The sequence below is a fragment of the Arundinibacter roseus genome (assembly GCF_004348825.1).
Lineage (GTDB): Bacteria > Bacteroidota > Bacteroidia > Cytophagales > Spirosomataceae > Arundinibacter > Arundinibacter roseus.
On the sequence record NZ_SMJU01000002.1, the window covers coordinates 517860 to 571413 of the forward strand.

At 45.6% G+C, this 53554-nt stretch carries 45 protein-coding genes (1 of these 45 running past the window's edge); 24 read left to right on the forward strand and 21 right to left on the reverse strand.

Annotation, left to right across the window (positions count from 1 at the left end):
* Positions 1-1020: the 3' portion of an enolase C-terminal domain-like protein gene (locus EZE20_RS04720; protein ID WP_132114995.1), read on the forward strand. 285 nt of this gene lie to the left of the window's left edge; the window shows 1020 of its 1305 coding nt (coding positions 286-1305); its start codon lies beyond the left edge, outside the window; its stop codon occupies positions 1018-1020.
* A 6-nt stretch (positions 1021-1026) separates the two neighbouring features.
* On the opposite strand, the gene EZE20_RS04725 is transcribed toward EZE20_RS04720, so the two are convergent.
* From EZE20_RS04725 to EZE20_RS04740, 4 genes are all read right to left on the reverse strand, one after another.
* Positions 1027-1743 carry a DUF1361 domain-containing protein gene (locus EZE20_RS04725; RefSeq protein WP_228713536.1) on the reverse strand — a complete coding sequence of 239 codons (717 nt, stop codon included), beginning with the start codon at positions 1741-1743 and terminating at the stop codon, positions 1027-1029.
* 147 nt (positions 1744-1890) lie between these two features.
* Positions 1891-3243: a DEAD/DEAH box helicase gene (locus EZE20_RS04730; protein ID WP_317129152.1), complete on the reverse strand. Its 1353-nt coding sequence runs from the start codon at positions 3241-3243 to the stop codon at positions 1891-1893.
* Between the two features lie 162 nt (positions 3244-3405).
* On the reverse strand, positions 3406-4947 hold the full coding sequence (locus EZE20_RS04735) for a DUF1501 domain-containing protein (protein WP_132114997.1): 1542 nt from the start codon (positions 4945-4947) through the stop codon (positions 3406-3408).
* A gap of 47 nt (positions 4948-4994) precedes the next feature.
* Entirely contained in the window at positions 4995-6629 is a 1635-nt protein-coding gene (locus tag EZE20_RS04740; RefSeq protein WP_132114999.1) for a DUF1800 domain-containing protein, read from the reverse strand.
* Between the two features lie 417 nt (positions 6630-7046).
* On the opposite strand from EZE20_RS04740, the gene EZE20_RS04745 reads away from it, so the two are divergent.
* From EZE20_RS04745 to EZE20_RS04755, 3 genes are all read left to right on the forward strand, one after another.
* A complete protein-coding gene (locus EZE20_RS04745; protein ID WP_132115134.1) occupies positions 7047-7832 on the forward strand; it encodes an MlaE family ABC transporter permease in 786 nt (261 codons plus the stop codon).
* A gap of 2 nt (positions 7833-7834) precedes the next feature.
* A complete protein-coding gene (locus tag EZE20_RS04750) occupies positions 7835-8632 on the forward strand; it encodes an ABC transporter ATP-binding protein (protein ID WP_394345641.1) in 798 nt (265 codons plus the stop codon).
* Between the two features lie 65 nt (positions 8633-8697).
* Positions 8698-9735: an MlaD family protein gene (locus tag EZE20_RS04755; protein WP_132115001.1), complete on the forward strand. Its 1038-nt coding sequence runs from the start codon at positions 8698-8700 to the stop codon at positions 9733-9735.
* Positions 9736-9738: 3 nt separating this feature from the next.
* Here EZE20_RS04755 and EZE20_RS04760 read toward each other — a convergent pair whose 3' ends face one another.
* Positions 9739-11022, reverse strand: a complete 1284-nt coding sequence (locus EZE20_RS04760; RefSeq protein ID WP_394345642.1) for an asparagine synthetase B — start codon at positions 11020-11022, stop codon at positions 9739-9741.
* Between the two features lie 182 nt (positions 11023-11204).
* On the opposite strand from EZE20_RS04760, the gene EZE20_RS04765 reads away from it, so the two are divergent.
* Complete coding sequence (locus EZE20_RS04765) at positions 11205-12488, forward strand: DUF3472 domain-containing protein (protein WP_132115003.1); 1284 nt, start codon at positions 11205-11207, stop codon at positions 12486-12488.
* A 2-nt stretch (positions 12489-12490) separates the two neighbouring features.
* Here the strand turns inward: EZE20_RS04765 and EZE20_RS04770 are convergent, their stop codons facing one another.
* The 4 genes from EZE20_RS04770 to EZE20_RS04785 form a co-directional block, all read right to left on the reverse strand.
* Entirely contained in the window at positions 12491-14101 is a 1611-nt protein-coding gene (locus EZE20_RS04770; protein ID WP_132115005.1) for a Na+/H+ antiporter, read from the reverse strand.
* A 102-nt stretch (positions 14102-14203) separates the two neighbouring features.
* Positions 14204-14974, reverse strand: a complete 771-nt coding sequence (locus tag EZE20_RS04775) for an SDR family NAD(P)-dependent oxidoreductase (protein WP_132115007.1) — start codon at positions 14972-14974, stop codon at positions 14204-14206.
* Positions 14975-15083: 109 nt separating this feature from the next.
* On the reverse strand, positions 15084-16061 hold the full coding sequence (locus tag EZE20_RS04780) for a Gfo/Idh/MocA family protein (protein WP_132115009.1): 978 nt from the start codon (positions 16059-16061) through the stop codon (positions 15084-15086).
* A 264-nt stretch (positions 16062-16325) separates the two neighbouring features.
* Complete coding sequence (locus tag EZE20_RS04785; protein WP_132115011.1) at positions 16326-16955, reverse strand: redoxin domain-containing protein; 630 nt, start codon at positions 16953-16955, stop codon at positions 16326-16328.
* A 234-nt stretch (positions 16956-17189) separates the two neighbouring features.
* Here EZE20_RS04785 and EZE20_RS23960 point away from each other — a divergent pair, with 234 nt between their 5' ends.
* The 9 genes from EZE20_RS23960 (at position 17190) to EZE20_RS04825 (ending at position 30461) form a co-directional block, all read left to right on the forward strand.
* A complete protein-coding gene (locus EZE20_RS23960; protein WP_165933404.1) occupies positions 17190-17339 on the forward strand; it encodes a hypothetical protein in 150 nt (49 codons plus the stop codon).
* Complete coding sequence (locus EZE20_RS04790) at positions 17336-19027, forward strand: sodium:solute symporter (RefSeq protein ID WP_132115013.1); 1692 nt, start codon at positions 17336-17338, stop codon at positions 19025-19027. Before EZE20_RS23960 ends, EZE20_RS04790 begins: the two co-directional genes overlap by 4 nt.
* 131 nt (positions 19028-19158) lie before the next feature.
* Positions 19159-19680: a (2Fe-2S)-binding protein gene (locus tag EZE20_RS04795; protein ID WP_132115015.1), complete on the forward strand. Its 522-nt coding sequence runs from the start codon at positions 19159-19161 to the stop codon at positions 19678-19680.
* Complete coding sequence (locus tag EZE20_RS04800; RefSeq protein WP_132115017.1) at positions 19673-20695, forward strand: FAD binding domain-containing protein; 1023 nt, start codon at positions 19673-19675, stop codon at positions 20693-20695. The genes EZE20_RS04795 and EZE20_RS04800 overlap by 8 nt, the downstream gene beginning before the upstream one ends.
* Before the next feature lie 19 nt (positions 20696-20714).
* Entirely contained in the window at positions 20715-22961 is a 2247-nt protein-coding gene (locus tag EZE20_RS04805; RefSeq protein ID WP_132115019.1) for a xanthine dehydrogenase family protein molybdopterin-binding subunit, read from the forward strand.
* 286 nt (positions 22962-23247) lie between these two features.
* Positions 23248-24591, forward strand: coding sequence for a TolC family protein (locus EZE20_RS04810; protein ID WP_132115021.1), 1344 nt, complete (start codon positions 23248-23250; stop codon positions 24589-24591).
* 33 nt (positions 24592-24624) lie between these two features.
* Positions 24625-25758 (forward strand): efflux RND transporter periplasmic adaptor subunit, encoded by a 1134-nt coding sequence (locus EZE20_RS04815; RefSeq protein WP_132115023.1) that lies wholly within the window; start codon positions 24625-24627, stop codon positions 25756-25758.
* A 22-nt stretch (positions 25759-25780) separates the two neighbouring features.
* A complete protein-coding gene (locus EZE20_RS04820; protein ID WP_132115025.1) occupies positions 25781-28951 on the forward strand; it encodes an efflux RND transporter permease subunit in 3171 nt (1056 codons plus the stop codon).
* A 208-nt stretch (positions 28952-29159) separates the two neighbouring features.
* Positions 29160-30461 (forward strand): acetylxylan esterase, encoded by a 1302-nt coding sequence (locus EZE20_RS04825; protein ID WP_132115027.1) that lies wholly within the window; start codon positions 29160-29162, stop codon positions 30459-30461.
* A gap of 74 nt (positions 30462-30535) precedes the next feature.
* Here the strand turns inward: EZE20_RS04825 and EZE20_RS04830 are convergent, their stop codons facing one another.
* The 3 genes from EZE20_RS04830 to EZE20_RS04840 form a co-directional block, all read right to left on the reverse strand.
* The gene (locus EZE20_RS04830; protein ID WP_132115029.1) at positions 30536-30961 is read right to left on the reverse strand and encodes a response regulator; all 426 of its coding nucleotides are present in this window, start codon (positions 30959-30961) and stop codon (positions 30536-30538) included.
* Entirely contained in the window at positions 30918-32084 is a 1167-nt protein-coding gene (locus EZE20_RS04835) for a sensor histidine kinase (protein WP_132115032.1), read from the reverse strand. The genes EZE20_RS04830 and EZE20_RS04835 overlap by 44 nt, the downstream gene beginning before the upstream one ends.
* Positions 32085-32335: 251 nt before the next feature.
* The gene (locus EZE20_RS04840) at positions 32336-33241 is read right to left on the reverse strand and encodes a DUF2911 domain-containing protein (RefSeq protein ID WP_132115034.1); all 906 of its coding nucleotides are present in this window, start codon (positions 33239-33241) and stop codon (positions 32336-32338) included.
* A 78-nt stretch (positions 33242-33319) separates the two neighbouring features.
* Here EZE20_RS04840 and EZE20_RS04845 point away from each other — a divergent pair, with 78 nt between their 5' ends.
* On the forward strand, positions 33320-33859 hold the full coding sequence (locus tag EZE20_RS04845; protein WP_132115036.1) for an NUDIX hydrolase: 540 nt from the start codon (positions 33320-33322) through the stop codon (positions 33857-33859).
* On the opposite strand, the gene EZE20_RS04850 is transcribed toward EZE20_RS04845, so the two are convergent.
* The 7 genes from EZE20_RS04850 to EZE20_RS04880 all read right to left on the reverse strand — a co-directional run bounded on the left by EZE20_RS04850 (position 33849) and on the right by EZE20_RS04880 (position 42196).
* Positions 33849-35498: a S8 family serine peptidase gene (locus EZE20_RS04850; protein ID WP_132115038.1), complete on the reverse strand. Its 1650-nt coding sequence runs from the start codon at positions 35496-35498 to the stop codon at positions 33849-33851. The two genes, EZE20_RS04845 and EZE20_RS04850, sit on opposite strands and share 11 nt — an antisense overlap.
* Complete coding sequence (locus EZE20_RS04855; protein ID WP_132115040.1) at positions 35495-36103, reverse strand: hypothetical protein; 609 nt, start codon at positions 36101-36103, stop codon at positions 35495-35497. The genes EZE20_RS04850 and EZE20_RS04855 overlap by 4 nt, the downstream gene beginning before the upstream one ends.
* A 104-nt stretch (positions 36104-36207) precedes the next feature.
* Positions 36208-37806 carry an FMN-binding glutamate synthase family protein gene (locus EZE20_RS04860; protein WP_132115042.1) on the reverse strand — a complete coding sequence of 533 codons (1599 nt, stop codon included), beginning with the start codon at positions 37804-37806 and terminating at the stop codon, positions 36208-36210.
* Positions 37807-37860: 54 nt separating this feature from the next.
* Entirely contained in the window at positions 37861-39105 is a 1245-nt protein-coding gene (locus EZE20_RS04865; protein WP_132115140.1) for a 3-phosphoshikimate 1-carboxyvinyltransferase, read from the reverse strand.
* Between the two features lie 130 nt (positions 39106-39235).
* Positions 39236-39847, reverse strand: coding sequence for a hypothetical protein (locus tag EZE20_RS04870; RefSeq protein WP_132115045.1), 612 nt, complete (start codon positions 39845-39847; stop codon positions 39236-39238).
* 78 nt (positions 39848-39925) lie between these two features.
* Entirely contained in the window at positions 39926-40540 is a 615-nt protein-coding gene (locus tag EZE20_RS04875) for a DUF502 domain-containing protein (protein ID WP_132115047.1), read from the reverse strand.
* A gap of 36 nt (positions 40541-40576) precedes the next feature.
* A complete protein-coding gene (locus tag EZE20_RS04880) occupies positions 40577-42196 on the reverse strand; it encodes a DUF4139 domain-containing protein (protein ID WP_132115049.1) in 1620 nt (539 codons plus the stop codon).
* A 131-nt stretch (positions 42197-42327) separates the two neighbouring features.
* Here EZE20_RS04880 and EZE20_RS04885 point away from each other — a divergent pair, with 131 nt between their 5' ends.
* The 9 genes from EZE20_RS04885 to EZE20_RS04925 all read left to right on the forward strand — a co-directional run bounded on the left by EZE20_RS04885 (position 42328) and on the right by EZE20_RS04925 (position 52138).
* On the forward strand, positions 42328-43404 hold the full coding sequence (locus EZE20_RS04885; protein WP_132115051.1) for an Ldh family oxidoreductase: 1077 nt from the start codon (positions 42328-42330) through the stop codon (positions 43402-43404).
* Between the two features lie 84 nt (positions 43405-43488).
* Positions 43489-44526 (forward strand): endolytic transglycosylase MltG, encoded by a 1038-nt coding sequence (gene mltG, locus EZE20_RS04890; RefSeq protein ID WP_132115142.1) that lies wholly within the window; start codon positions 43489-43491, stop codon positions 44524-44526.
* Positions 44527-44572: 46 nt separating this feature from the next.
* Complete coding sequence (locus EZE20_RS04895) at positions 44573-44986, forward strand: acyl-CoA thioesterase (protein WP_132115053.1); 414 nt, start codon at positions 44573-44575, stop codon at positions 44984-44986.
* A gap of 12 nt (positions 44987-44998) precedes the next feature.
* Positions 44999-45913, forward strand: coding sequence for a YihY/virulence factor BrkB family protein (locus EZE20_RS04900; RefSeq protein WP_132115055.1), 915 nt, complete (start codon positions 44999-45001; stop codon positions 45911-45913).
* Between the two features lie 313 nt (positions 45914-46226).
* On the forward strand, positions 46227-47231 hold the full coding sequence (locus EZE20_RS04905) for a glycosyltransferase family 2 protein (RefSeq protein WP_228713539.1): 1005 nt from the start codon (positions 46227-46229) through the stop codon (positions 47229-47231).
* 21 nt (positions 47232-47252) lie between these two features.
* Positions 47253-47879 (forward strand): L-threonylcarbamoyladenylate synthase, encoded by a 627-nt coding sequence (locus EZE20_RS04910; RefSeq protein WP_132115059.1) that lies wholly within the window; start codon positions 47253-47255, stop codon positions 47877-47879.
* 112 nt (positions 47880-47991) lie between these two features.
* Positions 47992-48663, forward strand: a complete 672-nt coding sequence (locus tag EZE20_RS04915; RefSeq protein WP_132115061.1) for a WbqC family protein — start codon at positions 47992-47994, stop codon at positions 48661-48663.
* 61 nt (positions 48664-48724) lie between these two features.
* Entirely contained in the window at positions 48725-51259 is a 2535-nt protein-coding gene (locus EZE20_RS04920; protein WP_132115063.1) for an ATP-dependent Clp protease ATP-binding subunit, read from the forward strand.
* A 198-nt stretch (positions 51260-51457) separates the two neighbouring features.
* Positions 51458-52138: an SPOR domain-containing protein gene (locus EZE20_RS04925; protein ID WP_132115065.1), complete on the forward strand. Its 681-nt coding sequence runs from the start codon at positions 51458-51460 to the stop codon at positions 52136-52138.
* Here the strand turns inward: EZE20_RS04925 and EZE20_RS04930 are convergent.
* Complete coding sequence (locus tag EZE20_RS04930; protein ID WP_132115067.1) at positions 52129-53043, reverse strand: sterol desaturase family protein; 915 nt, start codon at positions 53041-53043, stop codon at positions 52129-52131. The genes EZE20_RS04925 and EZE20_RS04930 overlap by 10 nt on opposite strands.
* Before the next feature lie 29 nt (positions 53044-53072).
* Positions 53073-53294, reverse strand: a complete 222-nt coding sequence (locus EZE20_RS04935) for a hypothetical protein (protein ID WP_132115069.1) — start codon at positions 53292-53294, stop codon at positions 53073-53075.
* Positions 53295-53554 lie beyond the last annotated feature (260 nt).

Here is a 53554-nt window from a genome sequence, read left to right on the forward strand (position 1 = left end):
GCAAACCGCGGGGCCACGCCCTGGGATCAACGTAAACTAGTCCATATTTTCAGCGCCGTAGAAGTGGCGTGTCTTGACATTATGGGTAAGGTAGTTGGTCGTCCGGTAGTTGATTTGCTGGGTGGGAAAATGCGTGATTTCGTACCTTTTTCGGCATATCTTTTCTATAAATATGAAGGTGCTGGCGGCGAACTGGCTTTTGATACTGACCCCAATGCAAGTGGCTGGGCTGCTGCCCGACAGGCAAGCGGACTTACACCCGACGAAATCGTAACTCAGGCCAAAGCTATGTGTCAGGAGTTTGGTTTTCAGTCTATTAAACTGAAAGGTGGCGTTTTTGAGCCCCGTCAGGAAGTTGATGCTATTTTTGCTTTACGGGAAGCTTTCGGGCCGGATGTTCCCCTGCGGATTGACCCCAACGCACTTTGGGAGGTAGGAACAGCCATAAAATACGGAAAAGAAATGGAGTCAGTTCTGGAATATCTGGAAGACCCCGTTCGCGGACAGGTAAACATGGCGCAGGTCAGGAAAGCCCTCAAAACGCCACTTGCGACGAATATGTGTACTACGTCTTTTGAGGACATTCCCCACAGCATTGCACTTGGTTCAGAAGATATTATCCTGAGTGATCACCATTTTTGGGGCGGTTTGCGTGCGTCCATGAATCTGGTAAGCGTTTGCGAAACGTTTGGCCGGGGCCTTTCCATGCATTCCAACAGCCACGTTGGCATTTCACTCGCAGCGATGGTACATTTGGGAGCGGCATTGCCTACGTTACCCTACGCACTCGACACACACTATCCGTGGCAATCAGAAGAGGTACTAGTGGGAGGAAGAATAAAATTTGAAAATGGGGCCGTGGAAGTACCAAAGGAGCCCGGTTTGGGGGTTGAACTTGACCGTGAGGCCCTGGCTCGCCTGCATAAGAACTATATATCCTGTGGCCTTACCCAACGGGATGATCTGGTAGAAATGCGAAAAGTAGTACCTGACTGGGAATTTAAGTTGGTACGTTGGTGAGATTTTTCAGGAAAAACGATCCCGAATCCGAAAGCGAAGGAGTCCCCAAAGGACCAGATAAAGTGTCCCCAGCAGCAGACCAAATTCAACACTGAGTAAAATGGCCGTGCGGTTGAAGGCACTTTCGATAATATTTGGAAGCAGGTTTTGGGGATTATGCAAAATATCCCAACTATTCCATCGCTGAATCCGGCCTAAAAAAACTCCAAAACCACCCAAAGGAAAACTCGCCAGTAATAGAACAGTACCCGTTGAGTTGGAATACGTTCGGTTCCAGGTCTGATGAAACCAATACAGCGAAACCAACCCATTGATCAGGCTTATTTGGGCGTAATAAAACAGCATAATTACATCGTGCCAGGTAAGATTACTGCCGTAGTCAACTGATAAATGCACCAAATCAGTAATCATGTATGGTGCGTTAGGAAAAAAAATGAGCCAAACAATACTCAAAATGGCAATCCAAACGGGAAGTTTCCCGAAACGCTTGGAGATGGTTTGAGCAATAAAAGAAAGCAATAGAGGAATCCAGCTTAGAAACAGGTTCCAGTCCAAAGAAAAGTCAACGGCTTCGCTAAATTGAATTCGGATAAAATGAAACGTCAGCGCCAGAAGGCTGAGAACCGAGAGAAGCAATAGCGGAAAAAGTCCCTCCAAAGTAAGAATTGGAGGATCAGATATACTTAATCGATAGTGCCGCCACCAGGCTAAAATCCGTTTCAAATGTTGTTGCTATTAAGGGGGTATGAGTTACTAGTAAACAACGAAGGTCTGACTTTTGATTTGAAAAAACCAAAAACCCTCGTTTAGTGCTATAAAAAAATTGAATAACTCTACTTTGAAAGCATTTTTCCAGCCCTTAACTATCTATTACTGACCAGATTCAGGGGATTGATTTGGGGTTTCAGCCGGACTTTTACGCTTATTTCTGGGCTTGCGTCGGCGTTTTTTCTCTCCTTCGGCAGTTGCCGATGTTGCAGCTTTGGGCGCTTCTGCCGGTTTTGCTGCGGCAGGTTGTGCTTTGCGGGTGGAATTTCCGGCGCGTTTGGGCCGGTCGCCGGAAGGGCGACGACTCGAAAAGACCGGTGCAGGCCCTAAACCAACGGCTTCGGTAATTGACTGTTTTTCGACCACCCGTTCAAGCAGGCGTTCGATACCCAAAATACCCCGCTGATCACTTTCGGTAACAAATGTAATGGCAGTTCCTTTGGATTCAGCGCGCGCTGTACGGCCAATCCGGTGGACATAATCTTCCGGATCGCGCGGCACGTCGTAATTTACTACGTGGCTGAGGTTGTCAATATCTATTCCGCGGGAAAGTACGTCGGTTGCTACCAAAATCGGGAACGTACGATTTTTGAAATCACGTAAAACAATTTCCCGTTCGGATTGCTCAGAATCAGACGATATACCTTCGGCTTTGAAACCTTTTCTGCGCAAAGCCCGAACGATAGAGTCTACCGAAGAGCGACGAGAGGTAAAAAGAACGAGACTTGGATTGTTGGCTTGTTTGAGCAAATGAATCAGCAGTGGTAGTTTCTGATGCTCCGTAGCCATATAAAACTGTTGGTCAATACCGACCGCCGGCTTTGACACAGAAAGCCGTATTTCTTCTGGTTCGGTCAGGATGCGCCGGGCTAATTCAGCAATTTTTGGCGGCATAGTGGCCGAAAACATAAGCGTTTGGCGCTCCGTAGGCACCAATTTTAAAATTGCCAGAATATCTCCCAGAAAACCCATATCGAGCATTCGGTCGGCTTCATCGAGGATCAAGTGCCTGATATTTCCAAAATTTACATAGCCAAGTTGCATGTGTGCCATCAATCGGCCCGGGGTGGCAATAATAATATCGGCACCTTCGGTGAGGGCTTTGCGTTGCTGATCCCACTCGGGTCCTTTGGTACCGCCATAAATGGCAATACTCGTGGCATTGCAAAAATAACCCAAACCCTGCACCTGCTCATCGATCTGCTGCGCCAGCTCGCGCGTAGGCACAATAATCAGCGTCGTGACTTTGTCCTGCGGATTTTGGGTAATGTAGTCAAGCGTTGGGATAAGGTAAGCTGCTGTTTTTCCGGTGCCGGTTTGGGCACAGGCAATCAGATCTTTGCCATTAAGAATATGGGGAATAGCCAACTCCTGAATAGGCGTAGGCTGTCGGAAGTTCATGGCATCCACGGCATTTAGAATGTCATCGTGGAGTGCGAGGTCAGAGAATAACAAGGTTCAGTAAAAGTTTTAGATACCTACTGACCTTTTTTCCCGGCCAGTAAACCGCTAGATTAAAAATATTTACAAATATAACGTAAAATTGACACTTCCGTTCAACTGCTACCAAAAGGCCCCATTACTGTGCTCTCGGGAGTGTTTTTACGAAATTTGCCATTAACCAGTCAGATGAATTCCGGCATTTCCTGCAAATTGTAAATTCCCCTGCATGTGTACATTTCTGACTGTGACCGATTGTAATACCTGTACCGTATGTCCCGGATTGATTCTGACATATTCGGTTGAAAGCGGCGGGCGTCCGGCTGTCCAAATCGTCGGGTCGGTCCAATAACCTGAGGCGATGGTTTCAATATGATCAGAAAAGAGGGTGAGCGTATTGAAATTATTGAACAAAAAAGTGTCCGTTTTTGTGGTTTCTGTTCCAAACCAATCGTTCAGGATGTCTGCATAAACACGTCGAAAATCAATTTGCATCGCAATATCCCGGTAGTTTTCCCAGGGCAGTGGCGCCACCGGCAGCAAGCCGTTGGTCAGGTCGGGGTTGTGACCTACAACCTGTTTTTTGATAGAAGAACCGAAGACAAACATCGGTGCGGCAACCCCATGATCCGTGCCTTTGGAAGCATTGGAAGTGGCCCGGCGACCAAAGTCCGAGAAGGTCATACCCACCACTTTGTCTTCAATGCCTTGTAGCTGAATGTCCTGCTGAAAAGAACTGATAGCAGCTGATAATTTCCCAAGCAACACGGCATGTTCCCCTTCCGTTGAATTAGAGTTAGTTACCTGCCCGGCATGCGTATCAAATCCACTGAGAGAGACAAAATAAATTTTGGTTTTTAATCCGCCATGAATAAGCCTTGCCACAATTTTTAGTTGCTCGGCCAGCGAGTTATTGTCGGTTCCAGGCGGATACGCTGCCATATTGGTGCCTAAATCGGCGGCCTGTTTAATTTCGCCCGCATAGCCAATAGACAAAATTTGCTGCTTGCGGATATGCGCAATGAGGTCGCCGGCATCGCAGCAGGGAAGTTCGTTGGTCGAGGCTGAAAACTCCGGGCTCACCAATTGGTAAAAACTGTTGGGATCGCTGATGGCAATACCCATCGACTGCTGAGTTCCGAGCAGCGTAGGTGAGGTGAGGTAGCCAATCTGAATGGCAAGCGGATCTTCCATCACCTCATTTGGAAAATCTGCCGGGTAACCCTGAAACCGATCTTCCAGATAGCGGCCCGCCCAACCCGTGGTTTCGGTCTGATCTGCATCTACGGCAGTCATTAGTATATCCGTAGAGCGAAAATGCGACTGACTTGGATTGGGGTAGGAGACGGAGTGAATGATGGAAAGTTTACCTTCGTTGTATAAATTTCGAAGCCCGCTCATAGCGGGATGAAAACCCGTAACGTCGTTGCCGGCCAAAGGCAGAATCTCTTCTTCAGGAATGGCAATATTGCTTCGCAGGGCCTGATAGGTTCCATATTGATCGCGGGGAATGACCGTATTTAATCCATCGTTACCCCCGTTGAGGTAGACAATGACCAATATCCGATCGTTGAAAGCGGCCGTGGTATGTTTGAGCGCTTTGACGAGCGCTGAGTTTTTCCCCAGCGCTTTCAGCGAAAAACCGTCTACCTCAATAGGCAGTAGCAGGGAGTTGGCCGCAAGAGTGGAGGCTGCCGCCAGAAAATCTCTACGTTTCATAACAGGCTATTGAAGGGTTGGGTAGTATTGAAAAAGATATGTTCAAATTAAAAAACGTGGTATTCGGCCATACGAAGCAGGTAGCGCATGAGCGATCGGGTACGCCATAAAATGGTATTTTGCCGATCCGTACTGGAAGGATTGCTGCGGTAGGCGTTCCACTCAAATTGCCACGTCACGCGGCTGTACCCCATCATCATGATGGTATCGGTCAAAAATTCTATTTGTGACGGAAAAAGCTCGGTGGCAAAAAGGTCTTTTACAAAATTTGCCACCACGGTTTCACAGGTTATAGCCGGTGTGCCCGGTACATCTGCAAAATTTGGTTGAAGGGCAGTTACTCTGGCCAATACATCAACCCCAAGTTTGTATCCGGGTTTCACTTCAAACCACCGCCAAATCAACGCATCGGTAAACTGACTACGTAGAGCAATAGTCGTAGTATTCATCCAGTTTTTGGTATAACCCGTCTGAAAATAAGCATCATATCCAAAAACAGTAGGTTGATCGAGGCATTCCATTTGCATGTCGGTGCTGTTCCAATGCAGGAAATCCATCAATTTGCGAAACGCCTGATAGTCGGTCGTTGGGTCCGGAATAGGTTGCTCAAAAAAGCGGAGAGAGCCGAGCATAAGTTCTGCCGGAGATTTGATGAGTGATCCACGATTGCTTTCCTGAAAGAAAATCTGACTTGTCAGGAGTTTTTCGACTACCGGCATAATGGCAAAGTTATTTCCGGGACTCTTAAAAAAATTAGCCAAAGGGATTATTACCTGATCTTCAATTTCCTGCGTAACTGCGGCGTTCACGTACCATCGGTAGAGTTTCCGGCAAATGAACTTAGGTGTTTCGGGATGTGCAAGAAGCATATCCACCAAATCGTTCAGTTCATCGTCACCGGCAGTACTTCCAGACCTTCCTGTTAAAACTGCATTTCCATAGTAGGAAGAAAATTGTTTATTGTCCGAATCGTGTTTATCAGACCGAAAAATGCTAGTAAAACTCGTACTTCCCTGCTGCCAGTAGTTGGTATATTTCCAGCCGGTTAGCACGCGGGCGGCGGCTTTTACGTCCTCCTCAGTATAGGTATCATTTCCTGCGAAATCTTTATTTCCTACTGTAAACAACTCCTGCAATTCCCGGGCATAATTTTCATTGGGACTATCTTTTTCATTGTCATGCCCATTGAGATACCGCAGCATTGCCGGATCTTTTGTGATTTCAACTACAAATGTTCGAAAGTTACCCAATGCCTGCGCGCGAATGAGTCGCAGGTAGCGATCCAGGTAGCGATAGTCGTCTACGACGGTGCGCGTAGTAACAAAATGATTCTGCCAAAAGAGCGCCAGTTTATCCAATAGCGAAACGGGTACGTCCTGCCGGGCCATTTGTCCTGCCCACCAAAATTTTATGTAGGTCCCAAACCAGAAGTTTCGGTCGCTGTTAAAAGGCTTATCAAGGAAAGGCTGCCCCGCCAAAGGCTGCGAACTGTCCAATTCAACCGGAGGCGGAGGATTTGTCACAAAGCTTTGATTAGCAATCAATTGTTGAACTGCCTGAGTTGCCGTGAGCCCGGTAAATTGGGTGATTTCGTTTGGCGTTGGGCCAAAAGTAGCCCGTCGAAGCAAGTGCGAAGCCTGCGCGGTGGTAAGTGGTTCGGTATACGTTGAGAGGTAGGGCATTAAAAGTTGAGTCAGGTTTTGATCCTACCGGGCTATTGAATAGCCGGTTGGCCTGCTAAGTTCGTCGTTTGTGCGTGTAACTCAAAATGTTTTTTGGCGGGGAGAGCTTCGGTGTGAATTAAAATATTCACGAAAAGATTATTGTAAAAATGTAGAACACAGATTTACAATTAAAAAAATCCAGATTATTTAAAACTAAAATATTTCAAAAGTTATGCTGTACTTGGAGATGGAAATGAAAACACAGATCGCGTCCAAATGCCTGAATGCATTGGCTGGCACGTTATTTTTATAACAAACTCACGAGGCAGGCAAACCCACAAACGTGAGGGAGGTCAGAGCGTATGCGGTGCGGTAGTTGCCTGCCACTTTCCTGAAAATCAAGTACAAACAATCAGAACCCTCACCGGTGTCCGCATGAGTTCAAGTGCTAACAAACCTGTTATATCCAAAAAAATCGATAGTCATTTGCTGTCCCTTTACGAAGCGTTTCATTTTATGGGACGTTTTTTTCGGGAAGTGGTCAGAGGACCCTTTGAATTTCAGGAATTGGTACGGCAGTGCTATCAAATCGGCTACCGATCACTACCCCTGATTTCGCTCACCGGGTTCATCACCGGCATGGTATTTACCAAACAGTCAAGGCCTTCGCTCATGGAATTTGGCGCTACTTCGTGGTTGCCTTCTCTTGTTTCAATCGCCATCGTTCGCGCCCTTGCACCGCTTATTACGTCGCTCATCAGTGCAGGACGGGTAGGATCGAGTATTGGAGCTGAGTTAGGTTCCATGCGTGTTACCGAACAAATTGATGCCATGGAAGTTTCGGCAGTCAATCCATTTCGTTTTCTGGTAGTCACGCGCGTTCTTGCCACTACCATCAGCATTCCTATCCTGTCATTTTATTGTGCAATCGTGGGCCTTATGGGCTCATTTCTGGACGTAGCTCTTAACGAAGAAACCAATATTGTAGCATTTTTTGAAAGTGCTTTTGAACAAATAACTTTTCTGGATATTGGCTCGGCGCTTGTCAAAGCGGTAGCCTACGGATTTACGATTGGAATGGTTGGCTGCTACAAAGGATACAACGCCGGGCAGGGTACACAAGGCGTTGGACGGGCGGCAAACACGTCGGTGGTATTGTCGATGTTCCTGATTTTTCTTGAAGAAGTAGCCATTGTACAGGTCACAAACTGGATTAGATAAGCATGATTGATAAGTCAACACAGCCCGAAAGCAGTTTGCCTGCCAACACGGAAATGGCTATTTCCATTCGGGAATTATATAAATCGTTTGGTGATTTGCACGTACTTCGAGGCGTAGATTTGGATGTTCCGAAAGGTAAAAACGTGGTTGTTTTGGGGCGTTCGGGAACAGGAAAATCAGTTTTGATAAAAATTATCTCGGGTTTGCTCACTGCTGACCGGGGGATTGTGAAAGTACTCGGCACGGAAGTCAGTCGGCTGAATGAAAAACAATGGCGGGAACTGCGGCTCAAAATCGGTTTTTCCTTTCAAAACAGTGCCCTTTATGACAGCATGACGGTGCGCGAAAACCTGGAATTTCCACTTGTTAGAAATGTGAAAAATCTAAGCCGCGCCGAAATCAATAAATCCGTGGAAGAAGTACTGGACTCGGTGGGTTTGTTGCGAACCATTAACCAAATGCCTTCCGAGCTTTCGGGCGGACAGCGGAAGCGGATCGGAATTGCCCGCACGCTAATTATGAATCCTGAAATCATGCTTTATGACGAACCAACCGCTGGGCTTGACCCAACGACCTGCATTGAAATCAACGAATTAATCAATGAGGTGAAAGAACGCTATCATACAAGTTCTATTTTGATAACCCACGATCTGACCTGCGCCAAAATGACGGGCGATAAACTGGCGATGTTGCTTGATGGAAAATTTGTGCGGCAGGGAACGTTTGACGAAGTTTTTGCTTCCGATGAGGAACAGATCCGCAGTTTTTACAACTATAATTTTACTGAAAATAAAGTCTAAACGCTGAATAGATTTTTTTCAAACTAACGAGTATTCCAGGAAAGCTTTTAACTGATACCAACTATATGAGTGCAACTCCAAATCCTCAAAGACGGGCCGTAATGGTCGGACTATTTGTCTTAATTGGCCTGATAATTTTCATCGCCGGTATTTTGACTATAGGTTCTATGCGCAAATCATTTGTTTCAAAAATAACCACTCATTCTGTTTTTGATGATGTCAATGGATTGCAGGCTGGCAATAATATCTGGTTTTCGGGAGTCAAGGTAGGAACGGTGAAGGAAATTCGCTTTTCGGGCACATCGCAGGTGGAAGTAGTGATGAACATTGAAGAAAAATCAAGACAGTATATCCGCAAAGATGCTACCGTGAAAATCAGTTCGGATGGCCTTATTGGCAATAAAATCATTGTCATCTCGGGAGGAACTCCAAAAGCTGAGCCTATCGAAGAAGGCGACGAACTTACCGTTGAGCGCGAGGATAGTCAGCAGGATATTATGAATACGTTGCAGGCTAATAACAAAAACATTCTGGCAATAACGACTGATTTTAAGGAGATTAGCAGGAAAATAGCCAAAGGTGAAGGTTCGGTCGGAAAGCTGCTTGCTGACGAGCAACTTTACAAAAGCCTTGAAACAACAATGACAAGCCTGCAAAAATCAGCGGTTCAGGCGCAAAATCTTACCGTTTCGCTGAATACCTATGCAGCTAAATTGAATCAGAAAGGCGGACTCGCCAACGATGTAGTTACGGACACGATCATCATGCATCAGGTGCGGCTGGCGGTTTCTGAACTTAACCAAACAGCCAACACGGCACGCGCGTTGGTGAGCGGGTTGCAAAAAACTACGGAAGAAGTTTCAGCAAGTCTTACAACCGATACCAATAGCCCGGTGGGCGTGATGTTGAATGACGAAACAACAGCGACGACCATCAAAAGCACTGTCAAAAATCTGGAAAGTAGCTCGCAAAAATTGAATGAAAGCATGGAAGCGCTGCAAAACAACTTTTTGCTTCGTGGGTTTTTTCGTAAAAAAGAAAAAAGGGAAGCCAAAGAAGTTCGGGTAAAAGCCGATTCAATTAAACTTGACGTGGTTCAATAATTGTCAGGTTTTACGTTTTTTCTTCTTGGCCGAGGGAAAAAGTATGTTGTTCAAAATAAGTCGGTAGCCCGGCGAATGTGGATAAAGGTTCAAATCGGTGGTCATACGGTGCCCGCCTCGTCGGCCTTCGGGGTCGTGGCCGCCATAGAATGTCCATTGCCCGCGACCAATTTCTCCATAGAGATACCGGTCTGAGGATTTGCTTTGACCCATGACGAGCACATTGGGTTTGACAGTTTTTTTGTTAAAAGCCGAGGTTTGCCCGCTAAATTCCCGGATCTGATACTCATGATTCTGCACGAGCATAGAGGGAATAATATCCCACTTGGCGGAAAAATCGAACAGCGAAAAAACGTCGTCTGATTGCCCGTAGCCGTAACTTCCGAGCGAGGCATTGATGTCCGAAAACCACATGCCGCCGTAGCCGTCTTCGAGTTGAAGGTTAAAGTTTTCAAAAGCAAACGTTCGGCTAAAATCAAGTTTTGACTGCGCGCCGGGTTCGATTCCATCGCCGTCAAATTGCGCATCAACTATATCCACTCCTTCGGCTGCCAAAGCAATGTCAAAGGTTTCGGCTCCTGAGCACATGGCAAACAGGTAGCCACCTCCGGCACAAAACTCTTTGATTCGCTTGGCGACTTCCAGCTTCATGTGTGATAGTTTTTTGTATCCATATTTCTCAGCAATTGCCTCCTGCGCCCGCAAATCTTCCTGTGACATGCGGCGCATGCTGCGGCCAAACTGCCCCGTAAAATCTTCGTGATGCAGGTGCAGCCAGTCAAATTCGGCCAAATCGCCATCCAATATCTCAGCGTCATACACCACTTCATACGGAATTTCGGCATAGTTCAGCGCAAGCAAAACAGCATCGTTGTTTTCAAAACTTGCCGGACTAATTTTTATGGGAGAATAGACTGCAATACGGGCGGCGGTGTGCAATTTCACAGCGTCCATATTAACCTCAGGTACTGCAATTTGTGCCAAAATTTTACCGGTTTGAGCATCCGAAACTACTTCATAGGAGACTCCCCGAACCCGACATTCTTTTTCTATGGTCGATACGTACCGAATCAGGTAGCTGCCGCCGCGGTAGTTGAGCAGCCAATCCAGATCAAGACCTTCTTTCAAAACCGAGTAGGCAATACCGTAGGCTTTCAGGTGGTTGGCCTGCCGATCGTCCATCGGGATCAGGATAAAATTGGCTTTTGCACCAAAAGCACCTGACAAAAGGAGAATCGTCGCGTATCTCCACAAGCTTTTTCCAAAGATTCTCTTCCAGTTTTTCATAAAGGTTTAGCTAAAAGTCAGGGTTCAGAATATGCCGCAACCCGGAATTGTAAGTGTTTCATCCTCAATCAAATCTAATTAATCTTTTTCATGAAATCAAGATGTAAATCTGCGTAACTATTTCAACTTTCGTTTTTATCTTGCCCGCTGATTTATACCTCAGTCAATACAGAATTTTTATCATGCAACGAACCCTCAAATACTTGTTAGTGCTTCTATGTGGCCTCCGAATTTCAAATCTTTCAGCAGAGCGCGTGTCTGTTCCGATTGGTGGAAACTCATGGGTAGAAGCTGGAATCACCGAAAAAATTTCCGCCGATGGGCTTTCCGAATGGTCTGAAAAGCAAGCCATTCTAACCACATGGGTGCGTTTTTCGGAACCTGCTACTTTTAAGCTTTACCTGACCGGCAAAAGCAACTCAAAGAGCACGATTCGAGTGACCATAGCAGGAAAAAGTCAGGAGGTAGAATGGGTGCAAAATGCTGAAAATGAAATTTTTACAGGAAAATGGGGCGTTAAAAATTCGGGTTATGTAAAGATTGAATTACAGGGACTTTCAAGGAGTGACAGCATTTTTGGAATGCCCCATGCCTGGATTCTGGAAGGTGAAGAGCTTTCAAACAAACTTTCATTTGTAAAAAATAATGAAGGCAATTTTTTTTACTGGGGCAGGCGCGGCCCGTCTGTTCACCTGAATTATGCAGTCCCGGCAAAAATGGATTCCGTAGAATGGTTTTACAACGAATTGACCGTACCGCCTACGCAGGATGTAGTCGGTTCGTATTTTATGGCCAATGGATTTGCAGAAGGGTACTTTGGTATGCAGGTTAATTCGGACAGCGAACGCAGAATTTTATTTTCCGTTTGGAGCCCGTTTAGTACCGACGACCCCAACGCAATACCGGATGATCAGAAAATCAGACGATTAAAGAAAGGTGACGCGGTTTATACGGGAGAATTCGGGAACGAAGGATCGGGAGGACAGAGCTACCTGAAATTTCCCTGGAAAGCCGGAAAGACCTATAAATTTTTGTTGCATGGCGCACCTTCCGGCGACAGTACTACCACGTACACGGCCTATTTCTTTGCCCCGGAAGTAAATCAATGGCAGCTCATTGCGAGTTTCAAACGGCCCCGTACGCATACGTATCTGGCTCGCCTGCATTCGTTTCTTGAAAATTTTATACCAGAAACAGGTCAGAAGTCGCGGCGGGTTTACTTTGGTAATCAGTGGATTCGGACGTCGGACGGACTTTGGACGGAGATTTCCGCCGCTAAATTTTCAGCGGACAATACCGCCCGCAAAGGGTATCGGATGGACTATGCCGGAGGAAGCGAAGGGCGACAGTTTTATTTGCAAAACTGTGGCTTTTTCAGCGACCCGACACCTATTGGCATTCCGTTGCAGCGTCTGCCTGCGGCAAGTCCACCCGATATTGACTTTGAAAAATTACCTGGCAACTAAGATTAATGTGCTGTTCCTGTAAGCCGTGCTTCGTCCAAATCCAGTTGAGCGGCTTGTTTGCGGAGCATTTCATCCGAAAATAATTTTTCGGCACGGAGTACCGCGAGTTCTTCCCGCTGAATCTGAATAAGTTCTTTGGTGACGTGATGAAAAACGCTCAGTTCTTCCAGATTTGATTCGGCACATTCCAGCGAATCTAGTTTTTGACGGGTAAGCGCCAAATCGTTTTCGAGCTGCGTTTTGAGATTGGCTACGAGTTCATTATCTGCCAGATTTACCTCATGTTTTTCAGTAAGCACTTGTAATGCCGCTTGTTTCAGTCGAATTTGAATGCCTGCTTCCTGCTCTTCCTCGGGCGCAATGTCGTCTATTTCCTTAATATCCAGCCACTTCAATAAAAATGGCAACGCAAGTCCCTGTCCGACCAGGGTCACGAGAATGACAATAAATGTGATGAAAAGAATGGTGTTTCGTTGGGGGAAAGCTTCATTGGTTGTCAAAACCAACGGAATGGAGAAAGCGGCGGCGAGCGAAACTACGCCCCGCATAGCGGCAAAACTGATGACAAATGCTCCTTTCCAGCCCGGATTTTTTTCATTTTCCCGAATAGATTTAAACAAATATCTTGGCAAAAAAGCATTGATGTACGTCCATACAAAGCGAATGCCAATGGTCAATGCCGAAATCAGCAAGCCGTATTTGATCACCTCTCCTTTGGAAACTCCCTGCAAACCGTTCACGATGACGGGCAGTTCAAGACCAATTAAAATGAAAACTGTTCCGTTGATAAGGAAAATCACGGTATTCCAAACCCCGTGCGATTGCAGCCGGGACTGAAATGTGAGAATTCGGTGTGAGCGATAGGACAGAAATAGCCCACCGCTGACCACTGCCATTACGCCTGAAAAATGAAAATGTTCAGCACCGATGTACATCACGTAAGGAGTAAGGAGCGTCAGCGCGGTATCAATGTTGGGATTGGTCGGTAAGTATTTGTGAATGAGGTACATTAACATCGCCACGGCTAAGCCCACCACAATGCCCATTCCGGCCAACAGGAAAAAGTCAGTCACAGCTTTCTGCATGATGAATTGCCCGGTCAGAATGGCGGCAAGGGCAAATTTGAAAACAATCAAACTTGATGCATCATTCACCAGACTCTCGCCTTCCAGAATTGTAAGCAATCGCTTGGGGATTTGCGTCCCTTTTAACACGGAGGTAGCCGCCACAGCGTCTGGCGGAGAAATTATACCACCCAACAAAAAGCCCAAAGCCAGGGTAAAACCCGGAATCATGGCTTCGGAAACAAACGCAATGACCGTGGAGGTGATAAATACCAACCCGAAGGCAAGCAAACTAATAGGGCGCTTCCATTTCCAGAAATCATGCCAGGACGTAAACCACGCAGCTTCGTACAAAATTGGCGGCAGGAAAATAAGGAAAACCAGCTCCGGGTCGATTTGAATGTAAGGAATGCCGGGAATAAAACTAATCAGCAAACCCGCAATGACCAGAAAAATAGGATAGGAGATTTTGAGACTTTGTCCCAGCATGACCAGCAACAAAACGGCCAACAGCATGGAAACAATCAGGAGAAGGTATTCGTGAATCATAACGTTGAGTAAATGGATTGAATAGATTATTAGCTCTAAAAATAGCTAAATCCTTCTTATTTCAGCAACTTTTTAGCTCCTGCAAATCAACTATTGCCATTTTTAAATGGTTGTGCCGCCATCAGCCGTAAACACCGTGCCTGTGCAGTAGCCCGAAGCTGATGAGGCCAGGTAAAGCGCCATACCCGCAATTTCTTCGACCGTTCCCATGCGGGCAATCGGTAGCCGTTTGGTGAAGCGATCCAGCGTTTTTTGATCTTCCCAAAGCGCCTGACTGAATTTGGTTTTGATCAGGCCCGGACAAATGGCGTTCACCCGAATGCCGTCGGCGCCCAGTTCTTTGGCCAATACCTTGGTGAGCATATTCAGAGAAGCTTTGGAAACGCTGTACATGCCCAAACCGGGATCGGGTGTGAGGGCGGCAATACTGCTGATATTAATGATACTTCCGCCTCCGCGACTTTTCATAGACTCGTGAACAAGCTTTGTGAGTTCCCAGGGCGCTTTTACGTTTATCTGCATGATCTTTTCAAAGGCACTTTCCGGAAATTCGAGCGTGGGGCCGTAGTGCGGATTGGCCGCGGCATTGTTGACCAAAATGTCAACACCCCCATACATTTCAACGGTTTTTTCTACCAGATTTTTCAATTGCCCGCTGTCGCCTACGTGCGCGGCAATTGCTGTTACCTCGCCGCCAGTTTGTTTAATTTCTTCGGCAAGCGCTTCAAGATCAGCCTGTTTGCGGCTGCTAATCACGACTTTGGCGCCGGCATCTGCCAAAAACCGGGCGATGGATTCACCAATGCCTTTGCTGGCTCCGGTGATGATGGCCACTTTATTCTCTAATCCAAAATGTTTTTCCAATAAGGTCATTTGCGTTTTTAGTTTGAGGATGATTTGGTTTATGAAAAATTAAAAATAATCAGTTGTTAATTGTGTTATAACTTCCTAAATGAAACGTAACTCCTTAATAGTTAAAGAACTAAGAAGTAATCCATTCCAAAATATGATTCGCCCGTGCGCCTGTTTCACCACTGCTCGGGCAAGCTCCTTTACCTAAAAGCTCGGCGACGATCGTTTCAATCAGCGGTTGCTGTACATGCTCAGGATACGGGATTTCAAAGGTTTGAGCACCGTCGACATTTTCAAGGTGAATAGTAAATTTTTCAAAAAATGAGAAGGTAATTTTCCCTTCCGTACCAAGTAAAGTCGTTTGATCTAAACGTTGGCTTTTTGCCCCGGTAAAGCACCAACTCCCCGTACCAACGACCCCTGATTCAAATTCAAAAGCCGCTGCTACTACATCATCCGCAGCATACAACCCGGCCTGATTGCGCGAAATTCCGGTGGCGTAGGAGACAGGTCCGAGGGCATATTCCAGAAAATCAAATTGATGAGAAGCCAGGTCATGAAAATGTCCTCCGCCCGAAATTGTCGGATCTACCCGCCAACGTGGTTTGGCATCGGGGCCGGTTTCTTCCACATACGGCGGCCAATGCAATGTAATATGAACGCTGCGCAGCTCGCCAATTGCTTTTGAATCAATTAGTTCCTTTACTTTTATGAAGTAGGGCAATTCCCGGCGATAGTACGCCACAAAAAGCGGTGTGCCGGTTTCGGCACTGACCCGCACCATCTCGTCACATTCGGCTGCCGTACGAGCCATGGGTTTTTCGACGTATACCGGTTTGCCCAAACGTAGTGCTTTGAGCGTATACTCATGATGCGAATCGGGCGGAGTGGCGATATAAATGGCGTTGATTTCCGGATCATTCAGAAGCTCGTCGGCATCTGCATACCACTTTGGAACTCCGTGGCGCTGCGCATAATCTGCCGCCTTTTCGGCGTCCCGCCTCATGACGGCCACGAGTTCAGAACCAGGAATTTTTGAAAAAGCCGGACCACTTTTCTTTTCCGTTACATCACCACAGCCGATGATGCCCCACTTAATTTTTTGCATAATTTCAGGAATGTTATACGTATGGTAAGCCGCCACAAGGATTTAGTTGAACGATGGAAATAGAAGGCAACAGCGCCAAAAAACTCATCGTTTGCTTCATTTTATCCTGTAAACTTCAATTTTGAAGGCTTAAAGTACAAAAAAACTTTCCAGAACGCAGGAAAAATTAGAAGACAAAAGGTAACCGAAACTCGCGAAGAGGTATAAAAAAAGCATACAACTCAAAGAGAATTGTATGCCAAAAAAGATTTATTGATTTGTAAATCAGGCGTACCGGAGTTGGTTTTGATTGATTGTGTCGGCATATAAGGCTTCCTGAAAGGCCGCATCGTCCCAACTGAATTCAAAATCGCGGTCTAGCGCCGCAAAGCTGAATGTTTCCTGAGAATTAATGATAAAAACAGCAGGCGTTGTAACATCCCCGTTGATTCCCGGCACGCGATCCCATACCGGATTTTGGGCATCATACGCTCCAAATAAACGGGCAATTCGGTTGTTTTCATCGTAGGCCATCGTAAACTGAATATTCAGCTTACTTGTCCACTTAGCCAGGGCAGATGGATTTTGCTGCGTAAGCACCAAAAATTCGGCTCCGGTTTTCTCTACGGAGGCGTTCATTTCAGAAAATTTCTCAATCATTTTGGCCGTATACGTTTCACCCCATCCTTCACAAAAAAATGCCAGAACCAGAGGCCGTTTGAGAAGTTCACTGCTTTGAATCCAGCCAGCGGGTTTAGACTTTCCTGTGGGGCAAACCATGTTTTGGGGATACAACGCAAAGCGCGGGGCCTTTTGGCCAACACTGAATACATGCGATTTTGAGCGTGTTGCGGGGCGGGGACGAAGAGAAATCGAATGTACAATTCCTTCTTCATCAATGATTTCGTACAACATACGTAAAAATGATTGAGTGGTTAATTACTTTTTGAGTATGCAAATATATAAACTCTATCGAAATGATAGACTAAATTGTTAATAAATTCTTCATTATATTAAAATTGCAGGTGTTTTTCGTATTGTTAAACAGGAGGAACTCTCCCTTTTATCACAAAAAATACCTCTACATTGCAAAATCGGTTCTATTTTTGTTGAACAGCCCTTGAAGAACACACAAAACCTGCCCAAAGAATGCGTGCTAAACCCCGATCTATACAGACTCCCGAACAGGAAGGACTTCCTCCTTTTGTTAAATCCTGGCCACAGATGTACGGCCTGATTCTGGGCGTTCTGGTAGCTATGATTGTCTTTTTTTACGCCTTTATGATTCACTTTCAATGAGCTATCTGGACTGGATCGTATTGGGTCTTTCCCTTTCATTTATAGTAGGTTACGGAATATATCGTAGCTGGGAAAACAAAAATATTGAGTCGTACCTGCTGGCCAATCAGTCGCTGCCCTGGTACCATGTAACATTATCGCTGATGGCAACTCAGGCGAGCGCCATTACGTTTTTATCTGCCCCGGGACAAGCCTATACCGACGGCATGCGCTTCGTTCAGTTTTACTTTGGTTTGCCGTTGGCGATGGTTGTGCTGTGCATTACGTTTGTGCCAAAATTTCATAAACTCAAAGTTTTTACCGCCTACGAATTTCTGGAAGGACGATTTGATCTGCGTACACGCAGCCTGACGGCCGGGCTGTTTTTGCTGCAACGCGGATTGTCTACCGGGCTTTCGATTTACGCACCTTCCATTATACTTTCGGCTATTTTGGGCTGGGACATCACCTGGACCAACATCATTTCGGGTGGTTTGGTCATGCTCTACACGGTTACGGGAGGCGCACGCGCGGTTTCGCATACGCATTTGCAGCAAATGGGAATTGTTACGTTGGGGATGGTCATTGCCGGAGTTACAGTTGTGAAGCTTCTTCCTGACGATGTTTCATTTACTGATGCCATTCACGTAGCAGGAAAAATGGGTAAAACCAATCTGATCGATTTCACCTTTGATTTAAATAACCGCTACAACGTGTGGTCGGGAATAATCGGCGGATTTTTTCTGCAACTTTCCTATTTCGGCACCGACCAATCGCAGGTGGGACGTTATCTGACGGGTAGTTCCATTGGCAACAGCCGCCTGGGACTTGCCATGAACGGTCTGCTGAAAATCCCGATGCAGTTTCTGATTTTACTCGTAGGTGTTCTTGTTTTTGCTTTTTACCAATTCACTACGCCACCGTTGTTTTTCAATCAGGTGCAGGTAGAGAAAGTGATGAGCAGCCAATATGCTGCTGAGTATCAAAAGCTTGAAGATAAGCATGCCCAAATTCAAAGTCAGAAAAGACCGCACGTACTGGCACTTTCGGCAGCACTTGATACCGACGATGAGGCTGGAATTGCCCGCGAAAGAGACGTATTGGGTGCCACTGAGTCCGAAGTGCAGCAGGTTCGTAAAGAAGCTCAGGCGCTTATCTCGAAGGCAAATGGTCAGGATACCAACGATGTCAACTACATTTTTCTTCGCTTCGTCATTGACTACCTCCCCGCCGGCCTCGTCGGTTTGCTGATTGCGGTCATTCTGCTCGCGTCGATGGGCTCGGTAGCAGCAGCGTATAATTCGCTGGCGTCCACCACGGTAATTGATGTCTACAAACGAATGGTCAAAACTGACGGCACACCCGAGCATTACGTGCGGGTGTCGCGCTGGACTACGTTCGGTTGGGGTATTTTTTGCATCATTGTGGCGCAGTATGCCAGCCGATTGGGTAGTATGATTGAGGCAGTTAATGTGCTGGGTTCTTTGTTTTACGGGGTAATCTTAGGAGTTTTTCTGGTAGCTTTTTATTTCAAATCCATCGGCAGCAGGGCCGTTTTCTGGGGCGCGGTTATCGGTGAGGTTTTTGTCTTTGCGAGCTATATTTATGAGCTTACGGCCTTTTTATGGCTAAATCTCATTGGGTGTGTGCTCGTCATATTTATTGCCTGGCTCCTTGAAAAAGTCTGGCCGCAACCTGTAAAAGCCTAACGAATGAAACGCCTGCCGACTCCTGGCAGGCGTTTTTTTTGCAACGGATCATTTGCTCCATGGCATGCTTCTTATGGAACTCAGGAGAGAAATCACCACAATTTCTCAAAGGAACTATTTCTCCTGCACCTATGGAAACTACGCAATTATCAAGAAACACGAATACATCAAAGATCGATTGTATACGAACAGTTACGTTTACCATCAATGGCCAATCAACTCAGCTTCAACTGCCTCCGTGGGTTAGTTTGCTGGATGCCCTGCGTCATCATCTGCATCTGACCGGCACCAAAAAAGGCTGCGATCATGGTCAGTGCGGCGCTTGTACGGTTATGTGCGACGGCAAACGGATTCTGAGTTGCCTCACCCTGGCCGTCTCTAAAGATCAATCTTCTATTACGACCATAGAAGGCATTGCCGACAACGGGGAGTTGCATCCATTGCAGAAAGCATTTATTGAATATGATGCTTTTCAATGCGGCTACTGTACGCCGGGGCAAATTTGTAGTGCGGTAGGAATGATGCAGGAAGGGAAAGCCCAAAATAGGGCAGAGGTTCAGGAGCTTATGAGTGGAAATCTTTGTCGATGCGGAGCAAATTCACAAATAATTGACGCGATTATGGAAGTCTATATCCCTGAAACACATGAATAATTTCACCTACACCAAAGCCCAATCCACAGAGGAAGCGGTGGCAGGGCTTGCCAAAAATTCGCAGGCGGAACTACTTGCCGGAGGCACCAATCTGATTGATTTGATGAAGTATAATCTTCAACACGCCGAACATTTGATTGATATAAATCACGTACAGGGATGTCAGACAATTGAAGAAAACAGCGCCGGAGGGATACGTCTCGGAGCTCTCGTGACCAATGCCGACACGGCCTATCACCCACTGATCGGACAGCGGTATCCTTTGCTTTCAAAGGCTATTTTGGCGGGAGCGTCGGCCCAAATCCGAAACATGGCTACCAATGGCGGCAATCTCCTGCAACGTACCCGTTGCTACTATTTTTACGATGCCCACGCCCCATGTAACAAGCGAGAGCCAGGAACCGGCTGCTCAGCGCTGGAAGGCTACAACCGCATTATGGCGATTTTGGGCACAAGCCCACAGTGTATTGCCGTTTTCCCTTCCGATATGTGTGTTGCTCTTGCGGCGCTGGAAGCTGTGGTGCGTGTAAAAGGTCCGGCGGGTGAAAGAGTCATTAATTTTGAAGATTTTCATCGGCTTCCTGCCGATACTCCGCACCTTGATAACTCGTTGCAGGCCGGAGAAATGATCACGGGTATTGACTTGCCCGAAGAAGGTTTTGAGCAAAATTACTCGTATCTCAAACTTCGCGATCGAAATTCTTATTCCTTCGCACTTGTCTCGGTAGCAACCGGATTAAAACTTTCGGGAGATCGGATTGATCTTGCACGAATTGCCCTGGGCGGTGTAGCCCACAAACCCTGGCGTGTGAAGGAAGCCGAAGAGTTTTTAAAAGGAAAAACTGCTTCACCCGAAAATTTCACCAAAGCCGCTGACCTGATCCTGGAAGGTGCCGTCGGATTCACACACAACGCATTTAAAATTGAGCTGGCAAAGCGAGCGATTGTCCGAAATGGAATAATGGCGTTGAATCCTTCTGAAACGCAACGGCCTGGTGCACAGCCTTCGCTCTAAACATTTGACTTCTGAACGTATGGAAACTATCAATCAAAAACAGCAGGGAAAAGCCCTTAGCCGGCTGGAAGGAGCACTCAAAGTCACAGGTGCGGCTCAGTATGCCGGTGAGTATTCGGCGCCGGATTTGCTGTATGGCCATGTAGTAAACAGCACGATTCCAAAAGGTAAAATCCAAAAGATTTATACAGAAGAAATTCTAAAATTACCCGGAATAATTGAGATTTTTACTCATGAAAATCGTCCTTCACTTGCCTGGTTTAATTTCCAGTATAGCGACATGGACGCTCCGCCGGGATCGCCGTTTCGTCCGTTGCATGATGCTGAAATAAAATACTATGGCCAACCCGTAGCATTGGTGGTAGCCGAGAGCTTTGAAGAAGCACGATTTGCCGCTTCTGTGTTGAAAATTGACTACGAAAAAGAAGCCTTTACCACGAATTTTACCAATCAGCTGGACGACGCACGTGCTCCGAAACGAGGGTTTGCCACCCTCCTGAAACCCCTGCCGCCAAAACCCAAAGGGGATTTTGACAAAGCTTTTGACGAAAGCCCCGTGCAAGTTTCAGCCGATGATTACTACCACGGAACGGAACATCATAATCCGATGGAAATGCACGCGACCACCACAATGTTTGAGGGGGAGGGCAAATTAACCATCTATGACAAAACCCAGGGAACCGTCAATAGTCAATTGTATGTAGCCAATGTCTTTGGACTGTCATTCAAAGATGTACGAGTAATTGCACCGTATGTAGGTGGCGCATTTGGGTCAGGACTTCAGCCTCAATATCAATTGTTTATGTCTGTAATGGCCGCGCTGGAATTGAAACGTTCGGTGCGGGTCACTCTGACTCGCGCCCAAATGTATACGTTTGGGCACCGCCCGCCGACCTTGCAGCAAATCAAAGTTGCTGCCGAAATGGACGGAAAAATTACGGCTTTACACCATAAGGCAACAGCCGAAACTTCCCGGTTTGAAGACTATACCGAAGTGGTGGTCAATTGGGGGAATATTCTCTATCCTGTCGAAAACACAAAGCTTGACTATGAACTTGTACCCGTGGATGTGTACAGCCCGCTTGACATGCGTGCTCCCGGTGGTAGTACAGGACTGCATCCGCTGGAATGTGCGCTCGACGAACTTGCCTACGAGTTAAAAATGGATCCACTGGACCTGCGCCTGAAAAATTATGCCGAACAGGATGATTCGGAAAACCGTCCGTTTTCCAGCAAAGAATTGAAGGAATGCTACCTGCAGGGAGCCGAAAAATTTGGTTGGTACAATCGTAGTCCGCAGCCACGCAGCATGCGCAGGGGCAACCGGTTGGTGGGCTACGGCATGGCAACCGGCATTTGGGAAAGCATGACTTTACCCGCCAAAGCCGAAGCTACCCTTACCAAAGAAGGTAAGTTTAGGGTACGTAGCGCTGTTACTGACATCGGGACGGGTACTTTGACGGTTATGACGCAAATTGCCGCAGATGCTCTGGGGGTAGGGCTGGACGAGGTAGAATTTGAGTACGGAGATAGCAAAATGCCATTTGCACCAATTCAGGGCGGTTCGTATACCGTATCTACGGTAGGTTCGGCAGTAGTGGCTGCATGTCAGGCTTTGCGAAAAAGATTATTGAAAATCGCTCAAAAAGCCAACGGAAGTCTGTTTGAAACTGCTTCTGAGTCGAAGGTTTCGCTTACCAATGGACATCTGAGCCTGAGCGAGAAACCAGATGTAGCTGTTTCGTTTCAGGAATTATTGACAGTTTCAGGCAAGAGAATGATCAAAGCGTCAAAAACGAATATTCCAAATCCTCTAACGCTGAAAAAGTACACCCGCGCTGCGCATAGCGCCGCTTTTGTTGAAGTTGAGGTTGATGAAGAATTAGGTGTTATAAATGTTACAAGAGCGCTCACCGCCGTGGCCGCTGGAACAATCGTGAATCCTAAAACCGCTCGAAGTCAGATTGTGGGCGGCATGGTTTGGGGGATTAGTAAGGCTCTGCGGGAAGAAACGATTACGGACCACCGTCTGGGAAGATACATGAATCCAAACCTGGCCGAATATCATATTCCGGTACACGCCGACATTCATGATCTGGACGTGATTTTTGTAGAGGAAAAAGATGATATTGTCAATCCTTTGGGTAGCAAAGGATTGGGTGAAATTGGCATTGTAGCCTTGCCGCCGGCAATCGCAAATGCCGTCTTTCATGCCACAGGCAAACGAATCCATCAATTACCCATTCACTTCGACATGCTTTTGTAACTAAAAGTTTTATAAAATAATTGATTGACAGCTGATGTGTAAAGTTTAGTAGAACAGAGGAAATTTGAAGAAGTAGTATTTTTTAAATAATTTTTTTAATTAAAAGCAAGAGAAAAAATAATCTCTTGCTTTTTTATTGTAGAAAGAAACTAAACATCCGAACTTGTGCTTTAACAACTATTACGGTCGTAAGTGTCCATCAGTTAAAGATGCAAAAAGCCTTATTAATATAGTTTAAAGGGCTTTTCAGGCACATTATGTACGGTACTCACCGGTTCACTGTCACATGAGAATACAACTTTTCCTCTGTTGCTTTTGGCTAATCAGCATTTCTTCTGGTCAGGCGCAACAAACTTCATCCAATACTTCCGCGGACTCGTTGACCCTGGAAGAATGTATTACCTACGCACTCAATCATCAACCCGAAATCAGGCAATTGCAGCTTGATGAACAAATTGTGGACCGAATGATCAAAAGTCGGTTGGCTGATTGGTACCCGCAACTGAACCTGAACTTTTCTCTCCAACATTTCTTACAGCTTCCAGTAATCATTTTGCCCGATTTCACCAATCCAAATGGCCCTCGACGGGAAGTTCAAACGGGCGTGCAGAATACTTCCACCGGGGCTTTTTCATTGACTCAGACCCTGTTCAATCGCGACGTTTTGCTCGCCAATCGCACGTCGAGAGACGTGCTTCGGCAAGTGACTCAGAATACAGAAAATTTGAAGATTAACCTTACTGTTGATGTCAGCAAAGCTTTTTTTGATTTACTGCTGACGATTCAGCAGCAGGATATTCTACAAGCTCAAATTGGCCGTTTAGAGCGTAATCTGAAAGATACCTTCAATCAGTTTCAAGGGGGAATTGTAGATAAAACAGACTACAAGCGAGCCACAATTGCCCTCAATAACGCCCGGGTTCAATTGCGCCAGGTGCAGGAGCAGGCCCGCGCGGGTGAAGCAGTTTTGAAAAATCGGATGGGTTTCCCCGTAGAAGAACCGCTACGTTTGTCGCACAGCAGCACCCGTCTCGAAGCGGAGGCTTATTTGGACACGATGCAGATGGTTCGGTACGAAAACCGAATTGAATTTCAACTCCTTCAAACCCGGCAGCAACTGTTGAAATCTCAAATTGACTATGAGCGGTGGAGTCGCCTGCCCACGGTTTCGGCATTTTTGAATTATAATTTGGTGTACCAAAATCAGGAATTTCGTCAGCTATATTCCCAATCTTTCCCCAATTCGCTCTTTGGACTCACGCTTGCCTATCCTATTTTTCAGGGTGGAAAACGTTTACACACTATGAAAATTGCCGAGTTGCAATTGGAGCGTTCCAACTCCGAAGTACAGGGATTGCGTAATGCCATTTCTTCTGAATACATACAGGCATTGGCTTATTACAAAGCAGAGTGGGTTAATTATCAGGCGCTTAAAGAAAACGTTGAGCTTGCCCGCGAGGTGTATGACGTCATTGAACTTCAATATAAATCGGGTGTAAAAACCTATCTTGAAGTTATTATAGCCCAAACCGATTTGCGAACCGCAGAATTGACGTATGCCAATGCGCTGTATCAGGTAATCAGTCGGAAATTGGATGTCGAAAGAGCCTTAGGTACAATAGATTATTAAGCGTGAATAGAAAAGATGTTAACTAATAGATTTATGAAAAAAAACCTCTATCCCTCAGCTGCTCTGAGCCTTCCACTTCTGTATGTGCTGATGGCTTGTGGTGGTTCACCTGAAAAACCCCAACAGCAGCAGGCTCCGGCTGCCATTCCGGTAGCTACTTTTCGGGTAGAGCAGGGCCTTGCGGTTTCGTATGACGAATACCCGGCGACAGTTCAGCCACTCAAAGTGGTAGAAATCAGGGCAATGGCAAGTGGCTACGTAACTGGGATGTATTTTTCGGATGGTCAGCAGGTTCGGAAAGGACAAAGGCTGTATCAGATCGATCAGCAGCAAACGCAGGCATCGGTTGATCAGGCCGTGGCTGCCCTTAATGTGGCTGAATCTAACGAGCGTTTGGCTCAAAAGGAAGCTGATCGTTATATTGAACTTGATAAAAACGAAGCAATTGCGAAGCAGTTGCTCGACAATGCACTGGCACGCCTGGAAACCGCCAAATTGCAGGTACAGGCGGCGAGAGCATCCGTGCAGCAGCTCCGTTCGGGGCTAAGTTACACGACGGTCAATGCTCCGATTTCGGGCACAATCGGGATTTCTCAGGTTCAGATGGGCGGCCTGGTCATGAGCAATCAGACCTTGCTTAATACACTTTCTACGGATGACCCGATGGCCGTTGATTTTTCGGTGGATCAAAAAGAAATTTCTCGGTTTTCGAGCTTGCTGAAAAAAGGGAACGTGGCTGATTCTACCTTTTTACTAGCCCTCCCGGATGGCAGCGTGTATCCGCAAACGGGCAGAATTGAGCTGATTGACCGGTCTGTCGATACTCAAACGGGAACCATCAAAACCCGGCTTGTTTTTCCAAACGCAAACGGTTTGCTTAAAGCCGGAATGACCGTGCAGGTACGGGTAAAAAGCTCAACGAGCGGTAGTTCGTTGCTGATTCCCCAAAAAGCGCTGGTAGAGCAAATGGGGGAGTATTTTGTGTACGTAGTCAAAGGAGATAGCGTGCAGCAGCAGCAAGTCAAAACCGGAACGCTCGTCAACGACCGAATCGTGATTCAGGAAGGCCTTACGGAAGGGACGGAGGTTGTTACCGAAGGAATTCAAAAACTCAAAAACGGAGCCAAAGTACAAGTTACCTCGGTTGGTGCTACAACAGTACGCTAGGCCTACACTTTAACAAAAAACCATGTTTGCAAATAGATTTATCAACCGACCCATCCTGGCAATTGTCATTTCGCTGGTGATATTGCTGGTTGGTGTGCTCGCTATTATCAATTTGCCCATCAGCCAATATCCTGATATTACGCCGCCAACGGTTCAAATCACCGGAACCTATACCGGTGCAGATGCATCAACCGTGGAGCAAACGGTGACTACGCCCATTGAGACACAGGTCAACGGAACGCCCGGCATGAGCTATGTGTCGAGTACAAGTACCAACGATGGCCGGACGTCGATCAGTGCGGTTTTTGAAGTTGGGACCAATGTGGACATTGCCGCTCTTGATCTGCAAAACCGGGTGAGCGTGGCAGCACCGCAGCTTCCGAGTGAAGTTACCCGCCTTGGTTTGACGGTTCGTAAACGGAATCCGAGCATTCTGATGCTTGTGGCGTTGTATTCTCCGAACGAAACGCATGGCGTTAATTTTATGAACAATTACGCCAATATTTATATCAAAGACGCTCTTTTGCGGGTAAAAGGCGTTGGTGATATTTTTAGCCGTGCCGACGATTTCAGTATGCGGGTGTGGATGCAACCCGACAAAATGGCCCAACTTGGGCTGACTTCTGCGGAGGTGGTGTCGGCTTTGCAGGAACAGAATTTACAGGTAGCGGTAGGTTCAATAGGAGCGCCACCGCAAAATTCCGCTCAGGCATTTGAGTATACCGTTTTTACCAATTCCCGCCTGACTTCCGCCGAAGAATTTGGCGAGGTAATCGTCCGAACCCGCCCCGACGATGGCTCTTTGGTATACCTGAAAGATGTTGCCCGAATTGAACTTGGCAAGTTTAGCTATTCCAGTAATTCATTTGTTGATGGCAAACGGGCTAGTTATCTGCTGGTGTACGAAGCGCCGGGAAGCAACAGCCTCGAAACGGCTCAGGGCGTGTATGACGCTATGGTTCAGCTCAAAAAGTCGTTTCCCAACGATCTTGATTACATTGTTCCTTTTGAGGCCGTTTCAGTAGTGAAAGTGTCTATTGATGAGGTAGTTAAAACTTTATTTGAAGCGCTTTTGCTGGTTGTACTCGTAGTTTTTCTGTTTTTGCAAAGCTGGCGTGCGACGCTCATTCCTTTGTTGGCCATTCCGGTTTCTATTGTCGGAACGTTCATTTTCTTCATTCCTCTCGGTTTTACCATCAACACGCTCACGATGTTTGGCTTTGTGCTGGCGATTGGTATCGTGGTTGATGATGCGATTGTGGTGGTCGAAGCCGTTCAACATTACATTGACGAAGAAGGACTTTCGGCCAAAGATGCCACCCGAAAAGCCATGAAGGATATTTCGGGTCCGGTGATTGCTATTGCCCTGATTTTAGCAGCGGTTTTTGTACCAGTGGGGTTTATTCCCGGAATCGTCGGGCGGCTGTACCAGCAATTTGCCATTACCATCGCCATTTCTGTGCTACTATCAGCCTTTGTGGCCCTTACACTCACGCCGGCGCTTTGCGCTATGTTGTTGCGTCCGATGAAACTGGATGAGAATTCTCGCGGGCTCAATCGCTTTTTTTATAAATTCAATACCTGGTTTGCTCGGGTAACAAATGGTTATTCATCAGCAGTGAAGAGCTCGATTCGTAAGGCTCCGCTCGTTTTGATCGGCCTTATTTGTCTTTATTTGGGTACCGGATTTCTGTTTTCCACCAAACCCACCGGATTTATTCCGATGGAAGACAGCGGACGGTTATTTGTTACCTACGAACTTCCCGAAGCAGCTTCCACAACCCGAAGCATCGAAACGCTGGATTCTCTCATGAAAATTCTTGACGATACGCCGGGCATCGATCATTATGCAGGTTTGGGTGGGTTGAATGTAGTAACCTTTGCTTCCAAGTCAAACAGCGGGACGATCTTTTGTCAGCTCGACGACTGGAAAGACCGCAAAGCCGATTCCCTGACCGTGGATGGTTTAGCGGCATCAATCCGGCGGAAAGTGGCTGGTTTAAAAGAAGCCAATGTGGTCGTCATAACACCGCCTGCTATTCCGGGTTTGGGGCGAACGGGTGGTTTTAGTTTTGTGTTGGAACAGCGCGAAAGCAACGACGACATTCGTCAGTTTGAACAAGTTGTCAAAAATTTCACGGCCGCAGCCAATCAGCGACCCGAAATTACCGGTGCATTTTCTTTCTTTACTGCCCGCACGCCCGGCTACCAACTCACGGTAGACCGCGCCCGCGTGAAGCAATTGGGCGTCTCTCTTTCAGATGTGTACAGTACGTTGCAAACTTATTTGGGTAGTCGATATGTAAATGACTTTACCATTTATGGTCGAAATTTCAGGGTAGTGGCGCAGGCCGATACCAATTACCGCGCAAATATTGCAGAATTGGGAAAATATCATGTACGCAATCAGGCCGGACAAATGGTTCCAATCAGCGCGCTGGTTTCCCATAAAATAGTTGAAAGTGCTCCCCTGATTTCACATTATAATTTATTCCGGTCAACGGAAATTAACGGAAATCCTGCGCCCGGATACAGTAGTGGCGAGGCCATTGATGCTCTGCGCGAAGTGGCCGAAGAAGTACTTCCGGTAGGATATGGCTATGAATTTACCGGACTGAGCCTAGAAGAAATCAACGCAGGTACGAGTACCGTGTATATTTTCGGATTGTCTATTTTGTTTGTATTCCTCTTTTTGGCGGCTTTGTACGAAAGTTGGTCGGTGCCGTTTGCGGTCTTGTTGGCCGTGCCGATTGGTGCGTTCGGTGCCATAGTAACGTTGAGTCTTTTTAAAGATTTAACTAATAATATTTATGCGCAAATTGGTCTGCTAACGCTCATTGGACTTGCCGCAAAAAATGCTATTCTTATTGTAGAGTTCGCCAAAGAACGGGTCGATCACGGAGAATCAATCTGGGACGCTACGCTTGAAGCGGTCAAATTACGCCTGCGGCCCATCATCATGACTTCTTTGGCGTTTATTCTGGGAGTTTTACCCCTTGCTTTTTCAAAGGGAGCCGGAGCTGCCGCCCGTACCACCATTGGCTGGACAGTACTTGGCGGGATGGTTGCGGCTACGCTATTGGCCATTTTTGTAGTTCCGGTTCTGTTTGCAAGTATTGGGAAAATAGCCTACGGAAGGAAAGATATTCACGAAGCTGGACCTGCAATCGAAAATCCGGCCGCTTCTGAGTAGAAAAATCAGGGGTAGTTGGCAAAAAAACAACTACCTCTAATACGGATGATAATTATTGATAGAACGCCCGGAGGCTATTTGCTTTCGGGCGTTTTGCTGGTTTAAGCATCTTGGAAATTATTCCTACCGATGAAGGATAAATACGGATACAAATGGACTTTCATTACCAGAAATGAATTTTATCCAAAACTACTAAAACCCTGATTCCATGAAAAATCGCTCCTTTTGGGTGCAGATTGCCCTTGTCTTTATCTTTCTGACTTCCGTAAATGCGCAGCCCGTCGAGCGGTTAGTGAAGGTACTTGTAGCCCCGGACCATGTGGATTGGACGTATCGAACGGGTGAAAAAGTTCGGTTTACCGTTCAGGTTATAAAAAGCGGTAATCTGGTAAAGAATGCCACCGTTCGTTATGAAATCGGGCCCGAAAAGATGCCCGCAACGACCAAAGAAGCCAAAACTCTGCCTTCGGGAAGTATCATGCTGGACGGCGGAACGCTTCAAACTCCGGGCTTCGTGCGCTGTGTGGTCGTCGCCACAGTCGACGGTGTCGAGTATCGCGGACTGGGAGCGGCTGGCTTTGAGCCAGAAAAGATTCAGCCTACCGTAGCAGATCCTGCCGATTTTGATCAGTTTTGGAGCGATGCAAAGGCTGGTCTCGCCAAAATTCCGATGGACGCACGCATGACGCTACTGCCCGAGCGTTGCACCGAAACCGTTAATGTATATCACGTCAATTTGCAAAATCACCAAAATTCGCGATTGTACGGTATTTTGAGCATGCCAAAAAAAGCGGGCAAGTATCCTGCTCTTCTCCACGTACCTGGCGCAGGTGTTCGGCCTTACTTTGGCGATATTGCCAATGCGGAAAAAGGGGTTATTACGCTGCAAATCGGGATTCACGGCGTCCCGGTCACGATGGATTTATCCGTGTATAACGACCTGCGGGCGGGTGCGCTGGAAAATTATATGAATTACAATCTGGATAATAAAGATAAATACTACTATAAACGCGTCTATTTGGGCTGCCTTCGTGCAAACGATTTCCTTGTAAGTTTGCCCGAATTTGATGGGACCAACCTGGCCGTAACGGGCGGTAGTCAGGGCGGTGCGTTGTCGATTGTTACTGCCGCTCTCGATTCCAGAGTAAAATGGCTGGGGGCGTTTTATCCGGCATTGAGTGATATGACGGGCTATTTGTCTAACCGGGCGGGCGGTTGGCCGCACTATTTTTCGGCCAATAGTCGGGCAGTAAACGAGAAAAAGGAAAAACTGGAAACGGTAGGCTACTATGATGTCGTAAATTTTGCGCGCCGGGTGAAAATTCCCGGACAATATTCCTGGGGATTCAACGACGAGACCTGTCCACCAACCTCTATGTACGCAGCGTATAACGTCATTTCGTCGAAAAAGGACTTGTTTTTGGCGCACGATACAGGACATTGGACCTATCCCGAACAGCGGGATACGATGACCGAATGGCTATTGGCGCGCTTAAAAGGCGGCAACTAAGTCGTAGAATAGTAACCGGCCACAATTTGTTCCAAAAAACTCAGACCCTGACCTTTCTCACAAGCTGAGAAAAGTCAGGGTCTGGTTTTTAAAGGAAGATGTTTTCCCTGATAAATATCGAGAAAAATTTGTTGGCTTAGCGGTTTGGTACAGTACATGATCGTTGGATAAATCTTGCGGGCCTTTTCAAAATCGTACATGGAAGTTGAAAGAATTACCACCTTCGTGTCTATACGTAGTTCAGGGCTGAGTGCATTGTAGCACGCCAAAAATTCGAGGCCATTCATACGCGGCATGTTAATATCGAGCAGAATTACATCGGGTTTTTGAAAACGGGCAGAATCAGTAGTCAAAAAATAATTTCGGGCTTCTTCTCCATTCTCAGCAACGATAATTTGGGGATCAATGCCGCTTTCCTCGATGACCAGTTTGTGCAAAAAAATATCATCAGGATCATCATCCACTAGCAGGACGCAGCTCCTTTTGTCGTTCGTAATCATGAATGGTTTCCAGATTTTCGGGGAGTGAAAAGAAGAAGTCGCTTCCTTTTCCCGGTTCACTTTTTAACCAAATTTTACCACTATAAGTTTCAATAATTTTCTTGCAGGTAGCAAGTCCAATACCCGTTCCCGGATATTCGTTTCGGTGGTGCAGGCGTTGAAAAACGAGGAATATTTTTTGATGATAGAGTTCGTCTATGCCAATGCCGTTGTCATGTATTCGGAAATACCATTCTTTGTGGTGAGCCTGTGCAGAAATATAAATACGTGGAGGAATATCTTTTCGCCGGTATTTTATGGCATTTGAAATAAGGTTTTGAAAAACCCGCTTGATGTCCGAGCGTGAAATGCGAAGGGTAGGCATCGTTCCAACCTGAATCACCGCGCCACTTTCGTTTATTTCCTGCCGTAGTTCTTCCATTGCCTCTCCAACGATTTCCTGAATGGAGGTTTCGGCCAAATCCTGCCCAATGCCCGCCTGTGAAAATTCAAGGAGATCATTGATCAGCTGTCGCATGCGATTGGCCGAGTTTGAAGTGGTTTTTAGAATTTTTCTACCAGTTTCGTCGAGTTGCGCTTCGTACTTGCTTTCCAGCAAACCCAGATAGCCTTCAATCGTTTTAAGGGGTGATTGAAGGTCATGAGAGGCTACATAAGCAAATTGCTTTAACTCTTCATTGGAACGTTCCAGCGCTTGTAAAGCCTTTTGCCGGTACCTGATTTCGTACTCATATTCCTGGGAAGTTCGTAGCCCCACGGCATCATCAAAGTACTTGATCAGCGCAATCACCGTAGCGATTGACACAAGTCCGGTCAGGAATCGCACGATTGCACTGATGCGGTATACGGGGACCCAAAACATCAGCGCATCGAGTAAATGTGTAAGTCCGCAAAGTAAAATGAATGCCCCGAAAAGCCAGAATACACCTTTAAGCGGAATACCTTGTTTGACAAAAATAAACCGTAGTAGAATCAGCGGTATACACATGTAGGCCATCCAAATCATTAGATCTGAGCCAATATATAGCCATCCGTGAAAATCGGACCATGTGCCGCAATGCCACCGCGGAGGCCAATCGGAAGTACCGCCAAGGTTTGAAAAGAAATCAAGGACCTCATTCATAGGTATTAGAAAAAAGGTGTAGTTGGAAGCAGGCCAAATGAAATTTTTGTCTAAATAAAGTTAAATATAGCAGGTTATTTAAAGCTACTAGTGGATTTTTAATTGATTTTTTGCTTGTTCACCAAATCAGATGCAGCAATCCGTTTTTCTCGAAAAATGCGTATAAATTAATTCAATTAAAAAATAAAAAAATGGATACAAAAAAAGCCCGCTGACGAATCAGCGGGCCCGGTGCCGAAGCAACAAATAACTTATTTTTTCTTTCCTTTCAGGTTTTTAACTGCGCTTGTAGCCGCCGCAGGCAGCATCGCCTGCCAGCCTTTCAAACCGTTTTCGATTTGGGGTTTCATAAATCCAAAGGCACTATCATTCGATGATTGTCCCAAAGCCAACGCTTTTTGTGCAAGCGGAACAGCCTCAGCAACCTTACCCATTTTCGCCAAAATTTGAGCTTTTAGCCACAGGTTGCGGAAATTTTCCCCCAATCCAATTGATTTATCGGCTAATGCAAGCGCTTTGGGTAAATCTTTCCCCTTGCTGAGCATGTAGTTCGCAGCAGTTTGCAGGGTTGCAGGATCTTCTGGTTTTTCTGAAACTGCCTTATCCATAGCAGCCATCGTGTTTTCGGTAGTCATTACCGTAATCTTAACAGGTACATTGACAGAAGCCCACCCTACATTTAAAACCGAGGTACTGTCGGTAATGTCAGAAAATGAAATAGTAAATGATTCTGCAAAGGGAGCGGAAGCAGGTGCGGCCATCACGCGTGCTACATCTTCTGATTCTTTGTAGTCAGCTGTACCTCCCTGATTGAAATTCTTGTTCAGAATGAGGGTCCACTCACCGCCGTTTGGAACTGAGAATAGCGCATATTTACCCGCAGGAACGAGTTTGCCACCAAACATAAAGTCAGTGCTTGCCTGCAAAGTAGTAGCCATATTGGCGCCCGTACGCCATACCTGACCGTAAGGAACAAGAGTGCTGTCACCAAAAATAGTACGTCCTTTTACAGCCGGACGTGAGTAAACTACCGTAAAGTCAGTAACGCCAACGGTCTGCATGAGGGTAGCAGCCGGACTTGCCTGAGGGGTGCGCTGCGCCAGTGAGGTGCCAGCAATGGCTAACGCCAGGGCAAAAGATAAATAGTACTTTTTCATACACAGGTTTTTTGATTCTAAATTGAACTCTTCAACTTTGGGTAAAATTAGAACTAAAAATAGTAAAAGCCTACTGTTATGCACCGTCAGGATTTGTTACAATTGTTACAAAATTATCACCCAAAAGATGAAAACGAGCGGAAAATGGTGTTGGAAACGCAGGTGTTTGTTCAGCAAAATTCTCTTTGTTTTGAGCGTAGTTTACCGTCAGGACACGTTACGGCTTCGGCTTGGGTAATATCGCCGGATCTACAGCAGGTACTGCTCATGCATCACAAGAAGCTGGATCGATGGTTTCAGCCTGGCGGCCACTGCGATGGCGACCCGGATGTACGACGAGTAGCATTGAAAGAAACCGAAGAAGAAACCGGGGCGTTCGGACAACTTGTTGGAAATGAAATATTTGATGTAGATGTTCACCTGATTCCGGCCAATGCAAAGGAAGCGGCTCACTTTCACTATGATATTCGGTTTTTGGTAGTGGCTGATCCTGCTACAAAGCCGGCTGCCAATGCCGAATCAAAAGAAGTACGCTGGGTGTCGATGTCCGACGTACCTTATTATAATTCTTCTGAATCAATTCTTCGAATGCAGCGTAAAATCCTGGCTAGTGTTTAAGGAATTTCAGCGCTTTGATCTCCTTATTCATTGTGATTTTCAGAATATAAGTCCCGGCAGGCAAGGCGCTTACCGGAATTTGAACTGTAGGAACGGTCGTTAGCGCGTGGGATTGAACCATTGTACCTGTGGGTGTGTACAATTGAAGTAAAGCCATAGTAGAAACCGGTCCAAAATGAAGTGAAACATAATCTTCCACTGGGTTTGGATAAATTTCAATGTGCTCAACCAAAGAGGGTTCCAGGCCTAGTGGCGTATATTCGGTTTGAATAGTTTCCTCAGCAATTTGAATCGTTGGGACTCCGAACCCAAGCAGATTGTCAGGATTAGCGGCCTGATGCCCCGCCCGACGAATAATTTGAATCAATTCCTGCGTCCGCAAAAAAGGATAGGCCTGCCACAGCAGCGCTGCAAAACCGGCAATTTGAGGCGTAGCAAAAGAAGTACCACTTCCGGTAGAGACCGTACCCAGACCGAGATTGTTGCCAATGACTGTTCCGGCACCCATGGCGGCCACATCAGGTTTTAATCTTCCATCTGCGGTGGGACCCACCGAGCTGAATGGCGCGTAGCTACGATTCGAAAAAGTAGCGCCAACTGTCAAAATAGAATCAGCATCGGCGGGTGCCGTGATGAATTTCCACGGATCATTTCCGGAATTTCCTGCCGCGTTGACCACCAACATTCCCGTGCGTGCGGCCTGTTGAGCTGCACGCGTAACCAATGCTGTTTTGCCGTCCATGTCGGCATAGGAATAATCATAAATAGGGTTATCAAATTGATTGTAGCCCAACGAGCACGAGAGGATGTCAGCACCCACGCTGTCGGCACGCTCAGCGGCCATCAGCCAGGTGGCTTCTTCATACGGCGTTTCTGAATATTCATTTTCGCTTCGATACAAGGCAAAATCGGCCTCAAAAGCAGCGCCAACCATAGTACCGGGCTGATTGGCCGCAATGGTGGACAGGCAGTTCAGCCCGTGGAAGTGATCGTCGAAAACATCGCTTTCACGCGAAATAAAGTCGTAGGTATCAATAATTTGTTTGTTATCAAAAAGATGCCTGATGTACTGAACTTCATTGCCGCGTGAAAAACCGGCATCGAGCACGGCAATTAAAATTCCCTTGCCCCGAATACCTTTTTCATGGATTTGGGGAATGCCGAGCAGGTTTAACTGCGTGAGCATTCGTCCATGATCGATGGTTTCCTGCGTACCAAATTTTTGTTGCACCGCTCCCAAACGCCCAATTCCGGCTGTTTGAGAAGTTGCAAGCGGTAGGTCTCTTTCGATTGACTTAAAAAAAGGAAGCGCTTTAATAGCTGTAAGTTGGCTATCGGTTGCTTCCAGTAGCGCAGCATTGAGCCAACGGCTGGTGAAAAGTACTTTTGCCCCGGTTTGCCGGACCGCCTCCGTGTACCCGGGATTGACGGGAAGGTCTGAGGTTGTAATGGAAATTCCCTGACGGGCACGGCGTTCGATGGCCCTTGGTGATAAAAAAGCTTCGGGAGAAGTAGTGGAAAATGGGCTGTTTGATTTATTTGAAAACAGAACTAAATAACGCGGAATTTCCTGCGCCCAAAGCAAGCAGGGACTGAGAAAAAAAAATCCAAACGCGATTAAAACTATACTTTTTCTCATTTACCGTAAGAAATTAATGTACTGATTTTTGTAAATCCACTTTCGATGATGCCTTTTCCAACGCAGTCGGGAGTGCTGCAATAGCGAAGGTTTTTCTGTTCTTTCTGAACTAACCCAAGGGAGGCGGCGTAGACTTCTTTACTTTTTTGCAAAGAAACCAAGGTTGAATCGTTCTGTTGTATAACGGTGAGACTAAGGGGAAATGTTTCCTTTGTGGTTGAAAAAGGCGTTTCCATCACCGTGATTTCAAAGGCTTGTTCGCCCAGTAAATTGTAGCGATTACCGTCCCATATAAGGTCTTTTTTTACTGGAAATTCAAGAACTACCCGACTAATGCCCTCCTCATGAACAACTACTCGCTGCTCAGATTTCCAAACATTTAGTACCTGATTTACCACTCCTGTACCAGTTTCATTTACCACTGAACGCTCTATCTGATAAACGTCCTGTTCTTTTGCGTTGGTATATTTTCCGGTAATCAGTTCCTTTTGCGTGTACGTCAGGACTTGCGGGTCAGCGCCTACGGCGTATTGGGTTTCGGTTACTTCATATATTCGATACCTTCCAATTTCCAGCGGAAAATAGTCGATTTCTTTTTCTGCCATAAGTGGAGTTTCTGGCTGACAGCCCAAACAGAACATGATACAGGCGGCAGTTAAAAGCTTTTTTAAAGGAAATCTTTCAAAGAGAAGATATGTCAAATTCCTTTTCATGCTATTTTCTGGCCTCCCTGTTCTGGACGTACTGCGTTTCCTGAACCGCCTAAATATGCACAGGTAATCAAAGGATCAAATCCTGAATAAGGTACTTCATCTTTAGCGTAGTTATACACGGATAGCAGTGGTAATGTGTGGTTATTATCACCCATTGCTACTTCTACGTCATCCATTGTAAACTGACACGGATGCTCATACCCGGCAGCATGGGTGATTTCGATGATTTCCTTCGTGATTGTCTTCATGTAATTATAAAAACGTTCACTTTTTAACGTGGGGTCAAGTCCGGCCTGTAACCACGGATTATTGGTGGCAACGCCGGTTGGGCAGCGATTGGTATGACAGATTTGTGCCTGAATACAACCAATCGACAGCATTGCTTCCCGGGCGATATTTACAATATCTGCTCCCATGGCAAACGCCATAATGGCATGCGCAGGCAATCCGAGCTTTCCGGAGCCAATGAAGGTTATTTTTTCGGTTAAATGTCTTTTTTGAAAAAGAGTATAGACTTTACTAAATCCGTGCACCCAGGGCAAAGCCACGTGATCCGCAAAGGCAGGTGGTGCGGCTCCGGTGCCGCCTTCGCCGCCGTCAATGGCAATAAAATCTGGGCCTTTGCCTGTGAGTGCCATGAGGTCAGCCAGTTCTTCCCAAAGATCGAGTTTGCCCACTGCGGCCTTTATTCCTACAGGCAGGCCGGTTGCCTCAGCGATTTCTTCGATGAAGTCAATCATCCCCTGAACACCCGTAAAGGCACTATGATAGGCAGGAGAAACCACATCCTTTCCGAGAGGTACATGACGAATCGCCGCAATTTCGGCAGTAATTTTACTGCCGGGCAGCAATCCACCCTTGCCCGGTTTGGCGCCTTGTGACAATTTTAGTTCGATCATCCGTACAAATGGATTCTGCTGCGTCATCTGCACGAGTTTTTCAAGCACAAAATTGCCGTCATCATCTCTTACACCAAAATAGGCGGTTCCCATATTGAACACAACATCCGCCCCAAAGGAATGATAGGGTGAAAGCCCACCTTCGCCTGTATTATGGAAATTTCCAAATTTCAAAGAACCCTTATTCAACGCTTCAACCGCATTTGCTGAAAGTGATCCGTAGCTCATTGCGCTGATATTGACCACCGAACGAGGCCGATAGGGGCGGCGACGTCCGTGCGCCAAACCGATAACTTTGGCCGCCGGAAGCAGGTAGTGGTTGAGATGCGTAGTGTTATGAATGTGATGTGGATGAGTCTTGGGAAGTCTCGTGGGAAACAGCGCAGGTTTTATGAAAATATAGCCTGCTTCGTGCATATTCTGATCCGTGCCAAAACCCTGATAGTTATTCTCTTTTTTGGAAGAAGCATAAATCCAGGAGCGCTGCCGCCGATTGAAGGGCAGTTCTTCGCGGTTATTGGCCACAATATATTGCCGCAACTCCGGGCCAATTTTCTCAATCATGTACCGAAGGTGTCCGACTAATGGGAAATTGTGTTGAATCGTATGCTTTTTCTGAAGCATATCCCGCATAGCCAAAACGAGCAATAAAACCAATACATATACCCACCAGGGTAGGGAGAGAAGCACTTGCATGTCGAAATGAGGGTTAACAGTCAGATTTTGACTTTAAAAATCCTAAGAATAGATTCAGGACAATTCGAGTTCTTCCAGCGTCGTAATAAGTCCTAAGTGTTCCCAGAAAGTTGGGTAAGACTTTACGACCACGCCGGGTTCTTCGATCAAAATGGGCTGAATCATCCCGACTGGGGCAAAGGCCATCGCCATGCGGTGGTCGTCGTAAGTATGAATGGACGGCGTAGTTTCGGCAGAGATAGTCTGTACTCGCGTAACTTCGTAGCGATGATTGGTTTCCACCTCTTTGAGTTCAGCTCCCAGCTTTTTCAATTCCTCTTGCAGGGCAAAAATGCGATCGGTCTCTTTGATTTTGAGGCTTTCAACACCAGTCATGGACAATTCAATATTTTTCATGGCACAGCAAACAGCTACGGTTTGAGCCAAATCCGGGCAGTTGGTAAAATCCCAGCCGATGGAAGGAGCCGTGGTAGTTTTTTCAAGTAAAACGCCTCGCTTCGTAAAGGTACTTCTAACGCCCAAATGCTCCATTATATCTACTATGGCGCTATCGCCCTGTAACGATTCTTCTTTCAGACCCAGCAATTCAATCTCAGCATCTTCTGCCAGAGCAACAATGCTGTACCAGTAACTAGCGCCCGACCAGTCGGATTCAATGGCATAGGGCTGAGGCTGATAGTTTTGATGAGAAACCGAAAGTCTTTTTGCGGTCCAGTCTGCCTGAACTTCCACGCCAAAAGCCGCCATTTGTTCAATAGTCATTTCAATATACGGACGTGAACCAATTTCTCCTACAAGTTCAATATGCAGGCCATCGGGCAGGAGAGGCGCCACCATCAGGAGCGCAGAAATATACTGACTGCTTACATCACCTCTGATTTGCAGCGTATTAACCCCTGAATATGAAAAACCATTGAGCATAATCGGTGGATAACCGACCGTTTTCTGGTATTCAATAGAAGCGCCGAGTTGCCGCAAAGCATCTACCAGAAGCGCTATGGGGCGTTCGCACATGCGTGGGGTGCCGGTCATTATTTTTTTTTGTCCGGTAATCGCAAAATAGGCGGTCAGAAAACGCATCGTGGTTCCTGCATCAATAACATCTGCGATTTCCTCCTGCGCATGCAGCAGCCGTTGCATGGTTTGACTGTCGCGGGCTTCTGAAATATTGGTCAACTCGCTTTTGAAATGGGTCAAGGCATGTAAAATCAGCGCGCGGTTGCATTCACTTTTGGAAGCAGCGAGTTTTATTTCGGCTTTAACCGGAGATTTGGGAGGTTGTACGAGAATGGCGTTCACTGTAAAATAAGGTCTAGATTCAAACACATAACAGGTAGCCTTTACCAAAGCAAAGGCCGAAAAAGTAGGCCGAAAGGTACAAAAAAATCGCCGTTCTGAACGACTCCGCAGGTAGTTTGGCAGCAAGTGGCTAGTAGGTTTGCAGCACCCGTATCCGATTTGCGCCCTTCATTTTAATTGTAGAAAAGCTGATTTTATAAAAAACAAAGCCGGCAGCCATCATGCTTCCACCCACAAGGAGTGTCTGACGGTCGGTAGTAAATCGCTGATTGTCAATGCCTCTATTAAAAAAATCAGCACCAATGTAAGTGAGTCCGGCAAGCGGAAGCAGAAAAGCACCCTCAGTGATCCAGGGAATGCGGCGAAAGGTTTTTACTTTATGAATATCCCGAAGCATCACTTCGCGGTATTCCATTTTTCCGGCAGCTTCGTTGATTAACACAAAGGTGAAACTACTATCAGAAACGCTGTAAATTTCTTCTTCAAAACGTGTAGACTCGCCTCTGAGCGTAAAACGGATGTTATCTCCCGGAAAAAAACGCTGCCTATGATAGCCCCCGACCATCGTTGAGGCATCAAGAATCAGGTAGTTCTGATCGGCTTTCAGGAAAACCCGGTTGTTTTGATTTTGCTTCAAAAACAGCTCTTCACTCGAAAGTGCCTTTGCCGGGTCATAGTGATCCTGTGCAAAAAGTGGAGTAAAAGAAAGTATGAAGAGCGAAAAAATCAGATAATTTCTCATGGTCAAAAGGGTATTAATAGTCTGAATTGACAAGGTAAAAAAAGCCAATTGGTACTATTAAGGCCCGATTGCTGAGTTTTACGCCTGTTCTTCGGCCTGAGCTTTTACAGAAACCCCGCCCGAAACAATCATTTTCATTATGTCAGTACTTGATGCATTCAGTAGCGTAACATTGCCGATAGGAACGATGAACAGCTCTCCCGAAAACGCGTATGAATGTGGCATATACACTGCAATATAATCTTTAATGTGCAAATGACTGAGATCTGTTTGGGTAATAAATCCTAGTTTTTTAATATCAGATTCCCGATTTACAGTTACTAACACCGGTTGATTGAATTTTTTCTTGTCACCAACAAATGCCGAAATCAGATCTTTGATGGAATAGTAAATAATACTTACCAGTGGAATTTTCCGCATAATACTTTCACTGAATTTAAAGAAAGATTGCGGAACAACCGTCGAAAAGAAAAAGCCCAAAAGAATAATACCTGACAAAATAATGATCATGCCAAGTCCGGGGAAATAGACCGATTTCTTATTGGAGATTGGAATAGAAATGGGTAAAATACTATCAAGAGATTCTATGCCGGTCCAGATAATCAGGATCGTAAAATAAATCGGAGCAACAAGAATCAGCCCCCGGACAAAATAACTCAGGATTCGTTTCAGGAAGGTATTTTTGATTTCCATGGATTCAGGTACGTACGACCTGTTTGTTTGAATTTATTAATAGGTAATTATTCTCCCTTTGGGGTATTTTATTTCGTATCGAAACTCAACCGTACGGCTTTCATTGGCTTTCAGTGAAAGTTTCCAGGTCAATCGACCCGTTTCGGAAGTATAGGTAGCACCAGTAGACTCTTCCAGTTTTACTTCGATGTCGCTATTCGTCGAAACCGGGATTTGATCTTCCAGAGTAATAGTTGCGGCTTCATTTTTCGTGTTTCTGATTGTAACGCGGTAAGCGACGGTTTCCCGAACCTGATTTCCCAAAATTCTGGTAGCCGTAAAGTCCTTCATGCGCTCCCGTTTTATAATTATTTTTTTATCCCGCCCCAGCGAAAGGTTCAAGGTGTCGGCAGTATTTTGAGTCAGTAACTGCGTTTCACCTACGTAGGTTCCTTGAAAATAGACATTTGCCTGACCGTTTAATAAATTGTATTTTTCCCAGTCGGTAATTGTCCCAATCAAAAAGGCGTCCGGGTCAAGTTTTGGAATCGCAAAGTGCCGATACGTGGCTGCAACTTCATGCTGCGCGATGTCTACCACCTGTCCTGAACCATTGGATGGAATCGTGTAAGGAAGGGCTATTTCAAATGAAACCGATAAATCATTGGTGTTCATTTGGGTAAACGAAGCAGACGTAATCAATTCGACTTCGGGTACAGACATGTCCATCTTTATGCTTTGTTCCGAACTATTCATTGCGGCAGTTGGCGCCGCGGTGCGCATGCGTTCCTTTCGCATAACAACGGGTTGCTCAAATTGCACAAACTGAGTGCCAAGTTCCGGCTTTGTGCCGTTGAGCGACGGGTTAGAGGTAGATAGCGTCAGTTTGATCGCCTCCCAGTTTTGTCCTGTATTCTGATACACATTGGCTTTATAAGCAAGCGAAACCGGACTTTGCGTGTCTTTCACACGGACGTCATACACGGGCATCCATCCTGCATCTGCAACCACGTAAGAAACTTCGAGTTGGAGAGACGTGCGGGCGGTTGCGCTCAGATTTACCAGAATTTGTCCCGTAGGCTGATTCCGTCGGTTCTGCCAGTCGGCCAGCTGATTTTTAATGTTATTTTCCCGTTCTTTCAGTCGATTTATGGTGTCCTTTATTTGGAGTTGCCGGGTGCCGATATCTGCAAGGCGTTCCCGATAGAAATCAGCCAATGCCTTCAAATCAGCGACTTTTACACCCGCAGCCGTGCCGCCAGCCTGTTTATTTGCTACGATCAACGCGCGTTCTTCGTCAAGCGCGGTGAGGGTAATCAAGTTTACCGCCAGTTGATTTTGAACAATTTTCAGAGAATCTTCCATCCGAATGATTCCTGCCGGACGTTGGGCTCTTTGCAGGTAGTCGCGTTCAAAACGAACGCCTTTAATGATGGCCCCGCCAGTACCGCGCACCTCAATACTACCCGGATCAATACTCAGGGGAATATTGTCCAGAATTACACGTTGTTCCCCGGCTTGAAGAGTTGCTTTGGCGGTTGCCGTCAGCTGTGCCCGGTTGAGAAAAACCGTCGCATGAGTTAATGTAGTACTAATAATCTGCTCGTTTGGCGTTTGAGCGAAAGCCAGCGAAAATGTGCTAAGAGAAATAGCAATAAAGGAAAGAATCTTTTTCATTGGGAGGCCGTTTATTGAAACACTGATTTTGTAACGTGTGAAGGGATTCGGATATTTGCACCACTACCTTTGCAAAGTTTGCTTTTTATTCAATCATTTTATAAAAATACCTCATTCCTTTTCGTAAGCGCATGTACCAATCGGATTACCTACAAAATTTTGTCCAAAAAGTATTTGAAAAAATAGGTTGCCCGCCTTCCGAAGCAGGCCTTGCAGCTGAGGTACTGCTTAGCGCAGACTTGCGTGGCATCGATTCGCACGGTATTGCACGGCTTGCGGGCTACGTGCGTTTGTACGACAATGGAAGGCTAAATCCAACGCCAAAGGTGACGATTGTACACGAAACACCCAGCACGGCTACCGTCGATGGCGACCGTGGATTGGGGTTGGTGGTGGCGCCGCAAGCGATGAAAATTGCGATGGAAAAGGCCGAAAAAGTAGGTTCGGGCTGGGTGTCGGTACGCAACTCCAACCATTTTGGAATTGCGGGCTATCATGCCATGATGGCCCTTGAAAAGGATATGATCGGCTGGACTATGACCAATGCCGCGCCTTTGGTAACGCCTACCTTTTCGCTGGAAAAACTACTGGGAACCAACCCCGTAGCAGTTGCCGTGCCAGCTAATCATGAGCCCGCTTTTGTAGCAGATTTTGCTTCTACGGCAGTTGCCTATGGCAAATTTGAAATACTGCAAAGAAAAGGTCTGCCTGCGCCACTCGGCTGGGCGCAGGATGCCGAAGGAAATACAACAGACGACTCCAATGCCGTTAAAAATGGGGGTGGTTTGTTGCCCTTAGGCTCCGACCGTGAGCATGGCAGCCACAAAGGATACGGCCTGGGTGCCATTGTAGATATTTTTTCAGGTGTACTTTCAGGAGCTAACTACGGGCCGTGGGTGCCGCCTTTCGCAACGGCAGGATTTATGGCTGCACAAGCAGGAGTAGGTTTGGGTACGGGGCATTTTTTGGGAGCCATGCGAGTCGATGGCTTTCGGCCTGCTACTGAATTTAAAGAAAATATGGACACCTGGATTCAGCGCTTCCGGCAGGCAAAAGCCGTGGAAGGGCAGCAGGTACTGATTCCGGGAGATCCCGAGCGGGAATCCGAAGCGCGCCGCCGGCAGGAGGGAATTCCCTTGCTGGAACCCGTAGTAGATTCATTGCTCGATCTGGCACAGCGATTTTCCATTCCATTTGAACGAATCTGATTTTTATTTAGGTAATAAAACTCTCTTTTCTGATTGTTTTGCTACCTGTCAACACTAGTTATTTACTTAGGAAACTCAATCATGATGTCTCGCAATTTTAAGGTAGGCGCATTTATCACCATGGCGGTAATCACCACTACCTTCACTTTTTACTTTTGGCAAATATTTAAAACGCCAAACCTGCAGGTTGAAAAAAACGAAAGTTTTGCCTTACTGATCCCGGAAGGTGCTACCTACAAAAATGTACTGGATACCCTCAAAAAGCATCGGGTAGTCAATGATCAGGTATCGTTTCAGTTTTTGGCCAAGCTGCTCAACTATCCCGAACGCGTGCGGCCGGGACGGTATGTAATTAAGCCCGACATGACTAATTATGCATTCATTCAAAAACTTAAAGAGGGAAATCAGGATGCTGTACGGCTTACATTTAATAATATTCGCCTGAAAGAAGAACTGATTCAACGCATTGGGCCTCGGTTTTCCTTTGGCGAAGAAAATTTTCGGGCGGCACTGAACAACCCCGAACTTTGTCAAAAATATGGATTTGATACGCTTACCATTGTAAGTTTATTTTTACCCAATACATACGATATTTTCTGGACCGTAGGCACGGAGCAGTTCATGGATCGGATGCATAGTGAATACAAAAAATTCTGGACCGAAGAGCGGCTCGCCAAAGCAAAATCCATTAATATGAGTCCGCTGGAAGTGTCAATTTTGGCGTCAATTGTGGAAGAAGAGCAGGCCCGAAAAAAAGACGAACGCCCACGAGTGGCCGGTATGTACATCAATCGTCTGCAAATCAATATGCCCTTGCAGGCCGATCCGACAATTAAATTTGCACTACAGGATTTTGGAATCAAGCGAATCCTCACTGCGCAGCTTCGGGTGCCTTCTCCTTACAATACATATCTGAATACGGGTTTACCACCGGGCCCCATCCGAATTGCCGATCTCGTTTCGCTGGATGCCGTACTCAATTATGAAAAGCACAACTATACGTATATGTGTGCCAAAGCTGATTTGTCGGGCTACCATGCTTTTGCCGAAAATTATGCTGATCATTTGGCCAATGCCCGCCTATATCAGGCAGAATTGAATCGACGCAATATTTTAAAATAGTACCTGATAGACACAAAATTTGATTTATTTAAAACCGCCCTTCGGAATGTTTAGTTATGAAGTAAAAGGGATCAGGGTTCGATATGCCGATACGGATCAAATGGGATATGTATATTACGGTAACTATGCCCGATACTACGAAATTGGTCGGGTAGAAGCGCTGCGAAGTCTTGATTTTCATTATAAGGAAATGGAAGACGAAGGAATTTTGATGCCGGTTTACGAAAATCGGTCGCGTTATTTGCGGCCCGCTCGCTACGACGATTTGCTGAGTGTTCGGGTACAAATTTCCAAATTGCCGTCCGCAAGGGTCGTATTTGACTATGAAATAAGAAATCAGGAAAACGTCCTGTTACATACGGGCGAAACAACGCTCGTTTTTCAGCGTAAAGATACCGGAAAGCTCTGTACTGCGCCGGAGCCGCTGCTTCAACGACTTCGTCCGTATTTCGACGTATGAATTAATTTGCCCATGCTCGAAAAGATTCTGGAAAATCGTTACTTTCTTAAAATCAGCCAATGGCTGAAAAGCACAACCCTCTTTCGGGGATCGGTGTCGCTGTACGATATTCTGGTTAATTTACTGGATAAATTGATGGTCTCTGACATTGATCAGAGGGCAACAGCTGTGGCGTTTAGCCTGACTTTGTCGGCATTTCCTGCGCTCATTTCGTTGTTTACGCTCATTCCTTATATTCCAGTCGAAAACCTTCAGGCGCAGATTATGGAGTTTTTGCGGGAAATTATGCCACGTGGAATTTACACAGAGGCCCAATCAACCATTCTGGAAATCATCAGCCGCCCCCGTCGGGACATTCTTTCGATAGGTTTTATTTTAACCATCGTTACCTCTACCAACGGAATGGTGTCGCTGATGCGTTCGTTCAACATAGTTTATAAAGATATTGACGATCGCGGTTTTTTTCGGACGAGGGCTATTGCCTTAATGCTGACTATGCTATTGGGAGTTGTTCTGTTTTTGTCGGTAGTATTACTAATTATTGGCGACCGGGTCATGGATTTAGTCAAGAATTGGAATATTATTCAGGATTCCTGGATTTTTCCCGTCGTGAATATCACCCGTTACCTGACCACCTTCACTTCACTTGCCATTGGCGTATCGCTGATTTATCGCTTTGCACCACATCGGCAGGTTCGCCTGTCATTTTTTAACATCGGTGCTATTCTGGCTTCTGCACTGATCGTCCTGGCTACCTATGGCTTCTCCTTTTATCTCTCCAATTTTGGTACTTATAACACCCTTTATGGCTCTATTGGAACAATGATTGCCCTTATGGTGTGGATTTACCTGATTTCTCTTTTGCTGATTTTTGGCTTTGAATTAAACGCAAGCATAATTGGAGCAAAGAAAGGTAAGGAGGAGTGAAAAGATAAATGCCGAATACGAGTGCATTCGGCATTTGATGTATTACCCTAACCCATTAATTGACGTTATAAAGAAAGAAATCCCGTTAAAACATCAATACATAACTATTTATCGAATATCATGCCAATTTTTAATCATGTTAAATTTTTTGTTTGATACTTGCGGCCAATCCTGAGAATGTCTAGTGAATAAAACGTATTGAAGAATCTGCTTTTCAACCGTTTACTCAAAAATAAGTTTCCATACTTAAAAAGTAGCTTACTTAGTACCATCAAAGTTAAAATCCTCGAATCAGGTACTAATTGGAATGTCAATGAAAAAACCCCTCGTATCAATTATTTGTACGGCCTATAATCACGAATCATTCGTAGAAAACGCATTGCGGTCGGTTATGAACCAAACCTATGCGTCTATTGAGCTCCTTGTAATTGACAATGCCAGTTCAGATCGGACAAGTGAACGAATTGAACAGTTTTGTCAGGAATATCCACATACTACATACATAAAAAATGCCTGGAACAAAGGACTTTGTACGGCATTCAATCAGGGCCTGAAACTTGCCAAAGGAAAGTACATCATTGATTTATCGGCTGACGATGTGTTGCTTCCGAATCGTGTAGAACAGCAGGTTAACTATTTTGAGCGGTTGCCCGAAAACTTCGGAGTGATTTTTTCCAATGCCGTTTACATCAATGAATCGGACCAAATTCTGTGCACACATTTTGACGTGGATGAAAACGGACATGCCCTCGACACGATTCCGTCCGGTGATGTGTACCGTTCCATTTTGGAAAGATACTTCATTTGTACCCCCACAATGATGATTCGACGCTCGTTGTTGGAGATTTTGGGAGGATATGATGAATCGCTTACTTATGAAGATTTTGATTTTTGGGTTCGCTCATCCACGCTTTGCGCATACGGTTATCAGGACGAAATCTTAACGCAAAAGCGGGTTTTGGATGATTCACTTTCGCAGCAGGTATTCAGGCCCGGAAGCGGCATGCTCGAATCTACCTACAAAGTTTGTAATAAGGCCTATGATCTGAACCGTACCCAGGCCGAATTTGACGCCTTAGCCAATCGGATACGTACTTTTATCAGAAAATGTTTTTATGCGCAGGAGTTTGAACTTGCGCTCCGTTTTCGGCAATTGCTTACCTACATTGAGGATCCGGGCGTTACTACCGAATGTATCATTTTTCTGTGTAAACTTCGATTGCCCATTAACCGGATTTACAGGTTGTATTTGCATCATAACGTAAAAAATTCGCCGCAAAGGAAGGATTTCAGGAAGAATTTTGTTATTCCTGAATAACTACAAACTTGCACAAAAAGAATGTCAGCAGAACTTATCCGCATTTATCCAGAAAATCCGGATCTACGCCGAATCCGTCAGGTGGCGCAAACCCTCAAAGATGGCGGATTAGTTATTTATCCAACTGACACAGTCTATGGCCTTGGATGCGATATTCACAATGCCCGGGCCGTGGAGAAAATCGCCAGGATAAAAGGTATCAAGCCGCAAAAAAATGACTTCTCCTTTATTTGCTTTGACCTCAGCCACATTGCCGATTATGCACGAGTGAGCAATGCGGCCTTTAAGCTGATGAAAAAAGCATTACCAGGTCCATTCACATTTATTCTGGAAGCAAACAACAATGTTCCTAAGTTGTTGAATACCAATAAAAAAACGGTAGGTATCCGAGTGCCTGACCACTCCATTCCGCGGGTGATTGTTAAAGAATTGGGAAATCCGATCATTACTACCTCCATAAAAGACGACGACGAAGTCATAGAATATTCTACGGATCCAACCTTGATTTATGAAAAATTCAAACACCTTGTCGACATCGTGGTCGACGGCGGTTACGGAGGTAACGTTGGCTCCACGATCGTGCAGGCAACCACAGACGAATTCGAAATCATTCGGGAAGGCCTCGGTGATTTGAACGACTTTCTGTAACTGCATCCAAAGAAATAAGAATAAAAAGGTTTAAAATGTTCTTCCCAGTACTTTCTGAAATATTTTTTTATAATTTTTTTGATAATCTCCTTCGTCTTTGCCATATTTGATAATGACAGACCAAAGACGGCATTCCTCCTTTCCAACAGAAGTTACACTGGATTTGCACTACTTGCCTTGTCTTGACTATTTTTCCTGCCTGTTAAATTTTGACTCGTTTATACTGGAAGCACAGGATCATTATATCAGGCAAACCTACCGCAACCGGTGTTATGTGCTTACCGCAAATGGGATTGATGTATTAACGGTCCCTGTGCTCAGTGGAAGAAACAAAGTATTAATTCGGGATGTAAAAATTGATTACGGGCAGGCTTGGGTGAGGCGTCATTGGGGATGTTTGCAATCTGCCTATGGAAAATCCCCGTTTTTTGAGTACTATGAGGCCGAATTCAAACAGGTTTACCAAAGGCAAACGACTTTCCTGTTTGATCTCAATGTAGAATTGCTGACATTATGTCTGAAATTTCTGGGAATTAAAAAAGAAATAGCATACACTTTGTCATACAGTAGAGACGTTACTTCTACAAATTTTGACGCAAGGTCATTGATAAGTGATAAAAATACAGAGAATATTTTTAAATTCCATGTACCTATCCCTTACTACCAAACCTTTGGCAATGATTTTGTAAAGAATTTAAGTATCGTTGATCTCCTTTTTAATAAAGGACCCGAAGCCCGCCAAATTTTGATGCAATCTAAACTTGCCCCGCCGTGGTCCGATTGAACAAAGGCCGTTTATAATTCGTTACAAAATAATTACGACACTATATTTTTCCTGCTAATACATGGAAGCTAAATTTTCAAATCGAGTTAAAGAAGTGATCTCATTAAGCCGCGAGGAAGCTCTCCGTTTAGGTCATGATTTTATTGGAGCCGAGCATCTTCTGTTGGGGATGATCCGGGAAGGAGAGGGCGTTGCTATCGGCCTCCTGAAAAAACTAGGCGTGTCGCTTGAAGAGGTTCGTCTTACAATTGAGCAGGCCACCAAAGGCTCTGCTACCAATAATGTAAAGAATTTACAAAACATCCCGTTGACGCGTCAGTCGGAGAAAGTTTTGAAAATTACCTATCTGGAAGCCAAGATTTTCAAGAGCCCGCTGATCGGAACCGAGCATTTGTTGTTGTCGATTCTGCGAGATGAAGATAACGTGGCTACGCAGATCCTCCATAAGTTTAATGTTAACTACGAAGTCATCAAAGAAATGTTAGAATATCAATCCTCCGGAACCTTACCCCGTATGGGGTCTGATACAGACGATGGCGACGACGATCCAAGAGGTGGAATGTTTGGAAGCGGTGCATCGTCAGGAAAAGAATCAAAAAGTGCTGAAAAATCCAGAACTCCGGTGTTGGATAATTTTGGACGCGATTTGACCAAACTTGCCGAAGTAGGAAAACTTGATCCGATTGTAGGACGCGAAAAAGAAATTGAGCGAGTAGCACAGATTTTGAGCCGTCGCAAGAAAAATAATCCTATCCTGATTGGTGAACCCGGCGTGGGTAAAACTGCAATTGCTGAGGGTTTGGCCTTGCGTATCGTGCAGAAAAAAGTTTCGCGGGTTCTTTTCGGAAAGCGTGTTGTTACACTTGATCTTGCGTCACTTGTGGCAGGCACCAAATACCGCGGACAGTTTGAAGAGCGCATGAAAGCGGTCATGAATGAGCTGGAAAAATCGCCGGACGTAATCCTGTTCATTGATGAGTTGCATACGATTGTGGGTGCAGGCGGAGCTTCCGGTTCTCTTGACGCCTCCAATATGTTCAAACCTGCTTTGGCTCGGGGTGAAATTCAATGCATTGGAGCCACGACGCTTGATGAATATCGTCAGTATATCGAAAAAGATGGCGCATTAGCCCGTCGTTTTCAGATGGTGATGGTTGATGCCACGTCGGTTGAAGAAACGATTCAGATTCTCGAAAATATTAAAGATAAATACGAGGAACACCACCACGTAAACTATACGCCCGAAGCGCTCGAATCTGCTGTAAAACTTTCTGAACGCTATATTACTGACCGCTTTTTGCCCGACAAGGCAATCGATGTAATGGATGAGGTTGGTGCCCGCGTGCACATCAGTAATATTACGGTTCCTGAGGATATCCTGAAACTTGAAGAGCAAATTGAAAACATCAAGCAGGAGAAAAACCGGGTAGTGAAAAGCCAAAAATATGAGGAAGCTGCGCAGCTTCGGGACCGGGAAAAGAAACTGATTGATCAGCTTGACCGGGCCAAACAATTGTGGGAAGAAGAAACCAAGTTGAAACGTTACACTGTTTCAGAACAAAATGTAGCGGAGGTAGTAGCAATGATGACTGGAATACCGGTCATGAACGTTTCGCTTGACGAAGGAAAGAAGCTGTTGAACATGGCTGACGAACTAAAAGCGAAAGTGATTGGTCAAAACCCACCGATTGAAAAACTCGTAAAGGCGATTCAACGGACGAGAGTTGGTCTGAAAGATCCTAAAAAACCAATTGGTTCCTTTATTTTCCTTGGTCCTACGGGGGTAGGTAAAACTGAATTGGCAAAAGTCCTTGCCACCTACCTGTTCGATAAAGACGATGCGCTCGTACGTATTGATATGAGTGAATACATGGAGAAATTCAGTGTTTCCCGGCTTGTGGGAGCTCCTCCCGGCTATGTAGGGTATGAAGAAGGAGGTCAATTGACCGAGAAAATCCGTCGGAAACCATACAGCGTTGTCTTGTTGGATGAAATCGAAAAAGCACACCCGGATGTATTTAATATTCTGTTGCAGGTACTTGATGATGGAATCCTGACAGACGGGCTCGGCAGACGGGTTGATTTCCGGAATACGATCATCATCATGACTTCCAACATTGGCGCCCGGGATCTGAAAGATTTTGGATCAGGTATTGGTTTCTCTACCAAAGCCAAGAGCGAAAATGTAGACGAAATCATGCGTAGTACCATTCAAAGTGCATTGCGGAAAGCATTCTCACCGGAATTCCTGAATCGTTTGGACGATGTAATCGTCTTTAATTCCCTGCAACGCGAAGACCTGCATCGCATCATCGACCTCTCGCTGGACAAGCTGTTCAGTCGGGTAAAAGGTCTTGGATATGAGATTGAACTAACTGTTTCGGCCAAGGACTTCCTGTCAGAAAAAGGCTATGATCCGCAGTACGGAGCCCGACCGCTCAACCGCGCGATTCAGAAATATCTGGAAGATCCGGTAGCTGAGGAAATTTTGAAAGGTGATTTGCGTGATGGAGATGTGCTCGTAGCCGATCATGAAGAAAGTAGTGAACAGCTAACAATTACCGTTCGCAAAAAAGAAGAAGAAGTTGCTAACTAAGTAATGTTTTCAGTATAAATTTTTGATAAAAGAGCTACTCATTGCGAGTGGCTCTTTTGTTTTAAATAATATTATTTTTTAACAAAAAACGTGGATACTATATAAATGGCCTTGTATTTGACGTATATTCTGTGGTTCGTACCTGTGATGGAAAAGGGAAACAGGAGAAAGATGGTATACTAACTTTTTATTTGAGAGATGGAAATCGATGATAATGTAAAAGGCGAGAATCGGAACGAAGAAACCAACAAGGCTGACAAAACCGGATATCCCACACAAAAACCGTGGTGGCTCGTAATATTGGTCTTGGCTGTACTGGTTGTGTGTGGAGTGTATATTGCCTGGCTCAATTCCCCAAAATCTACGCAGTATTCAAGTTTTTGGTCCTATTTATTTGGCCCTCAGCCAACTGAACTGGTTTCTGACTCACTTTATGTAGCTACCGGTCCGTTTCAGTTGCAGGATGATACCCTGCAAAATGAACAAGCGGTAATGGCAGATACGCTTCTCAATTCAGCAGATACGTGGGATAATTCAGTTGAAAATGAGGCTGCCTCCCCAGGAATTGGGCAAGGTTCTCCTTCCACTTTTCAAGAAGTTCAAACACCAAAGCCTACCAAAGAGACGTTCTCGGAAGTAGAAAAAAAGGGCTTTTATGTAAATGCAGGAGACTTTAAAACAAAAGCTTCCGCAACGTTTCGAATAAAAGAACTCAGGCAGGGCAATTATCCTGCCAAACTTATCGAGGCAGAGGCTGGTGAAAATAATTTTCAGGTTCGTGTAGGTCCCTATTCCAGTGTAGCTGTTGCCAGGGAGCAATCAAGAATAATGTCCTTTGTGCTCGATATAAAGACATCTGTCATAGAAATTCAGGAATAGTTGGCTATCATAGGGAGGTGTTTTTTTTTTCGAAAAATTACCTGAAAAGGACGCAAAAGTTGCCCGCCAAAATCTTTGGGAAAATGCTCTTCCTCGGGTAATCCAACCGGAAGATTTTCATCCGAATGCGGCCAATAAGAAGTACCAAAAAGGTAATCCCAAATGCTTAATGTAATACCATAGTTGTAACCGTAAGGGTGCGAGGCAGGCAAATGTTTGGCATGATGCCACAGATGCATTTGAGGCCCGTTCAGGAAGTATTTTAGCGGGCCAAGTGGCAGGTAAATATTGGCATGCCCAAGCTGTCCGGTAACGAGCGTGAAAATGTGCACGATGAAAAAATCATCAATGCCGAATCCAATCATTGCCAATGGGAGGTATTCCAACGTTCGATAAATGATATTCTCCATAAAATGATAGCGAAGCAGGGCTGCGAATCCCATTTCGTCAACGCTATGATGAACTTTATGAAATTCCCACATCCATGGTACATGATGAAGCAAGCGATGTATATTCCATTGCATAAAATCACGAATCACAAATATCAATAGCAGCTGTCCCCACACGGGCAGGTCAGAAACCTGAATAGCGACAAGGTTGGTAATTGAAAATATTTCAAGAAGGTCGTTAAAGGCCTGTACGGCTACCATGGATAAAGCATTGTACAGCACAAGCGAAAACAAAAAGTAGTTCCACAGCAAATAGAAAGCGTCCAACCAGAAATCCTGACGAATCCGGGGTTGATGTTTTCGCCACGGAAAAACTACTTCCAGGAACCAAATTAGCAAGGAAGCCCCCAAAAGCCAATAAAAGTAGTTGTGCCAGCCCGGATTCAACAGTTCATGTAGAAAATAGTGCCAATAACCCGAATACGCACCGGTAATGGTATGAAAATAGCGATCCATAAATAATTGATAGAGAGTAGGGTGGTAATTTAATGGTCCTTCATAGCATACATCATAAAGGTGTAAGCGGCAAACAGTAAAAAGCCAATGAGCACAATACCAAGCATCAGGATCAGTATTTTTGAGCCCACTTCGAAGGGAGTTTTGGGTGTGCCGTCAGATTTGACTGGCTTTTGAAACCAAACCATAAAATAACCAATCGTGTAGGCTAGTATACAAAACAGGACAATACCAATCAGAATCCGGGCCATAGATATTCATACATTTTTATCCTGACAAAAATACCAAACAAATAGCCAAAAGGGTGGAAAAGAAGCCTGAAAAGGGGTGGAATTATTCTACTAGACTTGTTGCAATGGAAAAATAGTCTTAAATTTGGCACAAGAAAATATCGATAAATGATCTAAAAAATGAGCGTCAATGGCGTTCTGCAACCGGACTTAATAAGGAAAGATATATTAAGTTGTTAAAATTATTTGATTCTTCATATCAAAATACTTTTGGTTGTACA

What these genes read in the sequence shown, in the direction of transcription:
- EZE20_RS04790 (WP_132115013.1), top strand. Translation starts at nt 17,336, where the DNA reads ATGAGCTATCTGGACTGGATCGTATTGGGTCTTTCCCTTTCATTTATA.
- EZE20_RS04815 (WP_132115023.1), top strand. Translation starts at nt 24,625, where the DNA reads ATGAAAAAAAACCTCTATCCCTCAGCTGCTCTGAGCCTTCCACTTCTG.
- EZE20_RS04860 (WP_132115042.1), bottom strand. Translation starts at nt 37,806, where the DNA reads ATGCAAGTGCTTCTCTCCCTACCCTGGTGGGTATATGTATTGGTTTTA.
- EZE20_RS04770 (WP_132115005.1), bottom strand. Translation starts at nt 14,101, where the DNA reads ATGATTCACGAATACCTTCTCCTGATTGTTTCCATGCTGTTGGCCGTT.
- EZE20_RS04755 (WP_132115001.1), top strand. Translation starts at nt 8,698, where the DNA reads ATGAGTGCAACTCCAAATCCTCAAAGACGGGCCGTAATGGTCGGACTA.
- EZE20_RS04880 (WP_132115049.1), bottom strand. Translation starts at nt 42,196, where the DNA reads ATGAAAAAGATTCTTTCCTTTATTGCTATTTCTCTTAGCACATTTTCG.
- EZE20_RS04900 (WP_132115055.1), top strand. Translation starts at nt 44,999, where the DNA reads ATGCTCGAAAAGATTCTGGAAAATCGTTACTTTCTTAAAATCAGCCAA.
- EZE20_RS04870 (WP_132115045.1), bottom strand. Translation starts at nt 39,847, where the DNA reads ATGAGAAATTATCTGATTTTTTCGCTCTTCATACTTTCTTTTACTCCA.
- EZE20_RS04895 (WP_132115053.1), top strand. Translation starts at nt 44,573, where the DNA reads ATGTTTAGTTATGAAGTAAAAGGGATCAGGGTTCGATATGCCGATACG.
- EZE20_RS04915 (WP_132115061.1), top strand. Translation starts at nt 47,992, where the DNA reads ATGACAGACCAAAGACGGCATTCCTCCTTTCCAACAGAAGTTACACTG.
- EZE20_RS04800 (WP_132115017.1), top strand. Translation starts at nt 19,673, where the DNA reads ATGAATAATTTCACCTACACCAAAGCCCAATCCACAGAGGAAGCGGTG.
- EZE20_RS04885 (WP_132115051.1), top strand. Translation starts at nt 42,328, where the DNA reads ATGTACCAATCGGATTACCTACAAAATTTTGTCCAAAAAGTATTTGAA.
- EZE20_RS04740 (WP_132114999.1), bottom strand. Translation starts at nt 6,629, where the DNA reads ATGCCCTACCTCTCAACGTATACCGAACCACTTACCACCGCGCAGGCT.
- EZE20_RS04780 (WP_132115009.1), bottom strand. Translation starts at nt 16,061, where the DNA reads ATGCAAAAAATTAAGTGGGGCATCATCGGCTGTGGTGATGTAACGGAA.
- EZE20_RS04805 (WP_132115019.1), top strand. Translation starts at nt 20,715, where the DNA reads ATGGAAACTATCAATCAAAAACAGCAGGGAAAAGCCCTTAGCCGGCTG.
- EZE20_RS04735 (WP_132114997.1), bottom strand. Translation starts at nt 4,947, where the DNA reads ATGAAACGTAGAGATTTTCTGGCGGCAGCCTCCACTCTTGCGGCCAAC.
- EZE20_RS04920 (WP_132115063.1), top strand. Translation starts at nt 48,725, where the DNA reads ATGGAAGCTAAATTTTCAAATCGAGTTAAAGAAGTGATCTCATTAAGC.
- EZE20_RS04760 (WP_394345642.1), bottom strand. Translation starts at nt 11,022, where the DNA reads ATGAAAAACTGGAAGAGAATCTTTGGAAAAAGCTTGTGGAGATACGCG.
- mltG (WP_132115142.1), top strand. Translation starts at nt 43,489, where the DNA reads ATGTCTCGCAATTTTAAGGTAGGCGCATTTATCACCATGGCGGTAATC.
- EZE20_RS04830 (WP_132115029.1), bottom strand. Translation starts at nt 30,961, where the DNA reads ATGATTACGAACGACAAAAGGAGCTGCGTCCTGCTAGTGGATGATGAT.
- EZE20_RS04845 (WP_132115036.1), top strand. Translation starts at nt 33,320, where the DNA reads ATGCACCGTCAGGATTTGTTACAATTGTTACAAAATTATCACCCAAAA.
- EZE20_RS04775 (WP_132115007.1), bottom strand. Translation starts at nt 14,974, where the DNA reads ATGACCTTATTGGAAAAACATTTTGGATTAGAGAATAAAGTGGCCATC.
- EZE20_RS04750 (WP_394345641.1), top strand. Translation starts at nt 7,835, where the DNA reads ATGATTGATAAGTCAACACAGCCCGAAAGCAGTTTGCCTGCCAACACG.
- EZE20_RS04855 (WP_132115040.1), bottom strand. Translation starts at nt 36,103, where the DNA reads ATGGCAGAAAAAGAAATCGACTATTTTCCGCTGGAAATTGGAAGGTAT.
- EZE20_RS04795 (WP_132115015.1), top strand. Translation starts at nt 19,159, where the DNA reads ATGGAAACTACGCAATTATCAAGAAACACGAATACATCAAAGATCGAT.
- EZE20_RS04930 (WP_132115067.1), bottom strand. Translation starts at nt 53,043, where the DNA reads ATGGATCGCTATTTTCATACCATTACCGGTGCGTATTCGGGTTATTGG.
- EZE20_RS04935 (WP_132115069.1), bottom strand. Translation starts at nt 53,294, where the DNA reads ATGGCCCGGATTCTGATTGGTATTGTCCTGTTTTGTATACTAGCCTAC.
- EZE20_RS04925 (WP_132115065.1), top strand. Translation starts at nt 51,458, where the DNA reads ATGGAAATCGATGATAATGTAAAAGGCGAGAATCGGAACGAAGAAACC.
- EZE20_RS23960 (WP_165933404.1), top strand. Translation starts at nt 17,190, where the DNA reads ATGCGTGCTAAACCCCGATCTATACAGACTCCCGAACAGGAAGGACTT.
- EZE20_RS04825 (WP_132115027.1), top strand. Translation starts at nt 29,160, where the DNA reads ATGAAAAATCGCTCCTTTTGGGTGCAGATTGCCCTTGTCTTTATCTTT.
- EZE20_RS04745 (WP_132115134.1), top strand. Translation starts at nt 7,047, where the DNA reads ATGAGTTCAAGTGCTAACAAACCTGTTATATCCAAAAAAATCGATAGT.
- EZE20_RS04820 (WP_132115025.1), top strand. Translation starts at nt 25,781, where the DNA reads ATGTTTGCAAATAGATTTATCAACCGACCCATCCTGGCAATTGTCATT.
- EZE20_RS04875 (WP_132115047.1), bottom strand. Translation starts at nt 40,540, where the DNA reads ATGGAAATCAAAAATACCTTCCTGAAACGAATCCTGAGTTATTTTGTC.
- EZE20_RS04910 (WP_132115059.1), top strand. Translation starts at nt 47,253, where the DNA reads ATGTCAGCAGAACTTATCCGCATTTATCCAGAAAATCCGGATCTACGC.
- EZE20_RS04835 (WP_132115032.1), bottom strand. Translation starts at nt 32,084, where the DNA reads ATGAATGAGGTCCTTGATTTCTTTTCAAACCTTGGCGGTACTTCCGAT.
- EZE20_RS04785 (WP_132115011.1), bottom strand. Translation starts at nt 16,955, where the DNA reads ATGTTGTACGAAATCATTGATGAAGAAGGAATTGTACATTCGATTTCT.
- EZE20_RS04840 (WP_132115034.1), bottom strand. Translation starts at nt 33,241, where the DNA reads ATGAAAAAGTACTATTTATCTTTTGCCCTGGCGTTAGCCATTGCTGGC.
- EZE20_RS04810 (WP_132115021.1), top strand. Translation starts at nt 23,248, where the DNA reads ATGAGAATACAACTTTTCCTCTGTTGCTTTTGGCTAATCAGCATTTCT.
- EZE20_RS04850 (WP_132115038.1), bottom strand. Translation starts at nt 35,498, where the DNA reads ATGAGAAAAAGTATAGTTTTAATCGCGTTTGGATTTTTTTTTCTCAGT.
- EZE20_RS04765 (WP_132115003.1), top strand. Translation starts at nt 11,205, where the DNA reads ATGCAACGAACCCTCAAATACTTGTTAGTGCTTCTATGTGGCCTCCGA.
- EZE20_RS04905 (WP_228713539.1), top strand. Translation starts at nt 46,227, where the DNA reads ATGAAAAAACCCCTCGTATCAATTATTTGTACGGCCTATAATCACGAA.